This window comes from Undibacterium sp. (assembly GCF_030683615.1).
In the GTDB taxonomy this organism is placed as follows: Bacteria; Pseudomonadota; Gammaproteobacteria; order Burkholderiales; family Burkholderiaceae_D; genus Undibacterium; species Undibacterium umbellatum.
In genome coordinates this window covers 1-56,508 of the sequence record NZ_JAUXQE010000020.1, presented here as the reverse complement: position 1 = coordinate 56,508, position 56,508 = coordinate 1, and the positions used below count along the sequence as shown (strand labels likewise).

General features: G+C 48.9%; 59 protein-coding genes (1 of these 59 only partly in view). 43 read left to right on the top strand and 16 right to left on the bottom strand.

Translation table 11 applies throughout. From position 1 onward, the window contains the following. The 5 genes from Q8K39_RS09345 to Q8K39_RS09325 all read left to right on the top strand — a co-directional run. A protein-coding gene (locus Q8K39_RS09345; protein ID WP_186956329.1) for a DotD/TraH family lipoprotein crosses the window boundary here: on the top strand, positions 1 to 508 show its 3' portion. 26 nt of this gene lie to the left of the window's left edge; the window shows 508 of its 534 coding nt (coding positions 27–534); its start codon lies beyond the left edge, outside the window; it ends in the stop codon at positions 506 to 508. 19 nt (positions 509 to 527) lie between these two features. Next, positions 528 to 1,472: a type IV secretory system conjugative DNA transfer family protein gene (locus Q8K39_RS09340; protein ID WP_305259643.1), complete on the top strand. Its 945-nt coding sequence runs from the start codon at positions 528 to 530 to the stop codon at positions 1,470 to 1,472. A gap of 13 nt (positions 1,473 to 1,485) precedes the next feature. Next, the gene (locus Q8K39_RS09335; protein WP_305259641.1) at positions 1,486 to 2,739 is read left to right on the top strand and encodes a type IV pilus twitching motility protein PilT; all 1,254 of its coding nucleotides are present in this window, start codon (positions 1,486 to 1,488) and stop codon (positions 2,737 to 2,739) included. Positions 2,740 to 2,757: 18 nt separating this feature from the next. Then, a complete protein-coding gene (gene icmT / locus Q8K39_RS09330; RefSeq protein ID WP_186956332.1) occupies positions 2,758 to 3,045 on the top strand; it encodes an IcmT/TraK family protein in 288 nt (95 codons plus the stop codon). Positions 3,046 to 3,157: 112 nt separating this feature from the next. Beyond that, positions 3,158 to 4,591, top strand: coding sequence for a hypothetical protein (locus tag Q8K39_RS09325; RefSeq protein ID WP_305259637.1), 1,434 nt, complete (start codon positions 3,158 to 3,160; stop codon positions 4,589 to 4,591). 70 nt (positions 4,592 to 4,661) lie between these two features. On the opposite strand, the gene Q8K39_RS09320 is transcribed toward Q8K39_RS09325, so the two are convergent. The 4 genes from Q8K39_RS09320 to Q8K39_RS09305 are packed head-to-tail and all read right to left on the bottom strand — an operon-like array spanning position 4,662 to position 7,036. Next, complete coding sequence (locus Q8K39_RS09320) at positions 4,662 to 5,078, bottom strand: hypothetical protein (protein ID WP_186956334.1); 417 nt, start codon at positions 5,076 to 5,078, stop codon at positions 4,662 to 4,664. After that, the gene (locus Q8K39_RS09315; RefSeq protein WP_305259635.1) at positions 5,068 to 5,721 is read right to left on the bottom strand and encodes a hypothetical protein; all 654 of its coding nucleotides are present in this window, start codon (positions 5,719 to 5,721) and stop codon (positions 5,068 to 5,070) included. Before Q8K39_RS09315 ends, Q8K39_RS09320 begins: the two co-directional genes overlap by 11 nt. Then, positions 5,718 to 6,158, bottom strand: coding sequence for a hypothetical protein (locus Q8K39_RS09310; RefSeq protein ID WP_186956336.1), 441 nt, complete (start codon positions 6,156 to 6,158; stop codon positions 5,718 to 5,720). The genes Q8K39_RS09315 and Q8K39_RS09310 overlap by 4 nt, the downstream gene beginning before the upstream one ends. Then, positions 6,158 to 7,036: a hypothetical protein gene (locus Q8K39_RS09305; RefSeq protein ID WP_305259633.1), complete on the bottom strand. Its 879-nt coding sequence runs from the start codon at positions 7,034 to 7,036 to the stop codon at positions 6,158 to 6,160. The genes Q8K39_RS09310 and Q8K39_RS09305 overlap by 1 nt, the downstream gene beginning before the upstream one ends. Positions 7,037 to 7,304: 268 nt before the next feature. Between Q8K39_RS09305 and Q8K39_RS09300 the strand changes: the two genes are divergently transcribed. Next, a complete protein-coding gene (locus tag Q8K39_RS09300; protein ID WP_305259631.1) occupies positions 7,305 to 7,940 on the top strand; it encodes a thiol:disulfide interchange protein DsbA/DsbL in 636 nt (211 codons plus the stop codon). Here Q8K39_RS09300 and Q8K39_RS09295 read toward each other — a convergent pair whose 3' ends face one another. Then, complete coding sequence (locus Q8K39_RS09295) at positions 7,941 to 8,471, bottom strand: PH domain-containing protein (RefSeq protein ID WP_305259628.1); 531 nt, start codon at positions 8,469 to 8,471, stop codon at positions 7,941 to 7,943. A gap of 102 nt (positions 8,472 to 8,573) precedes the next feature. Further along, on the bottom strand, positions 8,574 to 8,894 hold the full coding sequence (locus Q8K39_RS09290; RefSeq protein WP_186956340.1) for a hypothetical protein: 321 nt from the start codon (positions 8,892 to 8,894) through the stop codon (positions 8,574 to 8,576). A 589-nt stretch (positions 8,895 to 9,483) separates the two neighbouring features. Between Q8K39_RS09290 and Q8K39_RS09285 the strand changes: the two genes are divergently transcribed. The 3 genes from Q8K39_RS09285 (at position 9,484) to Q8K39_RS09275 (ending at position 11,074) form a co-directional block, all read left to right on the top strand. After that, positions 9,484 to 10,275 carry a hypothetical protein gene (locus tag Q8K39_RS09285; RefSeq protein WP_186956341.1) on the top strand — a complete coding sequence of 264 codons (792 nt, stop codon included), beginning with the start codon at positions 9,484 to 9,486 and terminating at the stop codon, positions 10,273 to 10,275. A 56-nt stretch (positions 10,276 to 10,331) separates the two neighbouring features. Beyond that, the gene (locus Q8K39_RS09280) at positions 10,332 to 10,565 is read left to right on the top strand and encodes a hypothetical protein (RefSeq protein ID WP_186956342.1); all 234 of its coding nucleotides are present in this window, start codon (positions 10,332 to 10,334) and stop codon (positions 10,563 to 10,565) included. A 179-nt stretch (positions 10,566 to 10,744) separates the two neighbouring features. Further along, entirely contained in the window at positions 10,745 to 11,074 is a 330-nt protein-coding gene (locus Q8K39_RS09275; protein ID WP_305259626.1) for a hypothetical protein, read from the top strand. A 13-nt stretch (positions 11,075 to 11,087) separates the two neighbouring features. Here the strand turns inward: Q8K39_RS09275 and Q8K39_RS09270 are convergent, their stop codons facing one another. Continuing rightward, positions 11,088 to 11,786 (bottom strand): hypothetical protein, encoded by a 699-nt coding sequence (locus Q8K39_RS09270; protein ID WP_305259624.1) that lies wholly within the window; start codon positions 11,784 to 11,786, stop codon positions 11,088 to 11,090. Between the two features lie 908 nt (positions 11,787 to 12,694). On the opposite strand from Q8K39_RS09270, the gene Q8K39_RS09265 reads away from it, so the two are divergent. From Q8K39_RS09265 to Q8K39_RS09200, 14 genes are all read left to right on the top strand, one after another. Further along, positions 12,695 to 13,468: a hypothetical protein gene (locus Q8K39_RS09265; RefSeq protein WP_186956345.1), complete on the top strand. Its 774-nt coding sequence runs from the start codon at positions 12,695 to 12,697 to the stop codon at positions 13,466 to 13,468. Positions 13,469 to 13,826: 358 nt separating this feature from the next. Continuing rightward, positions 13,827 to 14,288, top strand: coding sequence for a hypothetical protein (locus tag Q8K39_RS09260; RefSeq protein ID WP_305259622.1), 462 nt, complete (start codon positions 13,827 to 13,829; stop codon positions 14,286 to 14,288). 11 nt (positions 14,289 to 14,299) lie between these two features. After that, the gene (locus tag Q8K39_RS09255) at positions 14,300 to 14,914 is read left to right on the top strand and encodes a hypothetical protein (RefSeq protein WP_186956347.1); all 615 of its coding nucleotides are present in this window, start codon (positions 14,300 to 14,302) and stop codon (positions 14,912 to 14,914) included. A 5-nt stretch (positions 14,915 to 14,919) separates the two neighbouring features. Further along, entirely contained in the window at positions 14,920 to 15,639 is a 720-nt protein-coding gene (locus tag Q8K39_RS09250) for a hypothetical protein (protein ID WP_305259621.1), read from the top strand. Next, positions 15,636 to 16,199, top strand: a complete 564-nt coding sequence (locus Q8K39_RS09245; RefSeq protein ID WP_186956349.1) for a hypothetical protein — start codon at positions 15,636 to 15,638, stop codon at positions 16,197 to 16,199. Before Q8K39_RS09250 ends, Q8K39_RS09245 begins: the two co-directional genes overlap by 4 nt. Positions 16,200 to 16,222: 23 nt before the next feature. Further along, positions 16,223 to 16,765 (top strand): hypothetical protein, encoded by a 543-nt coding sequence (locus Q8K39_RS09240; RefSeq protein ID WP_305259620.1) that lies wholly within the window; start codon positions 16,223 to 16,225, stop codon positions 16,763 to 16,765. Between the two features lie 40 nt (positions 16,766 to 16,805). Further along, the gene (locus tag Q8K39_RS09235) at positions 16,806 to 17,303 is read left to right on the top strand and encodes a lytic transglycosylase domain-containing protein (protein WP_305259618.1); all 498 of its coding nucleotides are present in this window, start codon (positions 16,806 to 16,808) and stop codon (positions 17,301 to 17,303) included. Further along, on the top strand, positions 17,281 to 18,441 hold the full coding sequence (gene icmP / locus Q8K39_RS09230) for a type IVB secretion system coupling complex protein DotM/IcmP (RefSeq protein WP_186956352.1): 1,161 nt from the start codon (positions 17,281 to 17,283) through the stop codon (positions 18,439 to 18,441). The genes Q8K39_RS09235 and icmP overlap by 23 nt, the downstream gene beginning before the upstream one ends. A gap of 51 nt (positions 18,442 to 18,492) precedes the next feature. Next, positions 18,493 to 19,272 carry a hypothetical protein gene (locus Q8K39_RS09225; protein ID WP_186956353.1) on the top strand — a complete coding sequence of 260 codons (780 nt, stop codon included), beginning with the start codon at positions 18,493 to 18,495 and terminating at the stop codon, positions 19,270 to 19,272. 88 nt (positions 19,273 to 19,360) lie between these two features. Next, complete coding sequence (locus tag Q8K39_RS09220; RefSeq protein WP_305259616.1) at positions 19,361 to 21,931, top strand: type IV secretory system conjugative DNA transfer family protein; 2,571 nt, start codon at positions 19,361 to 19,363, stop codon at positions 21,929 to 21,931. An 8-nt stretch (positions 21,932 to 21,939) separates the two neighbouring features. Next, positions 21,940 to 22,584: a DUF882 domain-containing protein gene (locus tag Q8K39_RS09215; RefSeq protein ID WP_305259614.1), complete on the top strand. Its 645-nt coding sequence runs from the start codon at positions 21,940 to 21,942 to the stop codon at positions 22,582 to 22,584. 4 nt (positions 22,585 to 22,588) lie between these two features. Continuing rightward, positions 22,589 to 23,671: a hypothetical protein gene (locus Q8K39_RS09210; protein WP_186956356.1), complete on the top strand. Its 1,083-nt coding sequence runs from the start codon at positions 22,589 to 22,591 to the stop codon at positions 23,669 to 23,671. Between the two features lie 537 nt (positions 23,672 to 24,208). Beyond that, a complete protein-coding gene (locus tag Q8K39_RS09205) occupies positions 24,209 to 24,460 on the top strand; it encodes a hypothetical protein (RefSeq protein ID WP_186956357.1) in 252 nt (83 codons plus the stop codon). 27 nt (positions 24,461 to 24,487) lie between these two features. Next, the gene (locus Q8K39_RS09200) at positions 24,488 to 25,501 is read left to right on the top strand and encodes a hypothetical protein (protein WP_305259613.1); all 1,014 of its coding nucleotides are present in this window, start codon (positions 24,488 to 24,490) and stop codon (positions 25,499 to 25,501) included. A 322-nt stretch (positions 25,502 to 25,823) separates the two neighbouring features. On the opposite strand, the gene Q8K39_RS09195 is transcribed toward Q8K39_RS09200, so the two are convergent. Together Q8K39_RS09195 and Q8K39_RS09190 are read right to left on the bottom strand one after the other, a co-directional pair. Further along, the gene (locus tag Q8K39_RS09195) at positions 25,824 to 28,079 is read right to left on the bottom strand and encodes a DotA/TraY family protein (RefSeq protein WP_305259611.1); all 2,256 of its coding nucleotides are present in this window, start codon (positions 28,077 to 28,079) and stop codon (positions 25,824 to 25,826) included. Positions 28,080 to 28,163: 84 nt separating this feature from the next. Continuing rightward, positions 28,164 to 28,691 (bottom strand): hypothetical protein, encoded by a 528-nt coding sequence (locus tag Q8K39_RS09190; protein ID WP_305259609.1) that lies wholly within the window; start codon positions 28,689 to 28,691, stop codon positions 28,164 to 28,166. A gap of 179 nt (positions 28,692 to 28,870) precedes the next feature. Here Q8K39_RS09190 and Q8K39_RS09185 point away from each other — a divergent pair, with 179 nt between their 5' ends. The 12 genes from Q8K39_RS09185 (at position 28,871) to Q8K39_RS09130 (ending at position 39,980) form a co-directional block, all read left to right on the top strand. Continuing rightward, positions 28,871 to 29,359 (top strand): hypothetical protein, encoded by a 489-nt coding sequence (locus Q8K39_RS09185; RefSeq protein ID WP_305259607.1) that lies wholly within the window; start codon positions 28,871 to 28,873, stop codon positions 29,357 to 29,359. After that, positions 29,359 to 29,976, top strand: a complete 618-nt coding sequence (locus tag Q8K39_RS09180) for a hypothetical protein (protein ID WP_186956362.1) — start codon at positions 29,359 to 29,361, stop codon at positions 29,974 to 29,976. Before Q8K39_RS09185 ends, Q8K39_RS09180 begins: the two co-directional genes overlap by 1 nt. A 99-nt stretch (positions 29,977 to 30,075) precedes the next feature. Next, positions 30,076 to 30,723, top strand: coding sequence for a hypothetical protein (locus Q8K39_RS09175; RefSeq protein WP_186956363.1), 648 nt, complete (start codon positions 30,076 to 30,078; stop codon positions 30,721 to 30,723). Between the two features lie 14 nt (positions 30,724 to 30,737). Then, positions 30,738 to 31,910 carry a hypothetical protein gene (locus Q8K39_RS09170; RefSeq protein WP_186956364.1) on the top strand — a complete coding sequence of 391 codons (1,173 nt, stop codon included), beginning with the start codon at positions 30,738 to 30,740 and terminating at the stop codon, positions 31,908 to 31,910. Positions 31,911 to 32,031: 121 nt separating this feature from the next. Beyond that, positions 32,032 to 33,618, top strand: a complete 1,587-nt coding sequence (locus Q8K39_RS09165) for a transglycosylase SLT domain-containing protein (protein WP_305259604.1) — start codon at positions 32,032 to 32,034, stop codon at positions 33,616 to 33,618. 43 nt (positions 33,619 to 33,661) lie between these two features. Next, positions 33,662 to 34,309, top strand: coding sequence for a hypothetical protein (locus Q8K39_RS09160; protein WP_186956366.1), 648 nt, complete (start codon positions 33,662 to 33,664; stop codon positions 34,307 to 34,309). After that, positions 34,306 to 35,022, top strand: coding sequence for a hypothetical protein (locus Q8K39_RS09155; protein WP_305259601.1), 717 nt, complete (start codon positions 34,306 to 34,308; stop codon positions 35,020 to 35,022). Before Q8K39_RS09160 ends, Q8K39_RS09155 begins: the two co-directional genes overlap by 4 nt. Positions 35,023 to 35,071: 49 nt before the next feature. Next, positions 35,072 to 36,112: a M23 family metallopeptidase gene (locus tag Q8K39_RS09150; protein ID WP_186956368.1), complete on the top strand. Its 1,041-nt coding sequence runs from the start codon at positions 35,072 to 35,074 to the stop codon at positions 36,110 to 36,112. A gap of 149 nt (positions 36,113 to 36,261) precedes the next feature. Beyond that, positions 36,262 to 37,188, top strand: a complete 927-nt coding sequence (locus tag Q8K39_RS09145) for a hypothetical protein (RefSeq protein ID WP_305259597.1) — start codon at positions 36,262 to 36,264, stop codon at positions 37,186 to 37,188. Between the two features lie 164 nt (positions 37,189 to 37,352). Continuing rightward, positions 37,353 to 37,667, top strand: a complete 315-nt coding sequence (locus Q8K39_RS09140; RefSeq protein ID WP_186956370.1) for an HU family DNA-binding protein — start codon at positions 37,353 to 37,355, stop codon at positions 37,665 to 37,667. 591 nt (positions 37,668 to 38,258) lie between these two features. Next, on the top strand, positions 38,259 to 38,768 hold the full coding sequence (locus Q8K39_RS09135) for a hypothetical protein (protein WP_305259594.1): 510 nt from the start codon (positions 38,259 to 38,261) through the stop codon (positions 38,766 to 38,768). Between the two features lie 12 nt (positions 38,769 to 38,780). Continuing rightward, positions 38,781 to 39,980 (top strand): phospholipase effector Tle1 domain-containing protein, encoded by a 1,200-nt coding sequence (locus Q8K39_RS09130; RefSeq protein ID WP_305259592.1) that lies wholly within the window; start codon positions 38,781 to 38,783, stop codon positions 39,978 to 39,980. A gap of 161 nt (positions 39,981 to 40,141) precedes the next feature. Here the strand turns inward: Q8K39_RS09130 and purH are convergent, their stop codons facing one another. The 3 genes from purH to dusB form a co-directional block, all read right to left on the bottom strand. After that, a complete protein-coding gene (gene purH, locus Q8K39_RS09125) occupies positions 40,142 to 41,707 on the bottom strand; it encodes a bifunctional phosphoribosylaminoimidazolecarboxamide formyltransferase/IMP cyclohydrolase (protein ID WP_305259590.1) in 1,566 nt (521 codons plus the stop codon). 47 nt (positions 41,708 to 41,754) lie between these two features. Then, positions 41,755 to 41,988, bottom strand: a complete 234-nt coding sequence (locus Q8K39_RS09120; RefSeq protein WP_110258221.1) for a helix-turn-helix domain-containing protein — start codon at positions 41,986 to 41,988, stop codon at positions 41,755 to 41,757. A 93-nt stretch (positions 41,989 to 42,081) separates the two neighbouring features. Continuing rightward, the gene (gene dusB / locus Q8K39_RS09115; protein WP_186956374.1) at positions 42,082 to 43,092 is read right to left on the bottom strand and encodes a tRNA dihydrouridine synthase DusB; all 1,011 of its coding nucleotides are present in this window, start codon (positions 43,090 to 43,092) and stop codon (positions 42,082 to 42,084) included. 322 nt (positions 43,093 to 43,414) lie between these two features. On the opposite strand from dusB, the gene Q8K39_RS09110 reads away from it, so the two are divergent. Further along, positions 43,415 to 44,743 carry an NAD(P)/FAD-dependent oxidoreductase gene (locus tag Q8K39_RS09110; RefSeq protein ID WP_305259586.1) on the top strand — a complete coding sequence of 443 codons (1,329 nt, stop codon included), beginning with the start codon at positions 43,415 to 43,417 and terminating at the stop codon, positions 44,741 to 44,743. Between the two features lie 66 nt (positions 44,744 to 44,809). On the opposite strand, the gene Q8K39_RS09105 is transcribed toward Q8K39_RS09110, so the two are convergent. After that, entirely contained in the window at positions 44,810 to 46,393 is a 1,584-nt protein-coding gene (locus tag Q8K39_RS09105) for a hypothetical protein (RefSeq protein ID WP_305259585.1), read from the bottom strand. A 392-nt stretch (positions 46,394 to 46,785) separates the two neighbouring features. On the opposite strand from Q8K39_RS09105, the gene Q8K39_RS09100 reads away from it, so the two are divergent. Genes Q8K39_RS09100 through Q8K39_RS09085 form a run of 4 tightly spaced genes read left to right on the top strand, consistent with a single transcriptional unit; the run spans position 46,786 to position 49,846 of the window. Beyond that, positions 46,786 to 47,391 (top strand): hypothetical protein, encoded by a 606-nt coding sequence (locus tag Q8K39_RS09100; RefSeq protein WP_305259583.1) that lies wholly within the window; start codon positions 46,786 to 46,788, stop codon positions 47,389 to 47,391. 51 nt (positions 47,392 to 47,442) lie between these two features. Then, the gene (locus tag Q8K39_RS09095; RefSeq protein ID WP_305259582.1) at positions 47,443 to 48,048 is read left to right on the top strand and encodes a hypothetical protein; all 606 of its coding nucleotides are present in this window, start codon (positions 47,443 to 47,445) and stop codon (positions 48,046 to 48,048) included. Positions 48,049 to 48,059: 11 nt separating this feature from the next. Beyond that, positions 48,060 to 49,112, top strand: coding sequence for a sensor histidine kinase (locus Q8K39_RS09090; RefSeq protein ID WP_305259580.1), 1,053 nt, complete (start codon positions 48,060 to 48,062; stop codon positions 49,110 to 49,112). Then, a complete protein-coding gene (locus Q8K39_RS09085) occupies positions 49,109 to 49,846 on the top strand; it encodes a LytTR family DNA-binding domain-containing protein (RefSeq protein ID WP_305259577.1) in 738 nt (245 codons plus the stop codon). The genes Q8K39_RS09090 and Q8K39_RS09085 overlap by 4 nt, the downstream gene beginning before the upstream one ends. 67 nt (positions 49,847 to 49,913) lie before the next feature. Here Q8K39_RS09085 and Q8K39_RS09080 read toward each other — a convergent pair whose 3' ends face one another. The 3 genes from Q8K39_RS09080 to tyrS all read right to left on the bottom strand — a co-directional run bounded on the left by Q8K39_RS09080 (position 49,914) and on the right by tyrS (position 52,511). Then, on the bottom strand, positions 49,914 to 50,582 hold the full coding sequence (locus Q8K39_RS09080; protein WP_305259576.1) for a histidine phosphatase family protein: 669 nt from the start codon (positions 50,580 to 50,582) through the stop codon (positions 49,914 to 49,916). A gap of 15 nt (positions 50,583 to 50,597) precedes the next feature. Further along, positions 50,598 to 51,038: a D-aminoacyl-tRNA deacylase gene (dtd, locus tag Q8K39_RS09075; protein WP_305259574.1), complete on the bottom strand. Its 441-nt coding sequence runs from the start codon at positions 51,036 to 51,038 to the stop codon at positions 50,598 to 50,600. A 204-nt stretch (positions 51,039 to 51,242) separates the two neighbouring features. After that, positions 51,243 to 52,511 carry a tyrosine--tRNA ligase gene (gene tyrS, locus Q8K39_RS09070; protein WP_305259572.1) on the bottom strand — a complete coding sequence of 423 codons (1,269 nt, stop codon included), beginning with the start codon at positions 52,509 to 52,511 and terminating at the stop codon, positions 51,243 to 51,245. A gap of 314 nt (positions 52,512 to 52,825) precedes the next feature. Here tyrS and Q8K39_RS09065 point away from each other — a divergent pair, with 314 nt between their 5' ends. Genes Q8K39_RS09065 through Q8K39_RS09055 form a run of 3 tightly spaced genes read left to right on the top strand, consistent with a single transcriptional unit; the run spans position 52,826 to position 55,885 of the window. Beyond that, entirely contained in the window at positions 52,826 to 54,148 is a 1,323-nt protein-coding gene (locus Q8K39_RS09065; protein ID WP_370868585.1) for a peptidoglycan DD-metalloendopeptidase family protein, read from the top strand. A 10-nt stretch (positions 54,149 to 54,158) separates the two neighbouring features. Further along, complete coding sequence (locus Q8K39_RS09060) at positions 54,159 to 54,683, top strand: GNAT family N-acetyltransferase (RefSeq protein ID WP_305259568.1); 525 nt, start codon at positions 54,159 to 54,161, stop codon at positions 54,681 to 54,683. Positions 54,684 to 54,736: 53 nt separating this feature from the next. Next, positions 54,737 to 55,885, top strand: a complete 1,149-nt coding sequence (locus Q8K39_RS09055; RefSeq protein ID WP_305259566.1) for an anhydro-N-acetylmuramic acid kinase — start codon at positions 54,737 to 54,739, stop codon at positions 55,883 to 55,885. Positions 55,886 to 56,508 lie beyond the last annotated feature (623 nt).

Sequence of the window (56,508 nt, the reverse complement as noted above, 5' to 3'; positions counted from 1 at the left end):
TCTACTAGCTGTTTCTGCAGCCTTGGCCGGTTGCCAGACGAGAAATCCCAAAGTCGCAGAAGATCAGAAATCCCGATTGTCCGAGACGGTGACATTGCAGCAGCAATTGTTGGCGACTGCAGACTCGATAGAGCGCAACTCGCAATTGCTGGCAGAGGCAAGCAATACCCGTGCTGCCGTTGAGAAAGCCCAGTTGTCCCCTGCGCAGCAAGTGAAAATGGATAAAGCGGCCAATACCAAAGAACCCTATGGCATGACTGCGAAAATCAGCTTTGTCTGGGAAGCTGGGCCAATCCAGGAAGTAGCGCGCCAAATGGCGATACGTTCGGGATATGAATACATGCAACCTGAAGGCAGCGTTCCAGCTATCCCTGTCATGGTAAAAATCAACGCCAGGGAGCAGTCCATCGCCTCTATCTTGCGCGATGCAGGCTTACAAGCCGGCTCCCGTGCAGATATCGTAGTGGATGAAGCGAGAAGAAAAGTTCTGGTTCGCTTTTTTGACTAATTCTGATAGCGGATCATTTATGTTCAAAGTAAGTCAAATTGTCGCAGTAACCATGGCTGCATTGTGCACGTCAGTCGCTTTTGCCTACGATGGCAAGGGTGAGCCTGTCACGGTGAATGTCATGACAGAAAATGTGGCAAGAGAATCCGCTGCACCTTTACTCACTGACTTTTCTGCGGAGAATATAGCCAAAGCCAAACGCAGCGACGATGATCCATTTAAAGGCAGTGACATACGCGATCTGCGCGTTGCCGCTGTACGTGAAGCTGCGTATGGCCTGGGGATACGCAATGGCCTGGTTGCGAGGTCGATACTGATCAAGGAGTTCCTGTATCGACACAGATCAGAGATGGACAGGATATTCAATTTTGCTCCGCTAATGCTAGATTGCGGCAAAGAAGAGAAAGATCGCTACTCGCAAAAATTGATTGCTGAGCGTCCGAATGAAAATTGCGTCATGCAGCCACCAGTGATCCTGGGCGCAAAGAATCTCTTGAGTGACAAGGATGGCCGGGGGGATGTACTGCGCTATTCCAAAGCCAGTTTCCGCATTAAAAAACAGGCTCGGCTGATCACCACCATCCCTATCTGGGAAAATTATCTGATCTTTGATGCAGGCACACCAGGTAATGATGTGCACCCAGCACTATTTCCCAAAAGCGATGAGGAAAAGCGTGTCTGGAATCTTGCCCTGGCTGAGGGCTGGGATAAAGGTGTAGAGCAGGCAAATGCGATTTATCGCCAGAACCTGGCGATGTTGAACGAAGACTTTTCTGGTATGCAGCGTTATCAATATCTGTTGCTGCAAAACCTGGTCACCAAACCTTTTGTTTCGCGTAATCGCCTTGGTGTTACTGGAAACGGAAAAACGGGCATCTCTATTGATGATATTACGTTGACGATTACCGAGCGTCCAGAATTCAACTTGAATTCCAGCGACTGGATGTTGTTCCCCAGCTTTTGATTGCGAGTTAATTATGTCTGCGCTTGTACAACCCATTTCGCTTGCCCCCAAGCCAGCAAAGAATCAGGATGTGACGTTTGACCGCGAAGCGGTCGAGGCGCGCTATGCGTTCAAGGATGTACCAAACACTTTCGAACAACATTCCTTTCGCCGATTGCTGCAGCATTGTCTGGACATCGGTGTGTCGGATATTTATCTGAAGACCGGTGATCCAGTCAAGGTCAGGGTAGGCAAGCCTATCTTTAAACTGACCAAACGCAGTCTGGAAACCAGTGAACTCAATACCATTGTTACTGAAGTGTATGGTACCAATGGACCATCCAAGCTCGGTGGCGGCGAAGCCATTGATTATGCTTATGAGTTGAAGCTGGAGGGGCAGCGTGGCGTATCAGTACGTTTTCGTATGAATGCCACTGGATGTCTTTCTCCTTCAGGGCCTGGTGTAGAGATAGTCATGCGGCCTTTGCAGGAAAATCCACCTGAAATCTCGACCATGAAGCTGCCGCCAGATTTGATGGAACAGCTTTTTCCAGAAATAGGGCTGGTGCTGGTCACAGGCGAGACAGGTTCAGGTAAAACGACATTGCTGGCTGCAATTATCAGATACATTCTGGAGCAGCCAGAATCAAATAAACGCATACTGACCGGCGAAGATCCCATCGAATTCGTGTTTGATAAGTGCAAGCGCTATTCATCCATGGTGGCGCAGCATGAAATAGGCCGTCACCTGAAGTCTTTTTCTGAATTTATCCGAAATGCGGTGCGGCGAGATCCAAATATTCTGATGGTCGGCGAAATGCGTGATCATGAAACTATCAATGCCGGCATTCAGGCTGCACAGGTCGGTAAGGCAGTGTATTCGACACTGCATACCAACTCGGTAGGACAAACCTGGAAGCGTATGGTGAACGTCTTTCCACATGAAGAACGGGTGTCCAAGATGGTGGATCTGATTGATACCACCAAAGTGATTTTGACCCAGCGCCTGGTAGCTTCAACGGAAAAAAATGACGATGGCAACTTCAAACGCATCGCCTTGCGTGAGTTCCTGGTATTTGATGATGAGGTGAAAACCCGCCTGATCGAACAAGTCGGGAACGATGTCAACATGCTTCCTTTCTTGACACATTCCCTGGTCAAGGAAAGAAAGCAGCTTCTGGTGGATGAAGCTCGTCGTTACTATCATGAAGGCATGATTTCCGAAATCGAATACAAGAAGTATGAAGTCAGTGCAAGCCAGGCAGAGCGCATGCTGGGCAGCAATTGACCCCAATAAGGAATTGAAATGGCAAATGAGATTGATGACGGTACGTCGAAGGTAATCTGGCGCGACTCTGCAAGAGAGTTACGATTTTTGGGTATCAATTATGTTGCAGTATTTCCGCTGTTGTTTTGGTTGTTGCATGCAAACATGTTTACCTTTGTTGTTGCGATCACAGTGATTGTCGCACTGTCGATACTGGAGCGCTTCAAGTATTCACCCATGGTGGTGTTTCGTCTGATTCGCTGCGCTATCGGTGGCAAGGTCCGGCATGCAAAAAACTGGAATGAAATGAAACGCTATCGTAGTTAAACCGCATGTAGAACTCATGCTCCTTGTCTCTGCTCTATCCTTTCAGTGAAGAGAGATCAAGTGTCAATAAAAATTAAATTTTTGTAGCCGCAGGCTAGTGGAGTGATTACTGATGAAATATCAACGCAGTTTATTGAGTGTCATTGTTTCCAGCATTTTTGCCGGCGGCGTTAGTGCTTACGCGCCCAGTGCAATGGCAGGGTTTGAAGTTGTCAGCAATCCCAATACCCCTTACGTTTATCAGCTATCTGGCGCACAGAGAAAGCTTGTCGATGTTCGTGAAGAGCGTGTGATCGGCGCAACCGCCAATACACTGCATCATGGTCGCATCGATATGGAGCTGGTGATGATACCGGTAGCCGCCAACAAGGGCGTGGATATGCTCACGGGCCTGCGTGGTATCGTACCCGAGAGCCAGGGATGGCGTGTATTCGCGCTGAAGGGCGTGAATCTTAGAAACAAAATTGAGTGGAGTAGTGCTGAAACCTGGGTCATGGCATTGGATGGGATGCTGCTTAAAAACAAGCTGATTGCAGACATCAACTGGGAAAGCAGAGAAATTACGCTGGTACCGATCTCGAACCGTGCCTATGCCTCGCAGTTGATCAGTCAGGGTAAAGACAAAAGCATACTGCGCCATGTCACAGTAAGACAGCAATATGAAACTCCTGAACCCTTGATTGCCCTGCGTCTGCAGCCTGCACAAGCGACGATTACTGAAGCAAGGACAGTTCCGATTGCCACCGTAGAAGTGCCCGTACGCACACTGGCCGAAGTTGGCGACAGCCGTGGCAGTACCAGTATTGGTGTCAAAATGTCGGACGCTACGATAGACAGCATGATCAGCCAGCGCGTGGAGCAGGCGACCAAGGAAAAAATGGCGCAGCTGGAGGCGCTGGAAGCACAATACCGTGACAAGCTGGAGCAATTGAATGCCCGTAGCAAGCAGATCAAGGCTGAGCCATCTTCTGTTTCACAGGATGAAACCAAGAACAAACCTGTGGCGCAACCTATCAGTGTTGATGACCATGATAGCAAGCAAGTCACAGGAAGAATGGTACGTGCTGATTACCGCTTCCCGGCACCGGCGACTGGTGGCTACAAAATGAGCAAGACAGGATTGTTCAATGCTGCAAATTCAGATGAATCCAATACCAGCATCAGGCCTGTTAAATTTGACGCTGCAGAAGCGCAAAGCACAACATCGGTCGTAGACAACAATGTCATCACTGAAGTTGCGACAACTTCCGCCAACAATAATGTTGTTTCTTTTCCGGTGCAGACAAATGTCGAAGTGGTGGAGGCACCACGTACCAAATGGGAAATCTCATTGAACGACAAAACCTTGCGTAATGCGCTGTTGCGTATGGCGTCCAAGAATGGTTATTCACTGTCTTACCAGACCAAGGATCAGGACATTAAAACAGGCGGGACTTTTTTTGGCACTTTCGACGGCGCTCTGCGTGAAATTGAAATCGCAACCGGCAAGCGTATTCGGCAAGTGGAATCCAAATTATTGGGCCGATTGATTATCGTTACCGACTAAGCAAGAACAGAGGAAGCAAAAAATAAGGCACCGCATAACAAGCGGTGCCATATTTTTTTGGGAGGACGAATCAGATTGCAGAGCGATGCGCAATTGCGTGCCACAAATTACTCCGTGAGGCTTCTACTTCCTTACGTTCTTCATGGAGTTGATGGACCATGCCACGTATGCTACTCAAGTCGTTTAATGGCAGTGATTGCTGGCGTATCTTCTGAACCAGTTGTAAGGATTCCAGGGTATCGAGTTCCAGCCCGTCATGAACGAGCAAGCCCAATACCTTGGCTGCAAACTCATCTTCCCACACCTCGGTGGCATTGCCAATGCGCCTGATGACAGTAGACTTGGCCGTGTCGAATGATTCTTCCAGACCCGCACTCATATGTTCGATAAAACGCAATCGGTCCTTGACGCCATCTGATAGCGTGAACACGATTTTCTCGCTGCCCCTGTCCTTGATCAGGTAAAAACATGCATTCTCAAGTTCCATTTCTGATTCCCGTGTTGACTTGTTTTAGGTCATCTGCTTCCCGCTTTAAGTCTTGCTGCAAGGGGGACAGCGCATTGAGTATATCTCTGGCTTTAACCCCGATTTGCTGTATGCTCGTTTGCAGATGTTCCGAACGTTCTTGTCGTGAAATGTCAAAGGCAAGTAAGCCAGCGATGTTGATGCTGAGCTTTTTGAACGTATCCAGCTCCTTGAGCAAGATCTGGTTTTCGGGCGCGCTAAGTGCATCAGGCTTGATATCTTTTGTTTCAATGCCTGTCAGCCTGGCCGCCACGTCAACACGTGCAGCCTGGGTATTTAGACTGGCTAACTGTTTTTGTATCAAGAATAGATTGCAGCGTTCAACCGCACTGGTGTACTTGACATCAAATGACTGCAGGCTGCAGGCTGCATCCGAAGCAGAAAAGTCTGGTTGGCTGCCTGAATGCAAAAGTTGATTCAATTCTTCCAGCCTGTTCCTCGTCATGGCGTGCCCCTTCAGTTTATCCTGGCCTTGATTTTTATTTAGCAGGGACGACAGATCCTCCTGTGCCAAAGCCCTGACAGCATCGTCTCTATAACAGCCTGTGTGGCCATCTTCATCCCGTTTTTGTTCCAGCGAGTGAAGAAAAAGTGTGTAGCTCAAGGTGTGCTCCTTTTTTTTTCGTCATGGGAAGGTGCTGATGAAGTGTCGAGCCAGGCATCCAGGCTCAGTCCATATGCATGAAACAAATCGGTCTGTGGAATAATTCTTGATGACCACGCGGCAGGAAATACCAGCCATACGCCAAATACACGCAATAAGCTCATGCATTGCAGATCAACAAACCTTCCCGCTCTGCCTTGCAAGCGCGCGCCATACATGTCGTTGACCTGGGTACTTAAGCGAAAATCGAGACCTCCGCCCAGCATGAAATTTTTTATCACATTTGAAAAGAATAGCGAGACGTAGAAGCCAGCCAGCAGTTCAAAACGATAAGGTATGTTTTTCAGTATGAGCACGAATATCGGTATTGCGAACAGTATGCCACCCAACAAGAGATAGATCAGCAATACCAGGCTGACACGTGTACTGGCTGCCATCAAATCCTCCAGTTGACAGCAACTGTCAGACAAATCAGCGCAATACAGGTGCATACCTTGACGCGCAGATTCCATACCACTTCGCGGAAATTTTTTTCTTCCCCCTGTCCGCTGACGTATACCCGGTAATGCTGCGTTACATGAGTGAAGATATAAATCATGAGCGGAATGATAATGAGAGATATCCGGCCCAGCCTGCTGGCTTGCTCTATCAAGTGATACGCCATGGCAAGAGCGAACACGGCACCACTTAAACCTAGCAGACAGGTCATCAGTTGTCGATCGTAGAGGCCTCCAGTCATCACGTAGCTATGGTCTTTATTGGCGATAGTCGACACTTCCAGCATGGAAGTCAGGCGCACCGCATACACCATCACGCCAAACATATACACCAGCACTATCTGTGTGGCAAACAGAGGCAACATGGTATCAAGCGTCCCAGCTACTGCGGGGATAAGGTAAAACAAGGGAAAACTCAATACATCAACCAGCCAAACTTGCCGCAGCACCAGGCCGTACACCAGCGAGAATGCAGCCATGGCGATCACGTACCAACTACTGTGTATGCCCTTGGTGTACAGGTTTGACAGGACGGCTGCCGTGATAAACAGAACTGTCGCCAAAGTGGCGATCACTTTCCAGTCGAAATGCTTTGCCAGCCTGCGCTCAGTTTCTGATAACAGACCGACATTTTTTTTCAGGCTCACTGCAGTGACCAATAATTCAGAGGCAATTCCAGCGAGCAGGAAGGGGAAAAAGAACCAGAAAGAAATAGTCAGGTAACTGGTCTCAAACAGCTTTCTTGCATAGAAAATACCCATTAAGGCAAAAAAACCTGGAGCCCAATGCGGCCACCTGGCGAGTTTCCAATACTCCATTTGCTACCCCATTTGTTCTTTTGTCCAGGATATGATGGGCAAGTGTGCCGCACCAATATGATCGTACAATAATAGTTTAACTCAATATAAGTGCAAAATAAATCATTCTGAATGTGATGATAACCTGAAAAATGCATTACTATTTCGTTCGATGATTAAATTTACATTGATGCACAATGTAATAATGAAACTACTCCCGAATTTGAGCAAAAAAATGCAAAAACATGCTGCGTGGAATACATTCCTCAAAATATCAGGAGTTTTCCTGATGTCTAGCGTTCTGCTTGCCTGTGCTGACTCGGGCAAGTCCAGGGAAATGATGCAGGCCGCCATGGCGGCGCAGCCCGAAGACAAGAAAATCCTTGAGTTCTTCATGTATACCTGCCCACACTGCCGCGCCGTCGAGCCTACTATCGCAAGCTGGCAAGCCAAGCAATCCGTCCTGTTTCAGCAAGGGATATATGCGTTTGAGCAGATACCTGCGGTCTTCTCAGCCAGTTGGCAGAGTGATAGCAAGATTGGAGAAAAAGAAGCTGCCATCTACTACACTTTGCGCAGGATGGGTTTTGAACATCAAATGCGACTCAGAGTGTTTGCGGCCATACAAGACAAGAGCCTGGACGCGAGTGATGCTGAATCTATCGCTCGCTTCCTGCAAAAGGAAGGCATTCCCGCAGCAGAATTTGGCACGACATTCAAGAGCGCAGAAGTCAAGGCAGATGTCAGTCGTGCTGAGTCTCTGACCAGGCAATATGGGATTTATTCTGTGCCTGCATTTATTCTGTTCAATCGCGCCATTATCCTGCCGCAAGAATATGCAGATAATCAGGCGGTTGAAGCCGCCCTTCTTGGCAAGGTCAAAGAGTTTTATACAAAGAATGCGGGCAAGCCCGCTGCTTTCTGATCAAGCCTGGATGATGGATGTAATTTTGCGCCTGGTGCGTTCCCGCAAAGAACATTCCCGCAAGCTGTCCGCGAGGTTTTCCAGGTCAGCAACGCCATAGATGCTGATTATCGGCAAACTGGCGTCAGTGGACCTGAGCCTGATGCTGCTATAACCCGCCAGGCGCATACCCAGAGGTTTGTACACGTCAAAGTGTTCTATGGTGAACAGTTCTACGCTTTCCAGTAATTTTGACAGTAACCCATGTTCGATTTTGATGCGTTGTGTGGTGATTTGATAAGTGACCGAGATGCTAGCCAGCCAATAATACAAAAAAGCGATACCCACCGTGCATATGACGGCCAGCCACTGCCATGCGCTATAAATGATGGCTGGATGTCCTGAAAAAAGAACACGCTCGGTCTCTGCTTCTTGCTCCGCAGCGGTCGTTCTTAAGTTGGAATTACAGAAGCGGCATTTTAAGGCGCCAACTTTGATGGTTTCACGGCATACAGGGCACGGCATGCTCTGCTCATTCAATTGCTCGTCCATTCATATCCTTTCTATTGATCGTGCGGACCTGGCCTGGTGGCCCTATTCTATGGCGGGATGACTATCGCCGGGTGATATAAATGCAAAAACTCAGGTGCCGATTCAATAGTCATCTTCAAATTGTCTGGGCGTGCATAATTCAGTATTTGACATGATTTTGGGGGTTGCCGGGATCTGGGTGCTAGGGAGGACCTTAGGCAGCGCCAGCACGCAATTTGGTTCGGGATGCCTGACCTGCCCATTGGCCATTGTATCGCCGTGCTGCAAATGCCATAGCGCGTGCAAACTCATTTCCTTGCTATCGCGACGGCAGTCACCGTCAAGGTCAAGTGCGCTGCCAGGTGTGATGTTGGTGTCTTTGAGATGTGGGGCACGGCTGTTATCGACAGTGTCGATCATGTTCGCATCGCGGAGAGTTTTCATTTTTTCAGGGTCCGGCAAATTTTTCATGGCGATTTAGACTGGCATAAGGCAACACATGTAGCGCTTTCATCAGATTTGATGGTTGTTGTCACAAAACTGGAAAGGAGATGACTCCCGCGTACTATTTTCAAAATGCCATGCCGTGTACGACGAAACAATACGGTTCGCCGACGTTTGTTCTCATAATAAAGTTATTGACTATTATTTAGTAATACAGGTATTTATTCAAGCTGGTTCTTGTTTACATGCACAACATGTCAGTCACCCGCCCGGAACAAGTCTAGCCACACACCCTCTATTAGTAATTAGAATTGATTGTCGGTATAATACTGTTAAATTTATTACTTTTGTTTGTATAATTAATTTATGTGGTGTGGAGTTATTTTTTGACTAAGTGCTGAATGCGAGCCATAATTCTTTACACTCGACATAGGCTGGTTTGCAAGAGCGGGCATCTCTGAGAATAAATTTGCTTGTTCTCACTCCCTTGATTGTTTAATTGCAGAAAAGGTGCGGATCAATGTGGCGGCATGAACTTGATATGGTGTCCTCTCTCGCTTGTGAAAGTGCGATTGCCGCACTGAGTGATATGAGTAGAATCATCTCGGGGAATGCAGGTACACCAGACCCATTGGTGTATTCTGGCTTGTCTTATGCGACTGATATGTTGCGTGTTGCTGGATTCGTGGCACCGACCACTTTTGCGAAAGAAGTGCAGCAAACGTTTTCGCAAGCTAGACTGGGTGCAAGGGAAGTCCGAATCTTTAAACGTGCCCTGATGATACTGACTTCTTATTTGAGGGACGCTGTCCATCTTGGTGCGGGGCCGACACTGTTTTTTTATGAAGAAGCCTTGCTGCTATCGGATGTGTCAGGACGTCCACCACCGCCTTGTGGCAATTTTTATGCTCCCTTTCTGTTTTGGGACATTGAAGAGGGCTTGAGTGGCTGTTTCCGGGATGCAGCTTGCGGCATCTCGCGTGATGCCTATCAGGCTGCAATACTGGCATTTTTGCGCAAGCAGGATAGTGCAGGGCTTGAAGCAATGGTGCATGTGCTGACGGAAATGGCAGAGAAAAATGAAAGTACGTGTAGTTACTCGTTGTGCAGGGTGCTGGCGGCTTTTTTTGGAGCAATAAGCTGTAGAGCTGCCTCCCTGAGTCAGGACGAAATGCACTTGTTTTCTATGGTGGATAGCGTTTTCTTTAAGCAGGCTGGACAGGGGCATCTTCCCGAACCAGTCTTTATTTCTCGTCTATTGCATGTGATTGCCAAGTCAACGGCAGATTTATCCACGGTACGTGAAACTCAGATATATTTTAATCTGGAAGGCTTGTTGTCCGGTGCTTTTCTGGGATGCCGGGAATCAATCCGTGCATAATATGCCTGCGCAGTGATAATCTTTTATGGTGTTTAACGCTTTGTTTAGGAGGATGTATGGCATTGCCCGTGTTGGCCGGTATGGCCGCAAAATATGTAGGTTCGAAAGTGATTGAGCATGGTGTTGAAAAACTGGTTGAATCTGTCATGTCATCAAAAGAAGGTTCGGGCCTGCTTGATAAAGCTGGGAAGATGGATGTGCCATTTGGGCCATCGAAAATGATGATGTCTGCAATTGCTGAACCACCTGTCAAATCACTGGTAAGTGGCAGCGCATTGTCGATGAAGTAAGTAGCTCAGGTTTTCCAGGGCAGAAGTGTTACTGAAGCAAACTCTGCACTGATCAGGGCGAGCTTTTGTTGTAAACAGGAAATTGCTAAGCGATTGCGCGGATTGCGCTGCATGTCGCTGGCTTGTTGAGTCATTCTCTATCCGTATTCAATGCCAATTTTGCCGGATTGGTCCATTCCATGAAAATGTCAGATCTCGTTTTGCAAGCCAAGATTTGGTTGTTCTTGGCAACACTTTGGTTCTTTGCAGCAGCGGTGGAGCGCTTCAGCTATCCTTTCCGGTATGAAGGGGAGTTGTTGGCTAGCCAAGTGTCACATCCAGCCGGTGATTGCAAAGGATTGGAGGCAAAAACCGTGATTGCCTGGCGCTTGTCCAGCGACAAGAAAAGTGTGGAATACAAATGCCCTGCTTCACACCCATGGCCATTCTATGCAACCAGTTCCAGTACCGAGATACCCAAGGCTGTAATGCAAGTTATTGCGGATAGGAAGAGTAGGGCGGCAAAGTAGCGACTGCACCAGGCTACATTTTGGGAGTGGCTGGTGACGTGGCAAGTGGTTCAAGTTTTTGATTGAGTTTTTGATTGATTAACTCAAATAGCTCTGGTTCCACTTTTGTCCAATTGTCGCCATTGAGTGCGTTGACAGGGGCACTGTCCTTGTCGCTGACATGTTGATATGGGCCAATTGCAGTGAACTGGGAAAAACCACCTGCATCGCGGCGCAAGGTGAAGAAGTCACCCTCCGCATCTTTGTAAGTGCGTTCTGCAAATTTTTCGTCACCATCGCTGCCGTAGCCAAAATCAATCACTTCCAGTTTGGCAGGCATGATGCCACTATCGATATTGCGCTGATGCATGGCAGTATCTTCACGTTGCAAGATGAAGTTGACTTGAAAGCTGCCACCCAGCATTGCACGTTTGGATATTTCTGACAGCGCGTCAGTGATCAAAGAGGCAGCGTTGACGTTTTCCAATGCAACTTCGTGAATATCTACGCTGATTTGATGCGCGGTCTTGTTGCCGTCCACGACCGGACTGACCGTGATGGCAACATTGCCGAATTTTTCCAACTTGTCGACTTCAGCTCGAATTTTATTGTAGCGTTCAAAAATGTCGGTGCTGATCAGGCAGGCGCCAGTGACGGTCACTGCAAGTTCTGGCTTGACTTCAAGCACACCTTTTTCGCGCAAAATGTTGGCGATCTCGACTCGCGCATACATTTGAATTTGTTTTGGGTCGTCAAAGTAGAGACTCCCCGAAAGGACGCGATCCTCTTCCGACTCAATATACTCAAAAATGCGGTCTAGCTGCCCTGGAGAAACAAACTCGGGGTCAACTCCATTACGGCGAAGTACATCAAGAATATCCTCCTCCGTAAGCTCGATAGTTGAACCACTCATCTTTGTCCTCTTGCTTTATCCAAGCAATTTATTATTTTTAGCACGCGAGATATTACGAAATTAAAGTAGGAAAGTCAAACGTGGATTTTCCTACCGCGAGTAGTACTGTATTCTGGCCATGTATTACTTCAACTGCCTGCCTCATCAAGCCTTTTAAACTATTTAATGACCATGTTTTTTTGATTTGGCATTTGTCATATCAAACGAGGTAAGTGCAAATAGTTTGTATTGGTCATTCCATTCGTAGATTGGGGTGTTCCGCAGATTTTCAACAGTCGACTCACGCAAGCGTATCATTTCCAAACGGACTTAAAAACCAGGCGCTGCTGGAAACTAAAACGTCTTGCAACTGATTGCGTTGACACCGTTTTTCCTAGCGGAATTCTGCTAATACTTATCCATCAATCGTATTGTCGGATATCTGCGCCGTCTTGGCATGTGGGCTATGTCCGTCTTACAAAATGTAACACAATGGCGTCTGATATTTGACTCAAAGGCCATAACATTGCCAGAAGTGAACACAGGGTTGCGCACTTGTAAAAGCGAGAAAGCCAGACCGCTTGTTGCACGCTTGCATATTTACAGAAGCATGAATGTTGTTAAGTGTGTATGTGGGTTACAGGGCTAGCCTTAATTCAGAATATACTAGAACTCCTTTCGCCAATTTGCTCATTTTGTTGAAATGAGTGTCAGTTTGTAGTCATCGTTTTTGTTGAGGAAACCTGTAATTGAAATCAAGTAAACCTGTGCCTGAAAAAGTCAAGAAAGTGACTGCGCGGCGTAAGTCACCTGCCAAGGAAGTGGTGGTGGATGAAGTATTTCCCGAACTGATGATAGTCGGGACCAATATCGCAAAAAATAAAAGTTATTATCTGGCCCAAAAAGCGCTGATACAACGTGTGGCACATGGCGTGTATATCCCCACAGACAGGATGGCAGATGGTAAAGCCATTTTGATACGTCATGCGATCCGCCTGGCGAGCCTGCATTTCAAGAACGCAACGGGCTTGTGTTACTCGAGTGCATTCACGCTGGAGGCGATTATTCCGGAATCCGGTCCGCCTCTGGTATTTGTTGCCGGTGAATATTCGTATGGCCTGGAGTTGGGAGAGGGCGATATCAAGCTGATGTTGGTGCAATCCCTGCATCCCCCGTACGAAATGCTCAAAACCAATGACGAGTACGAGTTCTACGAAGACAAAATATGTTCTGACCCCATCGGTGAGTTTGTCGTCAAAGTACCTCGCCCTGAACTTCTGGTTTTACATAATTTTGAACGCGTTAAAGAATGGTCGGAAAAAAAGATTGCAAGCGGGCACTTGAAGAAGTTCGTCGCCTGGATAGTTGATGCGCGCTATGGCGGTTCCATTCCCGCATTTTCTGCAAATTTTGCTGAGCTGGCGATCAAATGCAATCGTTTGGAAGAGCATGATCATGCCGTCACAGCCCTGCTTGCAGAGGGCTATCCCATGTCTGAAAGGTACTTGCGGAAAATCGTTTGACTTTTGATTTTCATTCGCCTAAACTTTGCCTCATATATGGGGGTGGTGCTGCTGCCTGCGCCACAAAATGCGAATTAAAAGTTGATGATTTCTTTGTCTTGCCCATGCATGGAGTTGATACTCTCACTATGTATGAATGGCAATCAACTGGATAGAGATGTTTTGGCTTCATATGGTACGCCCGAGTTTCAGGGCGGTTATATGAGCTGCACCTTGAGTCTGCATTCGTCCGGCTTGCTGCCAGGTTGATCCTGGTGTGCAAATAAAGCTGGCGCATTCACCAATTACATATATCTGCACTAAACAGTGGGGGGCAGCCAATGGCTGCTTTTTTATTTACTTGCTAAGAGTGTCTGTAGTGAGTCTGGATTCGAATTTGCGCACAAGTGAAGTGACTGGGGCCATCCAGGCTGCAGAAAAAATTACGCTGCAAAAGGCGGTGCAAGTCTGCGTGCAATATATGCTGGATGTGCAGATGGAGTTGGACGCTGAAGTGATTGCGCCGTTTTGTTTTCATAACTGCATGATATTTCTATCGAGATCAGCAGGGCAGTTGCAGGTGGATGTTGCGGTATCAGAAGCGGTGGTCATGGACTACGACATCAAATCCCTGCACATGAACACGCGCTATGTCATGAATGAAATGATTGCCCAGGCAGTCAGATTGTATGGCTCAGATGGGCATCAGGTATTTGCCATGGCTTTCCTGTTCCGCGATGGTTGTGGTTTGGTGAAGCTGGAGCAGGCAGGCGGTTACGCGGTAAATTTAATAGAGCGGGTGCCGGTATCGCTGGATTATCAAATCGGATTTGCTGCATAGAGGAGTGACAGGTGAGAGCTTTTTCAATGATAGTAGTGATGGCTGCGCTGGTTGTATCAGGCTGCACCACGCGACAAACAGTACAGTATCGCGAAGTTATTCCGGAAAATAATTTCAAAGGCATCGTTGAGGCGCAGGCAAAGCAGTCTTCACCGTTCATGAGGAACTTGCAACTGGAACCAGCGCAATCTGCCGATTTCGTCAAAATAGATCCGGTGACTATGAATTACGCCTGGTTTTATGAGCGTGGACAAACCATGGGGCAACACCTGGATGCATGGGCGCATCGCTATGCCTTCCGCTTTGAATCACGCATTCCACTGGGCTGGGACCCGTATGTGCAATCCGATGGCAGCTTTGTCGGCAATTTGTATTCTGCCATAGAGGATTTGGCTTATTTTTCCGATGAGGGAAAAAATAATTTCCATCAATATCACGACACCAAGCGACTGCGTACAAAAAGTGTGCAGATCACGATATTTGAAAAAGAGCGCTATCTCCGTATCGAGCTGAGAGATGCCATGGCCGAAGCTGCAGAAGCGCAACGCGATGAGCAAGAACGTCTGGCAGCGGAAAAAGCGGCTGGAAAAACAGCCTTCGCTGATTACTTTCGTTCAGGTAAATAAGACCTATGGTTTACGCTGCGTCGTCCTTCTTTATCCTGGGTTTGCTATTGTTGGGCGCACGCATGTATGCGCCTGCCGGCAACAGCAAACATGATTTGCTGCAATATGCTGGCATGGGCGCTCTGTTCATGATTTTGCTTTCTTGTGTTTTGGTCGCTTATACCGGTGTGTCCGGCGGGAATAGGGAAATGCCAGTCGCCCTATCCGGCGATTTTGGTTTATCTGGCGCAAGCACCGCCGATCGTGGCGCCCTGACTGTGGATAGGTCCAGCTTGGGTGGCAATCCTCCAGATTTCCCCAATAAGAATTCCGTCGCTGCACCCACCGCAAGTGCGCAAAATCCTTTTGGGCAACAGGGTGCAGCCAGTGGTGTGCCGTCGGTGTTTTCCCTGGCACAGTCCAGCCAGATTTGTGCAGGTTTTTCGGATATTGCAATGGGTGCGTTGTTAGCGGGATCTAACGGTGAGGCATATGCACCTTATGAAGAAAAAGCCAGGCGATTAAGTGAGCAAGTCATGCGTTTGCCATTTGTGCGTGAAGCGGGTACCAAGCCGATGCAGAACATCAGCAACTTGTTTGCCACTCTGATTGAAGACCAATACTACATCTCTCCACAGAACCGTGCAGTGCAATTGGGTCTGATAGGCAAGGTCGATAAAAAGTTGGCATTGGATGCTATGAATCAAGTTTGCGAACTGAAAATCCTGGAGATACGTAGCAAATGACTGCACTAGCCAGTACCAATGCACTGCCTTTGTTGAGCCGGACGATGGAGTCCCTGCTTGCGCCACAGTACATTTTTTTTGCTAATAATGCCGATGGTCGCGTGCATGACGGCATCGTCTATGGGAGCAGCGAAAATGACTGGGTCTACGGTGAGGATGGGTTGTTTCCTGCCATGCTTTACCTCGCTGAGCGGCATTACAAAGATAGCTTCTTCGAGGGTGATTATGCAATTCCACCTGAAAATGGCACGCTGGCGCAGAGTTTTGGTATCGACTGGATTCCTGATCCCAGCTTTCAGAGCCGGACCGGCTACCGTGCACAGATTTCGGAGACCGGTTTGCAAGTATCCCCTTCCGTAATTCTGTTGTTTGTACACGATGCCATAGAGCGCATGCATCAATACAGTTACAGAAAAGTGAAAGACTGGCGTTTTGAGATAGACGATGGACGTTTGCTGGAAGAGCTGGAAGAGAAGAAGATAGTCAATGCCAACGGTTTGCTGGATTTGTTCCAGATGGTACTTGCTCCTTTACCTGAGCCAGAAACTGAGAATACTTAATCGCACTTTTGTGTGGAGTTCCAATGACGGAAAAAAACGAAGCATCGTCCTTAAGGCGCAAACTTGTTCCATCTGGTGATGCCAAGAAGGTGACTGGCTTTACTCATAGTGCATTCAAGCGCTTGTTTACCAGCGTTCGTTCTGAGCGTGAAGAAAGCTTCAATGAAGCCAGGGAACGTTTGGGCTGGACCGAGGATGACATAGCCGGATTTCTGGAATACAGGAAAAAAGAAACGACTATCTATGCGCTGCTTACAGCGGTGGCTTTTCTGTTTGCCTGTGGCGCACCTTATTCAGAGAATCCCTGGTCGCACCTGGTAACTTCGCTGGCAGTCATGCTGATGATAGGTACCAGATGGCTGGTTGCTCATTTCCGTCTTACCCAGGTACGTCATCGTGCACTGTTCTCGTTTGCTGAGTATCTGGGAGTTCTGTTTCCCTTTCTTTCTGAAAGTGTCAAGGAGATCAGTGAAGGCTTGAGTGAAAAAAAAGTTGTCGATACCAGTAAGCGTGCTGATGAGTCAGCCAAGATCGTCGACTTGAACAAGAACCACAGTAATCATTGAGGTCAGGTTCGTGGATGCCTATATTTCGCCAGCAGATACCATGTCAGAACCTGCTTTTTATTCATGCATTAAAGGCGCTGCTGAGTATTACAAAGTGCCATCGATGGCACTGTTGGCGATTTATGCGCAGGAACGTGGATCTTCTGCGCGCACTTCTGACAATGCAAACAGGACAAAGGACTATGGTCGCTTCCAGATCAATGATGCGAGCTGGAGGCAGTATCTGGCAGAACATCGTATTTCCTTAGACCGGGTGCTGAAGGATAACTGTCTGAATGCCTATGTAGGTGCGCATATTTTCAAACTCAGGTATGCCACATGCAAGTCGGATGTGTGGTGTGCAATAGGTTTATATCATTCAGCCAACGAACCTTATCGCTCATCTTATGTAAGTAATGTGTACAAGAAGTATCAGGCAATTCAAAAAGATAGAGAATTTTTGAACTGGTTCCGGTCGCTGGCTGTATACGATGCCAGCTCAGGTAAATGGGAATATTTAATCGCAGGAGCAGGGCATGCCGCCACCACAAGCAGGTAATTCCGGTAACGATACATCTAATGAAGGCCTTTGGGGCATGCTGTTGTTTGCTGCTGGTGTATTGATACTCTGGTTTGTAGGCAAGGGTTTTATTGTTGGTGCTGTTTTCGTGTTCAGGTCATATGTGACCGGGCCTTTGATCGGTTTATTTGACGCCGATGTGCGCGCTGCTCTGGATTGGATGAGTAGTGTGCAGTATGGCAAAGTCGAGTACAACGAGTTTGTTGCGAACGGCGAACTGATAGGGAGATACACCAAAGTACCTGCCATGCTGCTGTGTGTGGCGATGGGGGTCTACATTTTCTTCAAGCATCCCTCGCAAAAATTCAAACGCCGCTGGGATATGTTCTCGCTGGCAAAAAAAGAGGTCGCTCTTTGGCCCTGTATTACACCTGCCCTGGACGCAAATTTGTTGAAAGTGCCGGTTGAGACGGGGCGCTGGGCCTGGAGCACAACGCCTAAGGAATGGGTAGACAAAAACAAACTCTGGGAAACTTATGAGCACGTTTCCGAAGTCAGTGGCTTGCCAGAAAACAAGCGACGCTTGAACCGTGTCACGGCAAAGTCAGCATTGATCGCGCAACTAGGCCCAAAATTTGTGTCTTTCGATGACTTACCACCTTATCTCAAGGCATTGCTGGGATCGTTCATGGCCAAGATTTGTGGTGACAAAAAGACTGCATTGAAGATATTGAATCAATTATCAACTTCAAGCGCTGCAGTTGGCGTGGCCACTAACGACTTATCTGTCAGGCTGGCATTGGAAAAATTTGAGAGTGAATTGGGCGTCGCTTGTTTTGAGCGTTATAAAAATACCGATGTGATCGTAAAAATCCTCTCGCGCCATGCCTACATGGCGACAGCAATGCTGGCCTTGCTGGATAAGGCGCGTAGCAGTGGTGTCGTCGCCTCTGCAGAGTTTTTATGGCTAAAACCAGTGAACCGCACGCTGTTTTACATGTTTAACTCCCTGGGACGAAGAACCTGCTGGATGGAATCAGCCGGGATATTCGCGCATTATCAAGCTGAGTTGCAGTCAAAATCGAAAGTGATGCGCCCTTATGTCGAAACTGCACTGGATGGCCTGGAATCCTATCTTGGTGAGTACCTCGATACCAACAATGGCCAGTTGGAATGATTTATAGCGATAACTAGTTGAATTCAACATGATTTTATTTAGGAAAATGGAATGTTACAAAATCTGATCAATCGTTTTGAAAGCTATCAGGCTATACAGGTCAATAAGAATTTTAATTCTCAAGAATTGACCGTGCTTGGAAAAATTCTGCTGGAAGGTGCGCGCGAAGTCGAGGTGGCCAACGTCATACGCTTTCCCTCTATAGAAAGGGGATTTTCGATATTTTCCATCGAAAGCGGCTCAACCTTATCGCCACCATCGAGCCCGGTTGCTGCAAACGAAGGAGATGCCGCATCAACACCGGCAAACGTAACGCAGCCCGACAGGATCTTGCCCAAGTTGGCGACAGGTCTTGTCAGTGAATTAAAAAGTGATGCCTATCACCTCATCGTCAGGCAGGGTAATGCCCTGGAAAACGGCATGGTACTGGCTTCTTTCACCAATCTGCAAAGCGCTGGCATTGCCTTGCGCAAGCTGGCCAAGCTGAATGCCAGGAAAACCAGGTTCTGGAAGATCCTGGGCTTCCTGGTGCTCGTGTATTTGGTATTGTCGATACCGATGATGAAGCGCGCTCCACAAAAGTCTCTGGAGGAAATTACTACCAGCATGGAAATGCGCAATCCAGAAGTCGCCCGGCAAATGGAAAACATCAACCGCAGTCGCACTGTCGGCAGCGAACTCATGGCTCAGCCTGCATCTCCTATGCAAGCTCAGCCAGATCCATCTTCCATGCTTGGTGCCCCTGCTGCCGCGATGGAGCCTGCTCCTGTGGCACCAACTGCTGCGCCAGGCGCCAGGCCTGATCAAAGCCAGGGAAATTTTGGCTTCTGATCCTGGTGTTCAGACATGGATAAACCGTGCTTGTGCGGTCTGCGCACAAGCCATGATGTTTTCGACATAATCGAGTATTGAGGGAAGCATGGCCCAACCACAACAGTCAGGTCTTGAGCCGGAAAATGAGGTCAAGGCCCATCATCGGCGACGTGACACGCGTCCGCAGTTACAAAGGATAAAAGAAGATATTCTTTTCAAGCCGGAAGCCGCCAGCATACTGATGTTTGTGATTGGCGCTGCTGCCATGATCTCGCCTACCTGGCATGAATACATCGTCGTATTCGGTATCTTGCTGTTCCTGTATATACGCTCCAGCTTTAAACACTATAGCCTGCCTTTCCGCATGCCTATGTCGACGGCGTATGACGCATCCGCAAATGAGGGCAAAGGGCGTTCCGGCATTATCGATCCGGAAGAAATTAATCCCGCAACTGATAAACCGACTTGGGCCAAGGGCATCTCTCACTTTGGCAATCGCAAAAAAGACGATGCTGAACTCTGGTTCAATAATGATGACTTGCGTACCCACATCCTGATCTTTGGTTCTACCGGTAGCGGTAAGACCGTGGCGCTGGTCTCCATGGCTTATAACGCCCTGATGCAGGGTTCGGGTTTTATTTTCGTCGATGGTAAAGGCGATGCCAGCCTGTTTGCCACGATCTTTTCCATGAGCCGTGCCATGGGCAGGGAAGATGATTTCCTTATCATCAATTTTGGTACCGGCTCACGTGATATTGAAGGTCCCCAACTCACCAAGTTATCCAACACCATCAACCCCTTTGCTTTTGGTGCATCTGACGCGCTGACCCAGTTGCTGGTCGGTCTGATGGGGGATTCTGGTGGCAGTGGCGACATGTGGAAAGGTCGTGCGATTTCCTTGCTGACGGGCTTGATGATTGCCCTGGTGTCCCTGCGCGATGCTGGCCGTATCTTGCTGGATGTGGAAGTCATACGCGACTTCATGCAATTGAAATATATCGTCGCTCTATCGAATGGCAAAAACCCGATTGATGGCACGCCCATCAAATTATCAGACCGCGCCCAGGCTGCCATCAAGGCCTACCTGAGTTCCCTGCCGGGCTTTGTTGAGAAGAAGGGGGCTGATCAGTCGGCCACCACGCTGGAACAGCATGGTTACCTGCAAATGCAGTTCACCCGCGTGCTGGGTTCATTGTCAGACACGCTTGGTCATATCTTCAAAACCAATCTTGGTGAAGTTGACTTGTACGACGTCGTCGTCAATCGGCGCATTCTGGTGGTCTTGCTGCCCGCTCTGGAAAAATCCCAGGATGAGCTGGCCAATCTGGGTAAAGTCGTCATCATGAGTTTGAAGAACATGATGGCGGCCACCCTGGGTGCGCAGATGGAAGGCAGCAAGATGGAAGTGCTGGATAACCGCCCTACCAATGCACCATCGCCTTTTGTGACGATACTGGATGAATACGGTGCCTATGCCGTGCCAGGGGTCGCTGTCATGCCAGCGCAGGCGCGTAGTCTGGGCTTTAGCATGGTCTTCGCCAGCCAGGATATGCCGGGTTTTGAGAAAGCCTCCAAGGAAGACGCTGCATCGATTGCTGCCAACTGCAATATCAAGATATTCATGAAACTCGAAGATGCAGAGCGCACTTATGAGATTTTCGAAAAATCAGTAGGCATGGCCGACGTCATGGTTATGGGTGGTATGCAAGCCAGCACCAATGGCATGTCCACCAACTACATGGACAATATGAACGCCACCATGGAACAACGCTCTCGCGGTTCCCTGCAGGATTTGAAAGAGCAAACGCCGGGCGAAGCGCATATCCTGTTCAAGTCCAGAATCATTCGGGCCAGGATGTTTTCTTGCGGCATGGTGGATGAACGCAACCTGTTGAGCAAGTATCGCCTGAACCACTTCATCAAAGTCAAACCACCTGCTTACGGTGAAATGCTTGATTGGGACTTGTCGCCCGAAGCACTGAAAATGAAGGCGGATGCAGCGCAGGCCGCACAGAATGTACAAAGTGCACAGAGTCCTGCAATTGCTGAAGTTATCGCCGCCAACGCGAGTGTGACGCATGGTGCAGAGAATGAGACTGCAGCGGCAGCAACTGAAAGCAAGCCAGCATCAGCAACGATAACGGAAAATTGCGTAGACGATGCGCAAGATCAGGTCGCTGCAAAGGCTGAGGCAAAACCTCGTACCTTGTTTGGCAAGCGCTCTGGCCAGAAAAAAGCAGACGAACATGAGTTCGATGGTGCTGTTGTCAACATTTTTGGCCGCGACAACGACAGTCTGGATGAAGCCAGCAAGGCAGTAGTCGCCCCTTGGGCGGCAGATATACAGGCCGGCATGCACGAGCAACTGGCAACAGCGGCAGCCTATGAAGCAGGATGGCAGACGGAAACTAGCCTGAGCGAGCTGTATGCCATGGAAGAAAAAACCGGCAAGGGCAGGTTGGCACAGATACTGATTGACCAGGTGCATACCCATGCAGCTTTGGTAAACATGGACATGCTCCTGGGCGTAGTTCCCTTTAAAGCCAGAAGTGATGCAGGGCATTTGATCAAGGCCATCGCTGCCAATACATCCTATGCGTGCCAGCCGACGCCAGCAAAACGCAGTGGCAAAAGCAGTTTGATCCAAGCTTTCAGTAAGAAGTATGCGACCAGGTGATTGCACAGATGATCATTTTTTCGCACAACATGGAAAGCAATGCAGAAAAAGTACCGCGACGGGATTTCCTTGCAAAGTCCTTTGCAGCTGCAGCAGGGCTGATATTACCTGCTACTGCAGGCGCTACTGCGGTGCAACTGTTCAGCCCTGAGTATCACTATCCAAAAAAGCCCGGCGAAGGACGCATACTGCGCCGTATATATTTGACGCGGGAAGCTTCAAAGTGGCATGCAGCCGAACGTGCAGACTTTATTCTGTGGGACAAGGATGGTCGTATTGATGCTGAAGGCTACAAGCGCCTGTGCTGGTTCTTGCGGGATGTCAGGAGTTCCAGGATCGTACAAGTGGATATGCGTCTGGCAGCCCTGATTACTTCAGTGCAAAGTCATTTTTGGTTTAATCAGGGGATACATGGTTATTACCACCTGACTTCAGGATACCGGTCGTGGGTGACCAATGACCAGACCGAAGGTGCTGCTGCAGACTCCGGCCATGTATATGCCGGTGCTGCAGACGGCTGGCTGGATGGCGTAAGTGTGGAAGATCTCGCTGGCGTTGCGCTCAGCCTCAAGGCTGGTGGCGTCGGCTTATATAAAAAACGTGGGTTTGTTCACACTGATGTAGTGGGAAAGCCGAATTTATGGAAGGCATGATGTAATGCAAAAGAACCTCATATTGAAAAGTATTCTCATGGCGTTGGGAGTGTCGCTTTCACTGTCCGCGATGGCTGCTACCGACTGGAAGAAAATAATGACTGTGCGTGGTAACAAAGTCGTTAAAGAATTTTCTTCGCCCTCAGGTTTTCGCGGCCTGGTGGTGGAAGCTGGTGGTGCTGAGAAAACATTTTATGTGACTGAAAACGGTGACTACCTTTTTTCGGGTGAATTGTTTGGTGAAGATGGCTTGCCGATAGCTCAAAAGAATCCAGCATCAAAGACCGCCCCAGACTGGAACCGTATCATGCAGGGCAAAGGCAATAATGTCGTTAAAGAATTCCGTTCTTCGTCTGGATTCAAGGGGCTGGTGGTGGAGCGCAATGGCATCAAAAAGATTTTCTACATCACTGCCAATGGCAAATTCCTGGCGGCTGGCGAAGTCTTTAACTCTACTGGCGGTTCCATTACCAAGCTTGAACTGGCTGAACAGGCTGGTATAGCCCAGTCCGCAGCCGTCATGCCAACAGCGGTCGCAGGTGAAGTCGATAAGACCATTTCTGAGCAGAGCAAGATGCTCAACTCCGTTCGGGAGCTAGAGTCTGTGCCTACCGAGTTCAAGAACAAGGTCTTTGCCGCAGCAGAAAAGTCTACGGCGTGGGTAGAAGAGGGGAGTGGCAATAATATCGTGTATGTAATTTTTGATCCTATATGCCCGCACTGCCACAAAACCTGGGAAATGCTGCGGCCTTACGTGCAAAGAGGCTTATTGCGCGTGCGCTGGATTCCTGTGATTTCATTGAGTGGCAACAATATGCAAAGCCCGTCTGCACAGATGGCGGCTTACTTCTTATCAAACCGAGGTGAAGCCGATATTGTCGAAAAGATGTTCAGGAAAACCATCAAGTCTGTTGCGCCAGATGACAAGATGGCACGTTCCTTGTCTCAAAATCTGTTGTTCTTGCGCGATACCAATTTTAGAGGAACTCCTCTGCTCATTTATCAGCGCGGTGGTGAGCGCAATGCTTTCATTGTCCCAGAGCAACCAGAAGTCGAGCAAATTGAGCGTATGATCAGGAAAAATTGAAACCAAATGTTTCCTTGAGTTTGTGGTGTCAGGAATTTGGCTTGGGGCAGTACATACCGAGGTATGTGCAGCCGCCAAGCAGGGCAGTCAAGGCAAGCCAGAATTAGCGATACAAATGGCAGTGAATGTATGCGGACGAGCAGTTCATACACAGACAATGACGTGTGCTACATAGCGACATTCTGGCTAGCCAAGCTTGAATTGAAAGCTGTATGCGCCAGATCTGAAATTGCTTGATTGTCTTGTATTATTAGCTATTTTCATTTTTGTCAAGGGCACTTGCAAATAGAAACAAAAGGGTAACCACTTTGGACTCGTCGGTATAGGCTGAACCTGCCCTCTAGGATAAGATATGTGGCTTAGATGAATGCCAAGATTCCATAAAAGTTTTTATTAATCTGCAGCAATACCCGTCATTTTGAGTTAACTATGATCTAGATGGTCCTCATTTTTTCATGATATGGACATTCTTTTCTGCAACAATGAAGCACTCACTGAATTGAGCGCTTCAAATATAAAAGACGGTATAAGGTAGATATGTTTTACTTTTGGATTTTGGTAGTTGTATTGCTTTGCCTGGTTGTATATGGCTTTGATCAGCATTCTGAACTTGATCCGGAAGTAACCAAACCGCGGAAGCTAATTATACAAATGATTATCTGGTGCTTGCGTTCAGTGCGCCAGTTGGGCAGGAACTTCGTTGGTGGATTCAAGATGGATATGACTGGGCGGCGCTCCGGTGCTCAGTTGAAAAAACAGGTTCAGCAAAATCCGGAACAGAAAGATTGATAAAAGCGTTTTAGTTTGGAGCATTCAGTGAACGAAATCATGAATGAGGACTTGAAATCTTCAGAACCCGCAGCCCAGCCACTTACCAAGTGGGCGGATCTGACGATGCACACCTTGCGTATGGTGGTTGCGTATGACCCTGAGACTCAAAGTAAGCGACTGTGTTTGTTGGGGCCTGTATCACTAGCACAGCGCCGGGTGTTGGCTATTGATGGTTTTTATGAAGAGCAGGGTATGCTTTTCAGGGACGAGCTGAATTTTGGTTTGACGCAGTTGGCCAACATATTTCCTTATGTGCGCGTGATCAATAAAAACGTCGGTGAGATTGGGGTGCACTCCAGTGAATTGCCTGCCTTGCAGCAGGAATTGAAAAAAATGGCGGCTTTGCGTCCGACTATACTCACTACTCAGCCAGGTGCTGAAAACCTGCTGCAAGTCCCCTTAAGCCGTCCGGTACTTTCTATCGACCCCGTCCCTTTTTCCAGCCGCTTTTCCAGCGTTCGCAGTTATCTTGGTCACGCCGATTTTAACCGTCTCAAAAAAGCGGTATTTGTGCGCGCCGGTTATCGTTGCGAGATCTGTCTTGAAAATGGTTTTGAACAAGGTCATCAACACCCGGTTGAATGTCACGAAGTTTTTGAATATGACGAAGCCAGGGGTATGCAAAAAATCACTGCACTGATGAGCTTATGTCCGAACTGTCACTCAGTAAAAAACATAGAACTGAGCAGAGCAAAAAGTGATGATGAGTTTGAAGCCGCCATGATGCAACTCGCCAAGATCAATGGCTGGAGCAAGACGCAGGCACAAACCTATTACCAGCATGCCCTTCATGTCTGGAAAGAGCGTTCAAAAAAATCATGGGAACTGAATTTGGATATGCTCAATGGTACGGGATTGCAATTTCCAGGGGAGGGTGACCAGCTTGCAAAGCGCCCAAAGCGCGGCCGTGACATCAGCGCCAAGCTACCTTTTTTATCTCAGCTTCCATTGAATAGCATGAAACTGTTTTCTGCCACGGGTATTCAAAAAGACGGTTGATACATTTAAGGCTACGCTGATTAAGTCCTGCTCGTAAATTTTACCTCTTTGTGAATCAATGACTTATCAAAGGTAATGTCGTTATTCGGATACTTGTTCAGCATAGCCTTAAGTAATCAATAACCCTAAAACGCTGGTTGCCATAAGGTGACCAGCGTTTTTTATGGTGCATAGCTATATTCGGGAGGGCTAATCCGGTAGTCATGGCATCTGTATATTGGTACGTGGTGAAAGTACTGCAAATGTTAACGACTTCTTGCAACCTCCATCCAAGGACGCGCAGCAATGCGTCCCTGGATGTTTCGACCAATCCGATTTATGACTATTGCGCAGATGAGACGACACTGCCGCGTTTGGCCGCCATCTTGCCCCCAATGCCTTTTACAACGTTGCCGACCGCACCCGCTGCCTGACCACCTGCGGCATCGACGCCTTGATGGATACTGCTTGCTGTTGATTGAGCTTGCGTGCCAACTGCGCTATTGCCGCCTATCCAGCGCAAGATGTTGTCCGGGCCGGTATTGATGATGCCAAATACCGTCACAATCATTTTGGTGGTTATGCCCGAATACAGTATCAATGTACCCAGTAAAGTCATGATGCCCACCATCGAGCCTTCAGTCATATTCGAGATGGATTGAAAAAATCCCTGATTGACGACAGTCATGATAGGCTTAATCAGCAGCATGGCAGCAAACAGGAAGATAACCATTAATGCGGGGCGTATCAAGATAGACAGGACAAACATATAGCCCGGTGAGCCACGGCCAGCAATATCGTGTCCTTCCGGATGCATGTGCGCAATTGCCCAAATTGGCGCTGCAATTACAGCCTCAACAAAGGAGATTAACCACCAGGCGACACCAGAAACCCAAAATACATAGGGGAGCATGGGCAAGATTATTCCAAGGAACATCCCCATGCTCAACATGATCCCTGTCAGGGCTGCCAAAATAATCGACATGGTGGTAGCGTTGCCAGATTTTTCACCGGACGGCAAAGCACCAGAACCTTGCACTAGCATGATTTCGCCTGCCACGATGGCGGTATCGCCAATTGATTTCAGCTGTATCAGGGGATCCAGGCCATTTTTCCCAATTTCGCCTACCATGGCGAACTTCAACATACCTGTGGAAATGCCATCAGTGATGCTATTCCAGGTTTTTCTGATATCGAATATATCGAACTTTGCTGGAGTGTTACTCTCTATCTTATTCGCAAGATCATTTGTTCCTATAATAGTTTGCTGGATATTGTTCAGAAAAACAGAGAACGCAGAATTCTGACTCTCGTTCTGCATACCGGCAATATTGGGGATGGTATAAGCGGTAGAAATCGAGGAATTGATCACATTTTGAATGGCATTATTCAGGTTGCCGATCTTCATGTAAAAAGAACCGGCGTGCAGCCATCCTGCTTCTTCCATTTGCGCCTGCATTTTACTTACCCACAGAGCCTGAATAGTGCCATTTTTTAGCAGAATTGTTTTCATGTGCAACTGAATTTTTGCTATCAAGTCTTTTTCGTATTGCAGTTGGATGTTTGAAAGTGTGCTTTGATACGTGCCACCCGGACCCGGAAGCATCACGACTTTGGAGGCATCCGTTGACTTTAGCAAGGCATCAGCCATCGCGATGAGATCAGGATTCTTGAGCATATTTTCAATAATTATTCCATGCTCCTTGCGCATTTCTGTTTCAAATTTTATCTTGTCCGTATCGTTAAACAAATTGACGGCTTCAAAACCGGTTACGTTGAATTTTGAGGCTGGCTGACCGTCAGTATCTGATAGCAATGTTGTGCAGCCTGTCTGACTAGAGAAGAAATTGTCGCAACCAATCAGGGTGTTTTTTGCATTGGCCAGCTTCGTTATCAGGCTCGAAGCACTCCACTGTATGGTGCCGCAATAGCCCGCACTACCGGCGTCTTGGGATCCTTCGGCGGCGTAAATAATTTTTCCGTCTGGAATATTAACATTAGGAGTGATTTTCATTCCGTACATATCACCGGCCTGCTTGCAAGCTACCATCAGGAATACTTGTTTTGCAGTTTTATTTGGAGCAAGAAATGGGGGCGCAATAGAGGCTTGTTCACCGATATTCTTATATGCAGTCTTCCAGATTGTGCTGCCCAGTCCAACTGCCTGTAATCCAGCCCAGATCAGTACTACTTGCAAGAAAGAATAGCCTGCAACTGTGGGCAGTAACATTGCCATGCCGCCAGCAGTACGTAATGGAACCATCATGGTGTCCCATTTTTTGCCCAACCACTCTCCGTCCTTGGCAGTATGTACGGCCCCACCAATATAAGTGTAGGCCATGATAATCATGCCAATGACGAGAACTCCAGCATTCATCGTGCCTAGCAAACTGGAAAGGATGTGATTACCGTTGGGAGCTATGTTGCCGTCATAAATATTTTTCACGACGTTACCGAAGACGTACATCAGAATCTTTATCGAATAATCCTCGGCGCCTTTGGTGGGTGTCCAGAAATTGCCTGCATTAGCACTCGTCACCTGAAAGAAATATAAAAGTGAAAGCACGGCATATTTACTAAAGTGTTTTGGTATCCGCATGGTTATCTCTTTAATGGCTGAATGCTGTTGGGCGACTCTGACAATGTTCTTCTTGGAGTGATTTCAAATCATCCCTAAGTACTTTTAAATCGGCGTAATTCGTTTTCTCTTGCGTGCCGTGGCTGTCGGCATGCCCGGTCGGTCTGAAGGCAGGTTGATGGCTGGCGTCAAATCCATAGCCTGACTGAAGGCTCGTTCGTGATAGCGTTTCTCGGGTTCACTGACCACTTTTTCACTCGGTTTCTTATTCAGCTTCTTGCCTGGATTCCGGGGGTCATCATTGGCGTCAAGCACCAATACCGGTTTCGCAGTGGGCACTCCATTGAGCGTCAAATGAGGCTGGTTTAAGGGAATTGCATTCGCCTTGTTTGCATTTGGCTGCCCGTATAACTCTGCGGCCATATCTGCTGCGTGCAAGGCTTGCGCCACCAGCAAGCCACCGACCGGACCCAACAAGACATCGGCAACATGATGAGCTGCCTCGATCATTTTGTGCTTTTGTAAGTGCTCGCTAAATTCATCAGCATCTTTGGTTTCAGATATTGTTGAATTCGCATCTCTTAATGTTGATTGATTGTCCAAATTCACCGCCATTAAGTTTTTTACTTTCACTTTTTCAATTATTAATGATAACCTGATGATATAAACTCGGCAAGTGAAAATAGAATTTTTAAAAAAGTTATAGCTTATAAGGGTATTTTCAAAATAAGTAAAATTTTCAAAGGTATTTGAATAAAATAATTCTGTAGTTATAATGCGTCAGTGTTGTATTTTTTTGGCATGGATAATATATGGTCGACTTAACAAGTAATGGCTTGGAGGCGTACTGGAGCGAAGTTTCGCCTGGTGCGCCATACCTTGTTGGCGCTATGGATGCCACCGAGGACTGGGTGCTTGACGCTGAAGGTTTCGGCGATGAAGAGCTGGCGGCATTGCTGGCAGCAATGCCAGCAATGCTGTCCCTTGCTGTGCGTTCCGGTAGAAAGGCAGAATTCATCAATGACCTACTGGTTGTGCTTGCCTACATGCCTTCGTCAAGTGCCCTGCGCATAGTAGATTGGCTGGAGAGAGGCAGCGCTGAGCTCGAACTTGATTTCTTGCGCGAGGCGCATAGTCTTTACCAGCAAGGTGGGATAAGTGCGATTGACCGTGTGGCATTCAAGCTCTTGATGGGCAGGCTGCGTTTTATCAGGAAAACGACTTTATTACAAACCGTGTTTGCGCCCGAACGATTGGCTGCCGTGCAGTCTGCAATTGAGCAAAGTGTGCGGGCGAATTGATGAACTCTATTTTTCGCAAAATGATTTTGTCTGGAGGGCTGGCGTTGATGGTCATGCAGCCGGGCATATGTACCGCTGACAGTATGTCAGGCGTGGGAGACTTATCGATTACCACCCTGGATTCAGCTGCACAAAAGATCTTGGCCGCGAACGGTGTGCTAGGTGCAAACCAGACTGATTATGCGAAGATTGTTGAATGTTCCGACAAAGCGGCAGATGCGAGTGACAAGTTGCGCAAAGGTATGGCAACAGCAATGACGCCCAGCGATCCCACAAAAAAATTAAATAATAGTGTGAATGCTTGCTTAGCCAACATACAGCAAATTTCGCTGGCGTTTAATTTGCCGAGCGGTATTAGCTTTACTCTTTTATTTCAAACAATACTGAAGCAACTCATGGACAAACTTGTCGATGAATTCATTATGAAAATCTGCGCCGCAGCGACAGGTGCATGGAATTCTGCTATCGGTAATGCGATCAATACGATCAATTCAGGTGTTAGTCAGTCGGGGATAGATACGTTTGGAAATTTTGTCAATGCCGTTCCCGTTCCGGTCAGTCCTTCCCCTTTTGCGCCAGCACCTGCGAACCCGCCCTCGGGCATCCCGGGTTTATAGTTGTTTGACTGCTAGCTGTGTGATACCGACCTGTAAAGTGAAGAGATGTGCGAACCTGATATTGGCTCAGACAACGATATGAAAGCAAGGAGTGAAGTGATGCGAGAAACTGTAAAAAAAATGATGTGCAGATTATTGATAGTGTCTATCGGTGTCATGCCCGCAATGTCCAGAGCCGATAGTGTAATTACTGTCGGCGCTACAGGCCCTGTCGGCTCAAACTTGTTCGTTCTTGATGCAAATACGCAAAAAAACATGCGGGCAGCAAATACTCTGGGCACTGATGAGGCAAAAGCACGGATGCAAAAAGGATGTGGCACAGCGATTGATAACTCAATTGCTAAAGCTGCGCAAAACATGGCAACTGCAGCTGCGCCAGGTGATCCTGTCAAGCGCTTCAATGATTCCATCGGTTCCTGTCTCAGCAATATTCAAATGATTTCGGCAACGTTCAATTTGCCAACCAGTTTCAACTTTACCGCGGCCATGGAAGTGATATTGGGGAAATTAATTGATAAACTGGTCGATGACATCATCTTGAAAATATGTGCTGCTGCAACTGGTGCATGGAATAGTGCAGTTAGCAATGCGGTCAATACCGTTAACTCTGGTGTGAACCAGTCTGGTGTGAATACCTTTGGCAATTTTGTGAACAACCTCCCGCCAGTGAGTCCTCCACCTGCGTATTCTCCGGCGCCACCGGCGGCAGCCACCGTTAAGTCCCTATCGATTATTCCAGGCTTATAAGCAAAGGTTAGGCGATGAAAAAGTTAAACAAAAAATTGACGGCAGTTGCTATCTCTTGTGCTCTTGCCTTGCCTGTCGCAGTGATCCCAATGCGCGCTGACGCCTGCTGTGGTGATGGTGCCGCTGCCGCGGCTGGCGCGTTACAAGCTGGTGCCACAGTAGCAACGGCAATCACTACAGCAGCATCGGCGATAACTGGCTTGATGTTTGAGCTTGTTCAGCTTCACATTGTGCCAGAGATTTGGAGTGCTGGTGCCAAGGTAAAAGCTGCGGTCGAGATGAATGGAGCCAGAGCCAAGGTGCTGGCAGAAGGCAAGGTCGCCGTGGATGGCGATATCAAGCTCAATGAAGCTGCTGCAATTGCCTTGCTTAATATTAAAGACCCCATGCTGAATGGCCAGCGCAATTGTTATGATCTGAATTCTTCAACGACTTTGGGTTCAGCAGTCGGTGCCGTTTCGCCAGACTCACAAAGTGTACAGGCAAAGGTTAACTATTTCCGCAATGGCGCACCGGATATTCGTGCAGAGATGGCGAAACGCTATCAGGACGATATGCATTACATGGATAGCAAAGACGAGGGGCAACGTTATTATCAGGCTCCGGTGAATGCTTCCAAGACGGTCTTGGCATCAGCCGACCAACCACTGGATGATGCTGGTCTTATCGCGGCTTCGCGTTTCGCTGTCAACGTTGTGGGTGAACCACCAAATACGCCAAGTAATGTAAATGAAATTTCCAAGACTGCTGTTGGCAAGCAATGGCTTTCCGCGAATAATACCTATGCGGCACGCGCTTCTGTTTCTCTGGCAACGATGGAAAATGGCGCTCTCATGCGCAAGGTTGACCCCAGCCTGACACCAGACTCCATGGGCCTGGTAGCTCCTGGTGTCACAGCCTTGTCGCCATTGCAGGCGATGAAGCTTTTCGTCGAAAATCGTTTCGTTGACCAGTCCTGGTATCTGACCTTGTCTCAATACAATACCAATGGCCTGCTACGTGAGTTAAACAAGATGATGGCATTCAAAAGCTGGATGGATTACCAATCCTATGTGCAACAAGAGCGGGTGGAGCAAAATCTGGCAACACAGGTTGCAATCTTGAATGAAATTGCGGTGAGTCTGAATCCAAATTACGCGAAAAATCGTGAAATGGCTCTGCGGGCAATTGGCTCGACTTCCCCATAAGCGCAACAGAAGAACTAGCCCTATCATGCGATTTTTCTTTGATAAACAGAAATGCCAGGAACACAAGTCCACCAGGAGGGTTAGCCTGCGACGGTATGCTCCGCTTTGCCTGAGTTTATTGTTGTTACCTCTTTTGTTTATCTCGCAATCAGCTAATGCCGGGGTCTGCGTGTATGTGGGCGGCTACTGGTGCGAGATTTGGTCGCCAGATATGTTGATCGCCATATCTCAGGCAACAACAGCGATACTCGCGGCTATCTCTGCTGCCCTCGCAGCTGTCAAGCTTGCTCTACTGACTGTAATTAATTATCAAATACTGCCAGAGACTGCGGCGGCAAGTGCGAAAGTTGTTGCGGCCTATGAAACCCAGGGCGCACGTAATAAGGTAGGGGCGGATGGTGAGACAGCGACGATGCAGGGTAAGGCTTTCCTGTTCGGAACTCAGGTAGGGTTGCCTGGCAGTACTCCACGTAGTCCACAGGAGGCAGTTTCTGCTACCCTGATCAAGAACACTGGTGTCACCATGCCTAGTAAGGTGTGCAATGAACTGGTTGGGCAAACGCAGGTGACCTCCCTGGTTTCTTCAGGTGCGGCGATAGCGACTGATGCAATGAATACCCGCCTCGTTAACAGTATGCGTACATCCCGAATGTCAGACGCCGAGGCCAGTTATCACAGACACGCAAGCAGCTATTGCACCCTGTCGGATGTCTTTAATGGTATTTGCGACGCTGCTGCTGCTGATCATCTGCAAAACCTGGACGTCATGCCGCCTGGTTATATCAGAGATGGTGAATCAAAGACCACGCAACTCTCAGAAGAAGAAAAGCGGGCTGCCATGGTATGGACAGAGAATGTCCTGGGTATGGGGAATTATCCTGCCACGGATTACAGCGAAGATACCTACAATTCAGATGCCAGAAAAGCCTTCTCTGGCAGTAATAACGTCATACAGGCACGCATGAGCACCGTTGCACATTCCCTCAATTCGCAAATTGCACGGCGCAGCAAAGTTGTGGTTGCCTTCAACGCAGATAATTCTGCACGTGCTGATGTCGCCAATCAGATTGCTGATGCCAATCCTAATCTCGATCCATCTTCAACCACCACAGGTACAGCCGAAACACAGGCACGCTGTGCTGCCAGCGCTGATTTTGCCAAGTACGAAAAAATGGGTACTGCAGCTGTCAATACAGCGATTAACAATTCCTTTGCCAATGGTGACTCTGGTTCTCCTTTGCTGAACTTTGGCATATCGCTCTCTGCGTGGCATTACTATGCCTACGTGGAATCGACCAAGAACCCGAATGCAGTGAGTCCAGCCAAGTACTATGGCCTGTATCAAATGGGGGCTGGTGCTTTGTCTGACGTGGGAATGAGTGGGCTGCTGCCCACCCAGATTTTTGATCCCTATCAAAACGGTATCGCGGCAAAGAAATATGCAATTGCCAATATCGCAGCCTTTAGCAGCACTTTTCCGAAGGGTGTGAAAGGCGTACCACCGGTTTTTGTTTTGTATGGCATGCACAATATGGGCGCCTCAGGCTTCAAGCAGATATATGACAATATTACGACGGGCGCCCCTTTATCTGCAGCACGGAAGAAGGCCATACAGGGAAACATGAGCCCGCGTGTACCTCTGGATCAAATCAATGGACAGATGTACTGGGAGTTCTGGCGTAAGAAATTTGGCATCAATGCATGCTGACCATGCGGATGATGACGGTGAAAATAGAAGATCTGGTGATGCTATGAAGAAACACGTGCTTACGCTTGCCTGTGCCCTGTTTGCGGCAACGGCAATTTGCCAGGCTGCTGATACAGTCAAACTGGGACAGGAAGCAAAGTCGGCGGCGGGAATTGAAAAAATAGTTGCCGTTACCAGTAATGGCAATGATTCCTACTGGGTATCGACATTTATTCGTGACGGTAACTGTCCCGAAAAATCAGGGAAATGCGCCAACGATATGATCAACGTGCGCGGCCCTGGTGGCGTCGTCAGCATCGCGGTCGAAGACGCGACCGGAACTGCAGGATTTTTCTCTCAGAGTAAAAGTCCTGTTGCTGTGGTGTTGATCCCTGCCAACCGTGGTGGATATGGCTATGCGGCAGCAGAGATATTTATCCTCAATGCTGACAAGAAGCCACAGAGCATACTTAAGACTGCTGAGATATTGCTGAATAACCTGGAAGGTGCTGCATGTGAAGGGAAAAAACTATGTGCTGAAAGCAGGCTGACTGCTAGTTTCCCAGCTTCAGTCATACCCGATTATCCAGATGTGGTCTTGCAACAACGAGGTACAGCAGTGAATCAGACAGGTACTGGTTTGGAAAAACTGGACAGGACTTTTTCATTCACGTTCGATGTCAAGACAAAACAGTATGTTGCAAAGAGATGATGCGTTTTTTCTTCAATAGTTTGTTGTTTATCTTCCTGGGGTTTGCTGCTTCCGGCCTGGTGTTGGCGCAAGTCAGTGTGGGCAGTGAACCAACAGAAGACAGCCCATGGTTCTCTCTTTATGTGATAGAAAAAACAGCAAAACAGCAGGCGGAGATCAACAAGAAATTTCTGGTGAAGGAAGCGGATGCAGTGAAGAAAATCGACACCTCACTGGCCTATGCCTACCCCAAACTCGCAGTCTTGCGTCCTGGCGGCATTATCGCTGGAGAACCGGATAAGCGTTTTGCGATGATTTATAGAAAAATGGCCTGGTATGCCGCGAACGATCAGGTGGTGTCCGCACAAATTTTGTTTTATACCGCTGTTCGGCTTAAGCAGACAGAGCAGAATAAAGGTGTGGTTCTTGATTTGCCTTACCTGACCTTGCATCATTTTATCTATAACAGCCTGTGTGTTGATATCTCACAAGACGGTGAATACGAACAGCCTGCATGCAAGACAGTGCAAACAGTCGCGTCCAGGGCACAGGCTGAGCTGCGCAATGAAAAACTCCGGCAATACCTTAACTGGGCAGCATTGGGATTAGGATTTGAAGACAAGATAGCTTATGAGGCTGGCGTATTCCTGATGGAGCGTGAAAATCCCACGCGAAATGAAAAAGACACGATTAAGTCCATACTCAAACCACTGTTGAAAAAAAATGCAGGCTAAATTTACTCTCAGACCCTATCTGCTGGCAACGGCGGTATGTGCGAGCTTAATGACGCAGAGTTTGGCGTCGGCAAGTACATGCCTGCAAACTGTCGTCAAGTCAGGTTCTCTTGTTGTCAGTAGCCCATTTGGCTGGCGATTTGGTGCCAATCCCAACGGCCGTGGTAAATGGCAATTTCACTACGGGACTGACTTCTCGAAAAAAGTATTGGCAGATCCGATGGTGGTAGCACCTATTGGCGGTACTTATCATTCATATCCTGGTACGGGGGGATGCGGTAATATGGTCGTGATTACCCAACCAGATGGTTTTGCAACCAAGTTCTGCCATTTGAAAAATTTTGAACCTGCTGCAAATGGCAAGGCCAGGCTGAATGGGTCCGCTATCAGCGTCGGAGACAAGCTAGGTGTGCCATCGAATACAGGCATATTGCCTAATCCGGAACATATCCATCTGGAAGTCATTACCAAAGGTGATCCAAGCCGGACTAGTGCGTGGCGCATACCACCTCCCTTCTGTGGCGGCGTTTCATTTACCTATCAGGCTGCCGTAGATACGCCCGACAGAAAGCCGCCCTTAAGCTTGATACGTCCGGCCGGTGTGGTTGACAAGAATGTCTTTGGCAACGCAACCCCTAATTTCGATAAAGAATTTTACGACAAGTATATGGCCCAAAATGCGACGACGGGGACAATACCTAGCACCTCAATTAGCGTTACCAATCCGGCCGCCAATGTTGACGCAGCCAAGATCGCCAAGTCGGGTGACAATGCTTCGCAGCAACCACCATTGCCTGCACCTGTGACTGCAGAAGATATGTCATTTTCTGAAATGATTCTGGGCGAAGCAAAAAAACGCTTTGGTTCGGAACACTGGTATTCCGAACTCTCACTCAAAGGTGAATTGCCTTTGTATTATGAGCTGGCAGTCATGACAGCCTACCAAATCTACATGCAATATCAAAAGCGGGAAATAGCTGAAAACATAGTCCAGTTATCAGCCACCAGAACAGCGCTATTGAATGATGTGGCCATCCAGATCAAGGTCAAGAAATTGCGCGAGCCGGCATTGCAAAGCATCGCGCCTTGACACCTTAACTGCACTTAAAGCAATCAGCATTGATGAGCCTGAACATGAATCATAGTCAGCAAGCGCGAAACACTGGCAAGGCAAACCAAGTGGCAGCACTATGGTTGCTGCTGGGCTTGCTATGGCCCGTATTTTCCCATGCGCAGCAAGTGAATGATTTGCTGCAGATGGATATTATCAATACCGGGAAGACAGATCAGAGCTTGAAAAAAAATGCAGATAGCTACAGTTTAGTTCCCAGATTGAACCAGGAGGATACAATAAAATATCAGGCTGCCATTGCCAGCATGAAAGGAAAGAATGGCGATGAGATTCTGGAAGCCATGCAAGCTGCTAATGCAGATAGCTTGGCGAAAATGTCTCCATCAAGTCGCAAATCGTTTGAGGATTTACAAAAGAAAATTCAGGCAGACTTGAAGTCTGGTGCAGTAAACCCGGAACACAAATCGATTGATGCCTTCAAACAAAGAATGTACCTCCGTTTGCTTGGAATCGAACCTGGTGACGGCAAGCAGATGACAGCGCAGCAAAAGGCTTATTTCGAACACAACGAGGCAAAGATAAGGCAAAAGTATTTTTCTCCAGAACGTAGCGAAAGTTATCGGCGTTTGGCTGAGGAGTCCCAAGCTTACCTGATGCAGAACCTTGACAAGCAGGCAGAATATGCCAGGAATTTCAAGTCCTCTGCTGGTGCGCCCGATCAGACCAGGGCATCACCCCTGCCTATGGACGTGTTGAAATCCAATTGGCTGGTACGTAAGATGGCGACCCAAAATCCTGCAGAGCTCACGCCGAAGGCATCTTCGTCAGTCCCCATCAATGTTAATGTAGTCAGAGCGCAGATTGACGATTTGTCGCTTCAGTTGCGTTCGGGCAAGGCGATGTCGGTGACTGAACGATACGGCCCCAACGCCAGTATCGTGAGCGAAGCAGATGCCAAAAGCAAGATGCAAGAACAGGTGCGTAACGGCAGTCTTGCGACGAATATTCCCTCATCCAGCGTCAACGGGGTAGATAAATCTAAAGCACCGCCTGAGGCATCTGCCAGGAAAACCTCAGCCATTCCCGGTCTTTGATACTCTGATCAGTCTGGATGATGACTTAGCTCCAGCCAAAGGGCTGCGCATTTCAATCATTCCAGCACTACCCCCGGCCTACTTTGACTTTCAAATTTCGAAGGCATATTATAGCTTTTTAGAATAATGCAGTTCTTTACTGCAAGTAGAAAGCCATAATAGAAATGACAAAACACGACATCGTCGAGTGTATTTACGGTAAATATCAGGGTACTTTGACCAGGAACGTGGTCAAGGATATCGTCACTTCTGTCTTTGATGAAATCATCCGGGAAATGAGCGAAGACGGCGAAGCCAAGATCAGCCGTTTTGGCACCTTCAAGGTGGCTGAAAGAAACGCAAAACAAGCCAGAAATCCGCGTACAGGTGAACCTGTGATGATTGAAGACCGCAAAGTCCCCAAATTCAAACCCAGTCGCTACCTGCAAAACAAAGTCAATAATTTGCCTGTTGATGATATGAAAGATGAAGACGATTAAAGCCACGTGATGTCAGGGGCAAGGCCGTACAGTAGTCGTATTGCGCAAAAAGGATGTCTTCGGACTTCCTTTTTTCATTTTATAGCATTCAATCGGATTATTCTCTGATTAGCCGGGCTTTGAATAAACAAGGGTCGAAGTGCAAAAACACGAGGGTTCTCCAAGTAATCCTGGTTCATAAATGTTTTTTACTTTTGTTTGTATAAAAATTTGAAAAATGAAAAGGCTGGAAGTATAATTCCTGTTATTGAGTCTGTTTTTCCAGATGTTTTTCGGCGTCATTTCCTGTGCGCCGGCCATGTTGGTCATTCCGTGACAGAAAGAGCTGGTTCCATGGGTAATCCGGTGCTGTGTTCTGCTTCTCCTGTTTGCAATTTGTGCTGGACGAGAGCTTATTGACCTTGCTCGTAGATCAAAAAATAGGTCAGCACGCCTTGGCTTGGATTTTTTTTGAATTTCTGATAATAATTCGTCTGCAGCACATTTGATTAAAGTAATTCTTGGACTTGTTTCGCACTAATCAAGAAATGGGTTCTATGCAAAAACGGGTTAACAATGAAACTCTCGAAACGACATTTTGCAGGATTTTTGATGGCAATCGCTTTACAAACACAACTGGGACTTAGCGCAATGGCAAATGAAGAAGTGTTGAAATTCACCACGCATGATATTGATATCAAGGTATTTAGTGCGAGTGATGTCTATCTGGTCTATGCAGGCTCGCCACACAGACTTAGCTTTGGCAAGGTTTTCAGGGCAAAGACGCCTGAAGATGTCAGTAGATTCAGATGGGGTACTTCGGGCAGTTACAACGCGTTTGCAGGCCCGGTAGAAATGGAGTGGCGCTCACAGGACGGCACGCCGTTCAAATACTCACTCAATCTGGACGAGATATTTAAAGACAGAAAAATTCTGCATACTGAAGAGATTTCCAGGCTATATAAAGCTGAGCCAGTTTATGGTGGTAAGCCAACCATCATTATTGAAGTGAATGACCGTACTGTGAATGTCTACATGTTTGTCACGATGCGCCTGGAAAAAGATGAACAGACGCGTGAGCATCGTGATCATCTGACGCTGGCCTTTACCAAGACTTTTTGATTCTAATTTCCTATGACTGTTAAATCTGACGGTGTTGATGTTAAGCAGGCGACTCCTGAGCAACTGGCAACGTATACCAGGGCTGAAGCTGAGATCAATGCCTTTAAGGTTCCTCAGCTCTATGATGCCAAGGATCCAAATGCGCGCGTGTTTGTCGCCTTATTTGACGGTACAGGAAACGATGCAATCAAAGATCCCAAGCACATCACCAATGTGGGTTTGTTGAAAGAACAGGTCGAAAATGCCAGGCTGGAAAACCCCAATGTCGGCTTTTATTACAAGGAAGGTCCAGGTACTCAGGGGGGCTTGAAAGGTACTATTGATGGCGCAACTGGCGGCACCTACCAGGAACGTCTGGAGGAAATGTACCAAAGATTTAATATTCAATCTGCTGCCTGGCTGCAAGAAAATCCAGATGCAAAAATTAGTGTTTTGTCTGTAGGATTTAGTCGTGGTGCAGAACAGGCCGCCGGATTTACCCGTATGGTTGATGAGCGCGGCATACAAAATCCAGAAGCCAGGAACGTAGAGCGTTCCGCTCTGAATTTGGGGTTGGGTTGGGTTGATGATAAAGTCACCTACACAGCACCGCCACTGCAGGAGCCAGGAAAAATTGCGCAAGCATTGGCGATGTATGATCCTGTGGCAACCGGTGCGCCAGAAAGTAAAGACAGAAGACCTGCCACCTCGGTTGTCAGTGGCTTGCAAATCAAGGCCGGTGATGAGCACCGCACCCTGTTCCCTGCAGATAACATCATTGCACAAGGGACTTCAGCAGATGGCCGATTTTTAGGGGTGACAACAGCGGGCTGCCATAGCGATATTGGTGGCGGCTATGAACTCAATGGTTTATCTACGCGTAACTTTAACCTGATGAGTGGCTATCTGAATGCGACTCTGGGTTCTGCCATGATCATGAAACGAGAAGTGCCGGTGGAGCCTGAGATGAGTGTTATTCATGATTCTACACAGCACAAATTCTTTTACCGCCGAGTAGAAGAGCGCGGCATTACGCCTAAACAAGACCCGGATGGAAAGCCTGTTGATCCGGTGGACAAGAAGCTGGCCGAGCAGTTTAGTGGCAGCATCAAACCAATTGCTGCCACCAGACCCGGAGCAGATCTGAATGTCTTGAGTGCCGACGATAGTCCTTCGAATCGCCTGCTGTCCCGTACTTCAGAGCAGGTGAAACAGGTGCAGCCAAAACTGTAAGTCAAGCTTGGCTCTCGGTAATTGGCCGGTGTTACGGTATCAAAGTTCTGACACATGCTCACATATCAAGCTAATACATGGTGATGGAAGCCAGAAAAAAAAAGCGGCTCTGGATTAACAGAGCCGCTTAGTATTCACGCCACCACTACTTCAAGAAGGGATCAATGGCGGAAATGGCGTGTACCGGTATAGACCATCACCACTCCACGTTCATCCGCAGCATCAATCACTTCCTGGTCACGCATGGAACCACCCGGGTGGATCACGCAAGTTGCACCTGCATCTACCACCACATCCAAGCCATCACGGAAGGGGAAGAAGGCGTCTGACGCAACGGCAGAACCAGACAAAGTCAAACCAGCATTTTGCGCTTTGATGGAAGCAATGCGTGCAGAGTCTATGCGGCTCATCTGGCCAGCGCCTACACCCAGTGTCATGCCATTGCCGCAGAAGACGATAGCATTTGATTTCACATACTTGGCCACGCGCCAGGCGAACATCATGTCAGCCATTTGTTGTGGCGTAGGCTGCAATTTCGAGACTACGCGCAGTTCTTCCTGCAAGACATTTTTGGCATCTGGGGCCTGTACCAGCAAGCCACCGCCAACTCGTTTCATGTCGTACTGATTGAAGCCATCACCCAGAGAGATTTCCAGCAAGCGCACATTTTGTTTTGCCGCGAAAATCTGTTTTGCTTCTGCAGTGAACGATGGCGCGATCAACACTTCAACGAATTGCTTGGCGACGATTTCAGCAGCCTTGCCATCAAGTTCGCGGTTGAAGGCGATGATGCCGCCAAACGCAGAAGTCGGGTCAGTCTGCAAAGCCTTGCTATAAGCTTCGAACGGTGTCGCACCCAGGGCCACGCCACAAGGGTTGGCATGTTTGACGATGACGCAGGCAGACTCAGCGAAAGACTTCACGCATTCCCACGCGGCATCGGCATCAGCGATATTGTTGTAAGACAGTTCCTTGCCTTGCAATTGCTTGTAGTTGGCCAGCGAACCTTCGAGAGATTTCAGGTCGCGATAGAAGGCAGCAGACTGATGTGGGTTTTCACCGTAACGCATTTCCTGCACTTTTTCAAAATGCAGGTTCAGGGTTTGCGGATAGGCGCTGCGTGTAGCATGCGCTTTGTCTTCACCCAGGCTGCTCAGGTAGTTGGTGATGGCACCATCGTACTGCGCAGTGTGGGCAAATACTTTTTTTGCCAGCGTGAACTTGGTGTCATAGCTGACGACGTTTTGACTCGCCTTCATCTCTGCCAGCACCACTGCATAATCAGCAGGGTCGACAATGACGGTAACATCTTTATGGTTCTTGGCCGACGAGCGCAACATGGTCGGGCCGCCGATGTCGATATTCTCTATCGCATCTTCGAGCGAGCATTCACCTTTGGCGACAGTTTGCTGGAACGGGTACAGGTTGACCACCACCATGTCTATGGTAGGGATGCCATGCTGTTCCAACGCAGCCACATGTTCAGGGAAATCACGGCGTGCCAGAATGCCGCCATGCACTTTAGGGTGCAGGGTCTTGACACGGCCATCGAGCATCTCAGGGAAGCCGGTGTAGTCCGCCACTTCGGTAACAGGCAGGCCATTGTCAGCCAGCAGTTTGGCAGTGCCACCCGTAGACAAGAGCTTGACACCGAGCGCAGACAATTCACGTGCAAATTCGAGCACACCGGTCTTGTCGGAGACGGAAATGAGGGCTTGTTTGATCATGATTTTTGATTTGAGTAAGGAAATCGGTGTCAAGCCTCGCGGATGGGTTAGAGCAAACCGTGCTGCTGCAATTTCTTGCGCAAGGTATTCCGGTTAATGCCCAACATATCGGCGGCTTGTGACTGGTTGCTCGATGCGCGCGTCATGACCATTTCAAGCATAGGTTTTTCAACGGCTAACACGACCATGTCGTAAATATTGGATGCGGGTTGCTCGCCCAGGTCACGGAAATACTTTTCCAGGTTTTTATGGACGGCGTCTTGAATGCTATCTTTGCTCATGCTGTTTTTATCACTGTTCGGTTATGCCAGGCGGCGGGTAGTCCACGGTTCGTGGACGGCAAGACAATTTATTTTTTGTAAAAGTGCTTTGTCTTATGCTGCCAGTTTTTCTTCAAAGGGGCGGTATTGTAACCGCTCTCCAGCCATGTGATCAAAAAAACTGCTGACGGCGGCAAGTTGTTCATCACAATCCGTCAGTAAGTTCATTTGTTGCCGGAAATCTTCACCACCTACCAGGTCCTGCACATACCAGCCTATATGTTTGCGTGCCGTTCGTACGCCAAGATAGTCACCATAGAACGCATAGTGCGCTTTCAAATGGGCATCCATGAGTTCACGAACTTCAGAAATCAAGGGGGCGGGTAAATGCTCGCCAGTAGTGAGGAAGTGGGCGATCTCGCGAAAGATCCACGGTCGGCCTTGCGCCGCCCGGCCTATCATGATGGCGTCAGCACCGGTGGCCTCCAAGACATATTTGGCTTTTTCCGGTGTCGTGATGTCGCCATTGGCAACTACGGGGATATTGACTGCGGCCTTGACGGCAGCAATGGTGTCATATTCGGCATCACCCTTATAGCCATCGGCACGGGTGCGTCCATGCAGGGTCAGCATTTGTATGCCAGCCGCTTCTGCCATGCGAGCAATGTTAAGGGCATTTTTATTTGCCCTGTCCCAGCCGGTACGAAACTTGAGTGTGACCGGCACATCGACTGCACCGACCACCGCATCCAGTATCTGCCCGACCAGGCTTTCATGCTGCAACAAGGCTGAGCCACACCAGGCATTGCAGACTTTTTTGACCGGGCAACCCATGTTGATATCGATGATTTGTGCACCTTTATCAACATTATGCCTGGCACAATCGGCCAGCATTTGTGGATCAGCACCGGCAATCTGCACAGCCTTGGGTTCCATTTCGCCTTCATGGTTGGTACGGCGCGTGGACTTTTCTGTTTCCCAGAGTTTGGGATTGGATGCCGCCATTTCAGACACGGCATAGCCTGCACCCAGTTCCTTGCACAACTGACGAAAAGGTCTGTCAGTCACGCCAGCCATGGGAGCAACAAAAATATTATTACGCAGCACGTAAGAGCCGATTTGCACGATCAGGGAAGGGGGAAATTCGAAGAAGCGCTATTCTACCTGAATCCTGCCTAAATATTCGGCAAATTCGTTACTACTCGTAAGGAATATTTTTATCTATATGACATGCGCTGACGATAGTAAAAATCTGGCGAAATAGTCAGTTTTTTAGACTTGCATTTCTAAATTACTATAGTAAGCGGGATACCAACCAACACGAGGCGGCATGTGTGTATACTCTTGTAGCAATTTGTCATATTGACTCTGGACAAAGTGTATTCCCATGGCATCGAGTGATCACTCGTCGCCAAGGGAATACATTTTTTATATTAAGGGAGTCGTCGTGAACACGCAAAACAAGGAGGCAGTACCTAGAATTACCATCGTTGGCGGTGGTGCAGGCGGGCTGGAACTGGCAGTTCGTCTGGGCAAGAAGTTAGGCAAGCGCGGCAAGGCCGTGATTACGCTGGTGGATGCCAGCCGTACCCATTTATGGAAACCTTTGTTGCATCAGGTTGCCGCAGGCACTCTCGACAGCCATGCTGACGAGCGCGAATACTTCGCCCTGGCACGTTCCAATCATTTTGATTTTCGTTTGGGTCGCATGGACGGTCTCTCGCGTGACAAGAAGGAAATCTACCTCGCTCCCACTCTGGATGAAAATGGCATAGAGCTGTTGCCGCGCCAAGCCATACCTTACGACAAGCTGGTCATCGCGCTGGGTAGTCAGACCAATGATTTTGGTACTCCCGGTGCGCGTGAAAACTGCATCATGCTGGATTCATTGGCGGCGGCAGAACGGTTCCATCAAAAACTCATTAACTGCTGCCTGCGCGCTCAAACCCAGGCACAGGCTGCGGGTGAGGGGCGTTTTACCGTCACCATCATAGGCGGTGGTGCTACCGGGGTGGAACTGGCGGCTGAACTGCACATGACCACCAAAATCCTGTCCAGCTATGGACTGGTCAACTTCCATCCGGAAAAAGACTTGAAGATCGTCATCGTTGATGCTTCCCCACGTCTGTTGCAAATGCTGCCTGAGCGATTGTCAGAATCCGTTGCCCGTGAATTGCGCAGCATCGCGATCGAAGTGCATACCAATGAAAAAGTCGTTGAAGTATCCAAAGCCGGTGTGGAGATGGCTAGCGGCAAATTCATCCCCAGTGGCATCGTGGTGTGGGCTGCTGGTATCAAGGCCCCTGAGTTTTTAAAAGACCTGGACGGGCTGGAATGTAACCGCATTAACCAACTTGTGGTTAACCGCAACTTGCAAACGACGCGCGACCCCGCCATTTTTGCCCTCGGCGATTGCTGTGCCTGCCCGCAGGGCGAGGGTTTGCCCAATGTTCCGCCGCGCGCCCAGTCTGCTCATCAGCAAGCCAGCACGCTGGCCAAATCACTGGTGCGTCAGTTGCAGGGTAAGGACTTGGTGGAGTTTACCTACAAGGACCATGGTTCTCTGGTGTCACTGGGCAATTACAGCACCGTCGGCAGCCTCATGGGTGCTATCGCCAGTGGCTCGGTCTTTATCGAAGGTACTTTGGCAAAGTGGATGTACTGGTCTTTGCACAAGCATCACCAGGTGGCAGTCAATGGCCTGTTCCATACCTGGTTATCGACCTGGGCAGAGACCATAGACAGGGTGCGCAATCCGCGTATCAAGCTGCATTGAGCTTCACTGAGCTGGTCTGCAGATTGGGCGCCACCCAATCTGTAGCTGTACTTGTGGCTTATTTACTCAGCGGCCATTCTTCACCTGTCGCATGAACACCGCACTATCGGGGCTAAAGAAGGCAGCATTGATCTTGGCGGCAAGTTTATCAAAAGCCCGTTCTGCCATGACCGCATACACCTGGCCTTCAGGCGCATGATGCACGGCATCGCGACTGGATGTTTTGTATTCGACATCGAAGCTATCTGGCGGTTCAACTTCCAGATCAAACTTCCAGCGTTCCCTGGCATTGGGCACTACGATGGCCGCTTTGAAACGCATCACCAGGCCAACAAAAGCATCATCCTGTTTTTCTGAGGTATACACCTTACCGGATGGCTCTATCTGATAGGCGATCAGCAGTTTCGGGACATTATCTTTTGCTGCAGCATTGGCATTGAATGCCAGCACGTCGTTCGGGAAGATGGCGCTGAACGCGCTGCGTATACCGGTAGTAATCCGTGCTTCCCTGGTCGCGGCGCTGTCATCGGCAAAATGTTTGGCGGCCGGGATGATCCTCATGCCGCGTACTTTGTTTTCCTTTAGCTTGAGGAAGGCATCAAGCTGGCTCAAATCACTCACCGTTGGGCGGGCGAAGCTGATGGCCACGTTGGGGTTATCATGTTCTTCTGCAAATTTCAGTAATTGCTCCATGGACTTGATCAAGCCCGTATCTGAATTGACTGCCTGGGCTTTGAATTTTTGCAGCGAGCGGTCATACAGCAAATGAATCTCTTCGGCTACTTCAGGCAAAATATCTGATTGTGGGAAACGTGTTTTCAGATTGCGCAGCAGCGTGACGGAATTCTTTTTCAAGGTTTCATTGAAAACCACACGGGGCAATTCTGCCTGCATCTCGGCCACTCTGAACTTGCCGTTGGCGATATAGCCAAGATAGGCACTTTCCGTTTTTTGTTGTTTCGCATTCAAGTACATTTTTTTGTCCGATGCAGCATTCCTGCCATACCAGAATAATGCAGCAATGACGATGGCCACGATAAGCAGTGGCGTTTTCAGATAATGCAAAAGACCGACCAACTTTTTTGCCACGCCGGAAGTGTCAAGAGCCTCTTTCCACTTGTTCTTGCGTATATCCAGGAAGGGGTCAAAGCCATACAGGCTGGCGATATCACGGTTATGAAAGGCAGCACGAGCCTTGCTTTGGTAGCTATTGAATTTTTCCAGTGCGATTTCGGCCTGGTTCAGATTATTGATGACCAGACTCTTGCTTGTCCCATCGTTGAAATTGAAGGAAAAAACAGTTTTGTTGTAGCGACCATTGGTTTCATGATGTGTGGCATCCAGCTTGCGCAATTGCGCCAGGTCATGTACTGCTATCTTGTTACTGCGTATATCTACCAGCGCCAATGGGAACAGGTAGCGGCCGGGCAGGAAGCGAAACTTGGCACTCAATTGCATGCGCTGCCATATCGCATGGCCTGCATATACCATACCAAAAAACAGGATCGCATACCAGGCTACCATGCCAGTGTCAGCCCAGGAAGTGTCTTTCACCGGGTCGCCAAAGTCGGCCTCTGCCGCCAGATAAATGAAGAAAGCACATGCCAGTATCATCGCAGCATGTATCACATACCATTTCAGATTGGACATGACCTGCCCATGCACGAGATAATCCGGGCTTCTGACTGACCTTGCCAAGTGCTTCTTGACGTTGCGGGGCAGCGCATCATAATCGAATTGATAGAAGATTCGCACTAGGACTTTCCTTCGACTTAAAATGGCAGATCAGTAAAACTGGCACACAGCTTGCGTAACAGTAAACAATAAAAAGCTAAAGTTGGCAGTATCGCCATTTAACCAGGCCCGGTCAATTCACTTGTCGCTTTCTGGGTGGTCATGCACAAAACTATTTTATATCCCGCCCACTCATCAGAAATTTTCCGCCATTTATCGGCAAGGATGCGGCGGTGATCGCAAAGCAAAGGAAATCAAATTTGTTCATACGTATATTGCATCACATTCACAACCCGTATGGAGAACAGATGATGAAACACTGGAAAATTCTGGCAGCAGCGCCTTTGATTGCTTTTGCCATGAATACCTCATTTGCAGATGGCATTAAAACGGGCGCCCCCAGTGGCTGGCAGGCATGGGGGCCTTTGGGTGATAAGTATGGGATGGGTATCGACCCAGCAGAAAGCACGCCTGAGTACCCGGCACTTGTCATTTTCAGCAAGGATACTGCGACCAGTGAGACAGTCACGCTGATGCAGCAGATTGATGCCAGAGAGTATGAGGGCAGTATCATCGAGTTCAGTATGATGGTCAAGGCAGTAGGGGCAGAGAAAAGCAGGGTATGGCTGCGTCATATGAAGTCGGCAGATTTTAGCGGTATCCAGGCACGCAGTATCCCGAGTGGCAAAGACTGGGAAAGAATTGTCGTGACCAGTCATTTCCCCAAAGATTTGCCTGCTACTTTAAAGCACTTCGATATAGGTATTTCACTCGCCTCTAAGGGCAAGATCTGGGTCAGGGACATCAAACTGGAGCGCAAGCCTTATGTCGCAATGTCCAACCCGGTTGAGCTACCCAGCTTTCGCGCTGGCTTGCCCACTTATCCTGCGCGCAATTTGAACTTTACCGAATAAGACTGACAGGTGTCGTCTTATTTCGCAAACCATATCAATACCGGAGCAGACATGAAACACTGGAAAATTTTAATCGCCGCACCCCTCGCCGCATTTGCCGTCAACTTTTCTTTTGCTGGCGCAGTCAATAGCGGTGTACCCAAGGGCTGGACCGCGAACGGCGCACTTGCCACGCATTATGAAAGTGGTCTGGATGCATCACAAGGCAGTAAAGAGCAGCCCGCCTTCTTCATGGCCGCAAAAGAGGGAATGACTAATGATGATTTTGCCGCCATCACACAAGTGGTGGATGCTAGCGCCTATCGTGGAAAAACCATGCACTTTACTGCATCGGCACGACATATGGGCGAACTCGGTGGCTATGAATTCTGGATCAGGACCATAGACGACAAGGGAGGTATCTCAATTTCTTCATCCTGGGCACGCAAGAGTGATACCTGGGAGGCGATCAGGGTCAGATTGCTGGTGCCAGCCAATGCAACCAAGCTGGAACTGGGTGTAGCACTCAAAGATAAGGGAAAATTATTCGTCAAGGGTATGAACTTCAGTGATGTTCAAGCGAGCACACCTGCTCCTGAGAGTAAACCTCACATTGCCAATAAAATCACCATGGGGCCAGTGGCGACTACAATACAAAACCTGAATTTCTCTGAGTAGATCACGAACCGATGCGCAAAGATTTGACGATATCGCACGAGCTTAACGACAGCAAGGCCAGTATCTCCTGGCCGCTCTTACCCATGCTTGCTGTACTGGGTTTGCTGGGTTATGCCCGCATTGCCAGCGCAGGTTCGGCCTGGCTGGCAGATAGCCTGGCGATTTTGCTGGCTTATACGCTGGCACAAACTGGCTTGTGCCTGTCACAAAAAACGGCGTGGCTCAAATATGCCAGCCAGCGCTGGTTCGTGCTGGCGGTTTTCATGTTGCTGGCTCTCCTGGCAGGTATCTGGGTAGAGACTGTGTTCTGGCCGCCATTGACGGCCAGTCACGCAGCCTGGATATTGCCAGCAGTGCTCATCGTATTCATCTTTGCAACCATATTACCCGCGGCCATAGACCTGGAAATCACGCACCGCACCCAGGCCAGCCTGGCGGCAGAAGCCAGCAAGCACAATTTGGAAAGACAAGTGCTGGAAGCCAGGCTGGCTGCCTTGCAGGGCCAGATAGAGCCACATTTTTTATTCAATACGCTCGCTAATGCACGTGCCCTGATACACCAGGATGCTGCAAGGGCGGAGCAAATGCTGAATCACCTGATTGCCTACCTGCGTGCTGCCATGCCCGACATGCGTCAGAGTAGCACCACATTGGGACAGGAGTTGGACAGGGCCGCTGCCTATCTGAAAATCTTTCAGATACGCCTGGGCACACGCTTTCAGTACGCGGTCCAGGCATCAGATGAATTGCGCGCCTGCCTGATTCCCCCACTGGCCATCATGAGTCTGGTAGAAAATGCCATCAAGCATGGTGTAGAACCTCAGCCGGGTGAGGCGCGCATAGACATCCGTGCCAGTAGCGAAGCCGGGAAATTGCTGATCACAGTCAGCGATAATGGCCGTGGTTTTCAGGATGAACTGGGTAGCGGTGTTGGCTTGCTGAATGTGCAGGAAAGGTTATTGGCCTTGTTCGGTGAGCAGGCAGAACTGCAATTGCAGCCAGGTGAAAAGGGCGGCGTGTGCGCCAGCATATCTCTGCCAGCCAGGACAAGTGAGCTGGCATGAACATCATCAATCCCAAAGCCCTGATCGCAGAAGACGAAGCAATACTGCGCCAGGAATTGCAAGACGCCTTGGTACAGCTATGGCCAGAACTGGACATCATCGCCAGTGTTGATGACGGCATCAAGGCTATGCAAACCATTACCGATCTGCGCCCCGACATCGCCTTTCTGGATGTGCGCATGCCCGGCCTGAGCGGTATAGATGTGGCTCGCCTTGCCCAGCATCCTTGTCACATCGTTTTTCTGACTGCACATAATGACTATGCCGTTGATGCCTTCGACCAGGGCGCGGTTGATTATTTGCTCAAGCCGCTCGACATGGGCCGGCTGGCACTGGCCGTGCAAAGACTGAGGCAACGTCTGTCACAACAACCGGCTGACCTGTCAGCCCTGCAAGTCAAAAAACCGCAAGAGCCACTACGCTGGATACAGGCATCGGTGGGCAACCAGATACGCTTCATCAATGTCAGCGATGTAGTATGCTTCCGTGCAGATTCCAAATACACCAAAGTCATCACTGCCAAACTCGAAGCCTATATCCGCACCACCATCAAAGACCTGGCAGCACAACTTGATGCCGATAAATTTTGGCAAATATCACGCAGCAATATCGTCAATGTGGCAGCGATAGACGCGGTGCAAAGAAGTGACGGCGGGCTGGCTTTGCGTTTGCAGAAAGAGGATGAATGGCTGGCAGTGTCACAGGCTTTTCAGCACCAGTTCAGGCAGATGTAAGTTCGATAGTCGTCAATTGAGGCAAGCATTTTTGCAAAAAACAGGATTGTCTATTTTTCTCAGCGTCTTAATGCTTGTCCGTAGCAGTCTGATTTATCTCATCCAGCCCATCAGCATCCAGATGCGCAATATCACCCCATTGCACCAGCTTGATTTCTTTGCCCATCACTTCAAATCGGTTGATGCTGGCGTTATAGATCGTTACTTCGCGTGGTGCGTTCAGTGGTAAATTCTTGGCGGCACGGTAGGCGCATTCGAGTACGCCACCGTGGGCGACGAGGGCGATTTTTTTGCCTTCAAATTGTTTGGCATAGTGAAATACGTGTTCCATCACGCGCTTGTGGAACTGGCGTATGGTTTCGCCTTCGTTTTCGCCTGGCGGGAATTGCGCATCCGGTTCATGTGCTTGCCAGGCGTTGTATTCCTTGCGGTACAGGCTGGGCAGCTCGCTATACAGCTTGCCTTCAAAACCGCCAAAGCAGCGTTCACGCAAGCCCTTGTCTATGCGGGTGCTGACGCCTTGCAGGCGGGCGATTTCACCGGCGGTTTGCACGGCACGCTGCAAGTCGCTGGAGACTATCGCGTGCAGCTTTTCATTTTGCAAGGCCCAGGCCAGCGCCTTGGCCTGGCGCGTGCCTTCGGCATTCAGGGGGATGTCGAGATGGCCTTGCAAACGGCGCTCTGCATTCCAGGCGGTTTCGCCGTGGCGTATCAATAAAATTTCTGTGGGTTTCATTTGTTTATTTTGTTCTTATTTTGTTTTTAGCCAGAAAGTGACCGGGCCATCATTGGTCAGAGACACTTTCATGTCGGCACCAAAGCTGCCGGTTTCTACCTGCGCATGTTTGTTGCGCGCCTGGGCGACAAAGTAATCGAATAATTGCCTGCCCAGTTCTGGTGGCGCCGCTGGTGTAAAAGACGGGCGCGTGCCGGAATTGGTATCGGCCGCCAGTGTGAATTGCGGCACCAGCAGCAAGCCGCCTTGTACGTCGGTGACACTGCGGTTCATCTTGCCAGCGTCATCAGAGAATACGCGGTAAGCGAGTAATTTTTTTAGCAGATCATCAGCCTGTTTTTCAGTGTCTTCGCGTTCGGCGCAGACCAGTACCATCAGGCCGGCATTGATGGCGCCTATGGTGTTGCCGTCGACGACGACTTTAGCTTCGGTGACTCTTTGTAATAGGGCGATCATGGGGAAAGTGTTTGGTTTGTTGCTTTTGGAGGAGGCGAAGATAGGGTGGGCGAAATCTCGTAGCTTGGGCAGGGTCTCGTAGGTTGGGCTGCGGTTTACCAGCCCAACACTTAGCCTCAGAAAACGTATACGTTATTTAAACGCCCAGGTTTGGGCTGATGAAGTGTAGCCCAGCGGGGCCCGGCCCAACCTACACACATATCATCAAGCCGTCAATGTCACCTTCGCAAACTTGCGCTTACCTACTTGCAGCACGAAAGTGCCTGCTTCAACCCTGAGGCCTTTATCGCTTATGACGACAGAGTCAATTTTCACACCACCCTGTTCCACCATGCGCATACCTTCACCTGTCGATGCACACAAATTGGTCTGTTTCAGCAATTGCCCAATGCTCAAAGGTGCCCCTGCCAAACTGACTTCTGGCACAACATCAGGAATCTCGCCATTTGCACGTTTTACAAAGTCAACCAGCGCATCTTCTGCCGCCTGCCTGTCATGGAAGCGCGTCACGATTTCCTGCGCAATCGCTACCTTGATATCACGCGGGTTCTGGCCTTCTGCCACGGCTTTTTTGTAAGCAGCGATCTGCTCCAGTGAACAGAAAGACAGCAGCTCGTAATAACGCCACATCATGGTGTCAGAAATACTCATGATCTTGGCGAACATGGTATTGGCTGGCTCCGTGATGGCGATATAGTTGTTCTTGGACTTGGACATTTTTTCGACGCCGTCCAGGCCTTCAAGCAAAGGCATGGTCAAAATACATTGTGGCTCTTGTCCATAATCTTTTTGCAGTTCACGACCAACCAGGAGGTTGAATTTCTGGTCAGTGCCCCCAAGTTCCAGATCAGATTTCAGGGCGACTGAATCATAACCCTGCATCAGCGGGTACAAGAATTCATGCACGGAAATCGGTGTGCCCGCCTTGAAGCGCTTGGTGAAGTCATCGCGTTCCATCATGCGGGCCACAGTGTATTTGGACGACAGTTGTATCATGCCGCGTGCGCCGAGTGGGTCTGACCATTCAGAGTTATAGCGTATCTCGGTTTTGCTGGCGTCCAGCACCAACGCGGCCTGCTTGAAGTAAGTCTGGGCGTTGTCTTCGATTTGTTCGCGCGTCAGCGGCGGGCGGGTGGCATTGCGGCCAGACGGGTCACCGATCATGGAGGTGAAATCGCCGATCAAAAAGATCACGGTATGGCCCAGATCTTGCAATTGACGCATCTTGTTGAGCACAACCGTGTGGCCCAGGTGCAAATCTGGTGCAGTCGGGTCCAGGCCCAGCTTGATGCGCAGGGGTTTGCCAGTTTGTTCGCTACGTGCCAGTTTTTGGGCAAATTCGGATTCGATGAGCAGTTCATCAACACCGCGCTTTGCTACTGCCAGTGCATGTTGCACTGCATCAGACAAGGGCAGGATTTTGCTGGCGGTAGCGGAGTTTTCAGAGGAGCTGGAATTATGTTCAGAAGTCATCTTTAATATAGATCAATTTTTTTGTAACACCGCTGGTCGAATTCTTAAACTGAATCCATAATCAGCGTTTGCCAAATTCTGGGTGTTGGTTAATTTGCAGGGATTATCGCTTAAACCGGATGTCAGCAATTTACTTGCTTGTTACCTGGTTTTATAATCCCGAACTTAGTGTTGCAGTCTTGATACCATGCATATTTTATGTGCAAGTCCATCTCACTGCAACGATCTCGAATTTTCGATAAAAACAGTCAATTTTAACTTATTGCATGCGTCCAACAGATAAATTACTTCGATTAGTCTCTGGTGGCAGACTGTTGTTTGGCACCACACGCGCTTCGCGCATTGTTTCCGTCTCCGCACTTTTCTTTGCTGTTTGCGCATTTGGCGCAGTTGGTGTTGCTCCTTTGGCACCAGACGCATCTGATCTGCCAATCAAGCGTATCAAAGAAGAACTCAGCCTGCCTTCACTGGATGAACAGGTCGCCGCACTTGAGGCGACTGAGCAGCAATTCATTCGCGAAGCCACCTTCAAGAGCAGTGAGCAATTGGCAACGTTCTTGCAGCGCATAGGTGTGGATGACGACGAAGCGGCACAGTTCATCAAATCAGACAATATTGCACGCGGTATCCTGCAATTCAGGGCTGATAAAACCGTGGCGGTTAAAACGGATGAAGATGGCGAACTCCTGTGGTTGCAAACAACTGTCTCCGATGGCCCGGACAAACCGGTCAGAAACATCGTCATCAGCCGTGATAATAATGGCAAACTGACCTCGTCCGATATCACTGCCAAGCTAGAAAGACGTGTGGAAATGGCAACAGCCTATATCCGCACTGCCTTCTATCCTGCTGCTGATGATGCCCTGATCCCGCTTAACGTTACAGAACAGGTGAAGACCATGTTCGAGACCAATGTTGATTATCAGCGTCTGCAAAAGGGCGATTATTTCAATATTGTCTATGAAAGTTTCTGGCAAAACGGCGAACGGGTCCGCACTGGCCGAGTGCTGGCGGGTGAATTTAGTAATTCTGGCAAGCTGTATCAGGCTGCCTGGTTTGAAGAAACGGGTGGTAAGGGCGGTTATTACACCTTTGACGGCAAGTCTTTGAAAAAGGCCTTCCTGAGATCGCCGATAGAATTTACTCGTATATCTTCCGGCTTCTCCATGCGAGTGCACCCAATTTCTGGTCAATGGAAAGCACATAAGGGCGTCGACTTTGCTGCTGCAACCGGGACACCGATACGCGCTGCTGCTGATGGTGTGATTGAGTCGGTCGGGCCGAGTGGTGGTTATGGCAATCTGGTTGTCATCAAACACTGGAATGGTTACAGCACTGCCTATGCACACATGAGTCGCTTTGCAACTGGTGTACATAAGGGCATGAAAGTCAGTCAGAGTGATGTGATTGGCTATGTTGGCTCTACTGGCTGGTCTACTGGTCCGCATCTGCATTATGAGTTCCGCGTCAATAATGAAGCCCGTGACCCCATGACTGTTAACATGACAGAAGCTGCACCGTTGGCGACTGCTGAAATGGCCCGTTTCAAGGGGTTTGCAGGTGACATGAACCATAGATTCAATCTGCTGCATCCAGAACGCATGGCCGAAGTCATGCGCCTGGCCAAGCGTTCCTGATCAGAGGCGCTTGAACACGACGTCTTTCTTCATACGCAAGGCAGAGGCAAGCGATGCCTCTGTCCTGACCGTTTTGATACTGCAAGTCTGGCTTGATACCTATGTTAAACAGGGTATCAGTCAAACCATTGCTGACTATGTCCTGTCTCAACTGACAACGGCACGCACGGCAAGCTATCTCGCTCAAACCAATACCCATATCCTGTTGGCAGAAAGCAATGGGCATCTGGTCGGTTATTGTCAAACCTCGAATGGCAAGCGCCATGCCCAGGTCAGTGCCGAGCATCAGGCTGAACTCGATCATCTCTATATACACCCTGCATTTTTTGGTCGTGGCATAGCGCGTCAGTTGCTGACTGAGGCTGAAGCACATCTGCGTGAGCAGGGTGTGCAACAAGTCTGGCTGACCACCTGGGTAGGTAATGACAGGGCGCGGCAATTTTATCCACTTGCCGGTTATGCTGACATAGGTGAGACCATCTTCCGCATGGAATCTGAAGACATCGCGAATAGAATTTTCTGCAAGTCACTGTAATGCCGGGCCGACTCTTCTATACTCTTGCTCATTAAGGTTGATTAGGTATCAGCATGAGTATGCAACATGGCAACAACAATTCAACATCTATATATATAGGCCTGATGTCAGGCACCAGCCTCGATGGGGTCGACGGTGTCATGGTGCGTTTGCCTGGCCCCAAGGAGGAAGCGGGCGCTCGCATGCATATCCTGGCTACTGCTTATATCCCCTTTGATGCAGAACTACGCCAGCAAGCCATGCGCTTGCAGCACGCCAGTGAGAATGAATTGCATCAGGAAGCGCTGCTGGCAAATGCCCTGGTCAAAACGTATGCCGCGTGCGTAAAAAAACTGCAAGCACTGGCAGAAGGGCAAGTCGTGCAGGCTATAGGCGTGCATGGGCAAACCATCAGGCACAGACCGGAACTGGGTTATACCCGTCAGACCAATAATCCCTCCTTGCTGGCAGAGTTGACTGGCATCGACGTCATCGCCGACTTCCGCGGTCGGGATGTCGCCGCTGGTGGCCAGGGTGCACCTTTGGTACCAGCCTTTCATCGCGCCGTATTTGGATGCGCAGGTGTTTCCAGTGTCGTTGCCAATATCGGCGGCATCAGCAATATCAGCATCCTCGCGGCTGATGGCAGCACCCGTGGTTTTGATACTGGTCCTGGCAATGTCTTGATGGACGCCTGGATCCAGCAACATCAGGGCAAGACCTATGATGCCAATGGCGACTGGGCTGTGCAGGGCAATGTCATCCCCGCCTTGTTGGCTAGTTTGATGGATGAGGCTTATCTGCACATGTCGCCACCCAAAAGCACGGGTCGTGATCTGTTTCATCTGGCATGGTTGCAGAGCAAGCTACTGGGTTTTGAGGCAAGCAGGCCCGTCGATGTGCAGGCAACCTTGTGCGAATTCACCGCGCTGACGCTGGCAAATGATATTGCCCGTCATGCACCAGATGTCGCTCATGTGTATGTCTGTGGTGGCGGTGCATACAATCACCAGCTCATGCAACGCTTGCAGGTTTTATTGTCTGCCCAGTCTTGCAAGGCCATGGTGAATAGTACTGCTATCTTGGGTGTTGCTCCTGAACAGGTAGAGGCCCTCGCATTTGCCTGGCTGGCGCAAAGATTTTGCCTTCGCCTGCCGGGCAACCTGGCCGATGTAACCGGCGCAGCAGGCGGGCGTATTCTCGGCGCGCTATACCCTGCCTGACGATGGGTGTATTGCGGTAGCAAAGTTAAGTCCCAGTCCTGGTTGTGTCCGCCCCTCTCTATATATAGGAGCAAGAAAACCACTCGGTGCGCGCAGCGCACTCAGTGGTTTTGCCTTTCTACAAACGCACTAAATACTTACCGATAAAGCCTTGCGAAGAAGGGCAGTAGTTTGCTATAGTTCGCCTCCCGCTGAGAAGCGGGCGAGAAGAGAAGCAAAAGAAGCAAAGCTAGTGAAATGAGCGATCGAAGAGATTGCGGAATAAATTAGCAGCTGTGGGCACGCAACAACGGTTTTGCCAGCTTGAAAGAGCGAAACAAAACGAAGTGAGTTGCAAGTGTTGACAGCGACAAAGAAGTGCTTCATAATCTCGTTTCTCTGCTGCTAACGCACACAACGCTGCGACGCAAAACTGGATGAATAAGTAGTCCGGTCGAGTAGAAAAGATTTCAGTTCTTTAACAATTAACAGTCAATAAATGTGGGCACTTGGTGAAGCGCACCAATTCACTTCGGTGAGTTGGAAATGCTTAAATAATATAGCAAGTGTTCACAAGAAGTATAAAGCAAGACGGTTTTTTAGAAATAAGAAACTGAACTGTCAGTATTTTGAGTGAGCGATGT

What these genes read in the sequence shown, in the direction of transcription:
- Q8K39_RS09340 (WP_305259643.1), top strand. Translation starts at nt 528, where the DNA reads ATGTTCAAAGTAAGTCAAATTGTCGCAGTAACCATGGCTGCATTGTGC.
- Q8K39_RS09335 (WP_305259641.1), top strand. Translation starts at nt 1,486, where the DNA reads ATGTCTGCGCTTGTACAACCCATTTCGCTTGCCCCCAAGCCAGCAAAG.
- icmT (WP_186956332.1), top strand. Translation starts at nt 2,758, where the DNA reads ATGGCAAATGAGATTGATGACGGTACGTCGAAGGTAATCTGGCGCGAC.
- Q8K39_RS09325 (WP_305259637.1), top strand. Translation starts at nt 3,158, where the DNA reads ATGAAATATCAACGCAGTTTATTGAGTGTCATTGTTTCCAGCATTTTT.
- Q8K39_RS09320 (WP_186956334.1), bottom strand. Translation starts at nt 5,078, where the DNA reads ATGGAACTTGAGAATGCATGTTTTTACCTGATCAAGGACAGGGGCAGC.
- Q8K39_RS09310 (WP_186956336.1), bottom strand. Translation starts at nt 6,158, where the DNA reads ATGGCAGCCAGTACACGTGTCAGCCTGGTATTGCTGATCTATCTCTTG.
- Q8K39_RS09305 (WP_305259633.1), bottom strand. Translation starts at nt 7,036, where the DNA reads ATGGAGTATTGGAAACTCGCCAGGTGGCCGCATTGGGCTCCAGGTTTT.
- Q8K39_RS09300 (WP_305259631.1), top strand. Translation starts at nt 7,305, where the DNA reads ATGTCTAGCGTTCTGCTTGCCTGTGCTGACTCGGGCAAGTCCAGGGAA.
- Q8K39_RS09295 (WP_305259628.1), bottom strand. Translation starts at nt 8,471, where the DNA reads ATGGACGAGCAATTGAATGAGCAGAGCATGCCGTGCCCTGTATGCCGT.
- Q8K39_RS09290 (WP_186956340.1), bottom strand. Translation starts at nt 8,894, where the DNA reads ATGAAAACTCTCCGCGATGCGAACATGATCGACACTGTCGATAACAGC.
- Q8K39_RS09285 (WP_186956341.1), top strand. Translation starts at nt 9,484, where the DNA reads ATGAGTAGAATCATCTCGGGGAATGCAGGTACACCAGACCCATTGGTG.
- Q8K39_RS09280 (WP_186956342.1), top strand. Translation starts at nt 10,332, where the DNA reads ATGGCATTGCCCGTGTTGGCCGGTATGGCCGCAAAATATGTAGGTTCG.
- Q8K39_RS09275 (WP_305259626.1), top strand. Translation starts at nt 10,745, where the DNA reads ATGAAAATGTCAGATCTCGTTTTGCAAGCCAAGATTTGGTTGTTCTTG.
- Q8K39_RS09270 (WP_305259624.1), bottom strand. Translation starts at nt 11,786, where the DNA reads ATGTATGCGCGAGTCGAGATCGCCAACATTTTGCGCGAAAAAGGTGTG.
- Q8K39_RS09250 (WP_305259621.1), top strand. Translation starts at nt 14,920, where the DNA reads ATGGTTTACGCTGCGTCGTCCTTCTTTATCCTGGGTTTGCTATTGTTG.
- Q8K39_RS09245 (WP_186956349.1), top strand. Translation starts at nt 15,636, where the DNA reads ATGACTGCACTAGCCAGTACCAATGCACTGCCTTTGTTGAGCCGGACG.
- Q8K39_RS09240 (WP_305259620.1), top strand. Translation starts at nt 16,223, where the DNA reads ATGACGGAAAAAAACGAAGCATCGTCCTTAAGGCGCAAACTTGTTCCA.
- Q8K39_RS09235 (WP_305259618.1), top strand. Translation starts at nt 16,806, where the DNA reads ATGTCAGAACCTGCTTTTTATTCATGCATTAAAGGCGCTGCTGAGTAT.
- icmP (WP_186956352.1), top strand. Translation starts at nt 17,281, where the DNA reads ATGCCGCCACCACAAGCAGGTAATTCCGGTAACGATACATCTAATGAA.
- Q8K39_RS09225 (WP_186956353.1), top strand. Translation starts at nt 18,493, where the DNA reads ATGTTACAAAATCTGATCAATCGTTTTGAAAGCTATCAGGCTATACAG.
- Q8K39_RS09220 (WP_305259616.1), top strand. Translation starts at nt 19,361, where the DNA reads ATGGCCCAACCACAACAGTCAGGTCTTGAGCCGGAAAATGAGGTCAAG.
- Q8K39_RS09215 (WP_305259614.1), top strand. Translation starts at nt 21,940, where the DNA reads ATGATCATTTTTTCGCACAACATGGAAAGCAATGCAGAAAAAGTACCG.
- Q8K39_RS09210 (WP_186956356.1), top strand. Translation starts at nt 22,589, where the DNA reads ATGCAAAAGAACCTCATATTGAAAAGTATTCTCATGGCGTTGGGAGTG.
- Q8K39_RS09205 (WP_186956357.1), top strand. Translation starts at nt 24,209, where the DNA reads ATGTTTTACTTTTGGATTTTGGTAGTTGTATTGCTTTGCCTGGTTGTA.
- Q8K39_RS09195 (WP_305259611.1), bottom strand. Translation starts at nt 28,079, where the DNA reads ATGCGGATACCAAAACACTTTAGTAAATATGCCGTGCTTTCACTTTTA.
- Q8K39_RS09185 (WP_305259607.1), top strand. Translation starts at nt 28,871, where the DNA reads ATGGTCGACTTAACAAGTAATGGCTTGGAGGCGTACTGGAGCGAAGTT.
- Q8K39_RS09180 (WP_186956362.1), top strand. Translation starts at nt 29,359, where the DNA reads ATGAACTCTATTTTTCGCAAAATGATTTTGTCTGGAGGGCTGGCGTTG.
- Q8K39_RS09175 (WP_186956363.1), top strand. Translation starts at nt 30,076, where the DNA reads ATGCGAGAAACTGTAAAAAAAATGATGTGCAGATTATTGATAGTGTCT.
- Q8K39_RS09170 (WP_186956364.1), top strand. Translation starts at nt 30,738, where the DNA reads ATGAAAAAGTTAAACAAAAAATTGACGGCAGTTGCTATCTCTTGTGCT.
- Q8K39_RS09160 (WP_186956366.1), top strand. Translation starts at nt 33,662, where the DNA reads ATGAAGAAACACGTGCTTACGCTTGCCTGTGCCCTGTTTGCGGCAACG.
- Q8K39_RS09155 (WP_305259601.1), top strand. Translation starts at nt 34,306, where the DNA reads ATGATGCGTTTTTTCTTCAATAGTTTGTTGTTTATCTTCCTGGGGTTT.
- Q8K39_RS09150 (WP_186956368.1), top strand. Translation starts at nt 35,072, where the DNA reads ATGACGCAGAGTTTGGCGTCGGCAAGTACATGCCTGCAAACTGTCGTC.
- Q8K39_RS09140 (WP_186956370.1), top strand. Translation starts at nt 37,353, where the DNA reads ATGACAAAACACGACATCGTCGAGTGTATTTACGGTAAATATCAGGGT.
- Q8K39_RS09135 (WP_305259594.1), top strand. Translation starts at nt 38,259, where the DNA reads ATGGCAATCGCTTTACAAACACAACTGGGACTTAGCGCAATGGCAAAT.
- Q8K39_RS09130 (WP_305259592.1), top strand. Translation starts at nt 38,781, where the DNA reads ATGACTGTTAAATCTGACGGTGTTGATGTTAAGCAGGCGACTCCTGAG.
- purH (WP_305259590.1), bottom strand. Translation starts at nt 41,707, where the DNA reads ATGATCAAACAAGCCCTCATTTCCGTCTCCGACAAGACCGGTGTGCTC.
- Q8K39_RS09120 (WP_110258221.1), bottom strand. Translation starts at nt 41,988, where the DNA reads ATGAGCAAAGATAGCATTCAAGACGCCGTCCATAAAAACCTGGAAAAG.
- Q8K39_RS09105 (WP_305259585.1), bottom strand. Translation starts at nt 46,393, where the DNA reads ATGTCCAATCTGAAATGGTATGTGATACATGCTGCGATGATACTGGCA.
- Q8K39_RS09100 (WP_305259583.1), top strand. Translation starts at nt 46,786, where the DNA reads ATGATGAAACACTGGAAAATTCTGGCAGCAGCGCCTTTGATTGCTTTT.
- Q8K39_RS09095 (WP_305259582.1), top strand. Translation starts at nt 47,443, where the DNA reads ATGAAACACTGGAAAATTTTAATCGCCGCACCCCTCGCCGCATTTGCC.
- Q8K39_RS09090 (WP_305259580.1), top strand. Translation starts at nt 48,060, where the DNA reads ATGCGCAAAGATTTGACGATATCGCACGAGCTTAACGACAGCAAGGCC.
- Q8K39_RS09085 (WP_305259577.1), top strand. Translation starts at nt 49,109, where the DNA reads ATGAACATCATCAATCCCAAAGCCCTGATCGCAGAAGACGAAGCAATA.
- Q8K39_RS09080 (WP_305259576.1), bottom strand. Translation starts at nt 50,582, where the DNA reads ATGAAACCCACAGAAATTTTATTGATACGCCACGGCGAAACCGCCTGG.
- dtd (WP_305259574.1), bottom strand. Translation starts at nt 51,038, where the DNA reads ATGATCGCCCTATTACAAAGAGTCACCGAAGCTAAAGTCGTCGTCGAC.
- tyrS (WP_305259572.1), bottom strand. Translation starts at nt 52,511, where the DNA reads ATGACTTCTGAACATAATTCCAGCTCCTCTGAAAACTCCGCTACCGCC.
- Q8K39_RS09055 (WP_305259566.1), top strand. Translation starts at nt 54,737, where the DNA reads ATGAGTATGCAACATGGCAACAACAATTCAACATCTATATATATAGGC.